The organism is Streptomyces azureus (assembly GCF_001270025.1).
Taxonomy (GTDB): Bacteria; Actinomycetota; Actinomycetes; order Streptomycetales; family Streptomycetaceae; genus Streptomyces; species Streptomyces azureus.
The window spans coordinates 1-45193 of sequence record NZ_DF968285.1; the positions used below are offsets into that span (position 1 = coordinate 1).

At 72.9% G+C, this 45193-nt stretch carries 29 protein-coding genes, 1 other RNA gene and 2 pseudogenes; 10 read left to right on the forward strand and 22 right to left on the reverse strand.

All coding sequences use genetic code 11. From position 1 onward, the window contains the following. Positions 1-1234 (reverse strand): hypothetical protein (locus AOQ53_RS17985; RefSeq protein WP_236711718.1); only part of this gene is annotated, 1234 nt, incomplete at its 3' end. A 216-nt stretch (positions 1235-1450) separates the two neighbouring features. Between AOQ53_RS17985 and AOQ53_RS17990 the strand changes: the two genes are divergently transcribed. The 3 genes from AOQ53_RS17990 to AOQ53_RS18000 are packed head-to-tail and all read left to right on the forward strand — an operon-like array spanning position 1451 to position 4735. Next, positions 1451-2305, forward strand: coding sequence for a Nif3-like dinuclear metal center hexameric protein (locus tag AOQ53_RS17990; protein ID WP_059418514.1), 855 nt, complete (start codon positions 1451-1453; stop codon positions 2303-2305). Continuing rightward, complete coding sequence (locus AOQ53_RS17995) at positions 2302-3045, forward strand: zinc ribbon domain-containing protein (protein WP_078945370.1); 744 nt, start codon at positions 2302-2304, stop codon at positions 3043-3045. The genes AOQ53_RS17990 and AOQ53_RS17995 overlap by 4 nt, the downstream gene beginning before the upstream one ends. Before the next feature lie 19 nt (positions 3046-3064). Further along, positions 3065-4735 (forward strand): bifunctional RNase H/acid phosphatase, encoded by a 1671-nt coding sequence (locus AOQ53_RS18000; protein ID WP_059418519.1) that lies wholly within the window; start codon positions 3065-3067, stop codon positions 4733-4735. Here AOQ53_RS18000 and eda read toward each other — a convergent pair. The 4 genes and pseudogenes from eda to AOQ53_RS18020 all read right to left on the reverse strand — a co-directional run bounded on the left by eda (position 4710) and on the right by AOQ53_RS18020 (position 7599). Beyond that, positions 4710-5359 (reverse strand): annotated as a pseudogene (eda, locus tag AOQ53_RS18005) (bifunctional 4-hydroxy-2-oxoglutarate aldolase/2-dehydro-3-deoxy-phosphogluconate aldolase). The gene AOQ53_RS18000 and the pseudogene eda overlap by 26 nt on opposite strands. An 84-nt stretch (positions 5360-5443) precedes the next feature. Beyond that, entirely contained in the window at positions 5444-6226 is a 783-nt protein-coding gene (yaaA, locus tag AOQ53_RS18010; RefSeq protein WP_059418521.1) for a peroxide stress protein YaaA, read from the reverse strand. Between the two features lie 42 nt (positions 6227-6268). Further along, positions 6269-6847 (reverse strand): hypothetical protein, encoded by a 579-nt coding sequence (locus AOQ53_RS18015; protein ID WP_059418523.1) that lies wholly within the window; start codon positions 6845-6847, stop codon positions 6269-6271. Continuing rightward, positions 6844-7599, reverse strand: a complete 756-nt coding sequence (locus tag AOQ53_RS18020) for a MerR family transcriptional regulator (protein ID WP_059418524.1) — start codon at positions 7597-7599, stop codon at positions 6844-6846. The genes AOQ53_RS18015 and AOQ53_RS18020 overlap by 4 nt, the downstream gene beginning before the upstream one ends. A 156-nt stretch (positions 7600-7755) precedes the next feature. Between AOQ53_RS18020 and AOQ53_RS18025 the strand changes: the two genes are divergently transcribed. The 4 genes and pseudogenes from AOQ53_RS18025 (at position 7756) to rnpB (ending at position 10515) form a co-directional block, all read left to right on the forward strand. Continuing rightward, positions 7756-8331, forward strand: a complete 576-nt coding sequence (locus AOQ53_RS18025) for a Uma2 family endonuclease (RefSeq protein ID WP_174523314.1) — start codon at positions 7756-7758, stop codon at positions 8329-8331. Between the two features lie 24 nt (positions 8332-8355). After that, complete coding sequence (locus AOQ53_RS18030) at positions 8356-9195, forward strand: helix-turn-helix domain-containing protein (RefSeq protein WP_236711719.1); 840 nt, start codon at positions 8356-8358, stop codon at positions 9193-9195. A gap of 82 nt (positions 9196-9277) precedes the next feature. Next, a pseudogene (locus tag AOQ53_RS48105) lies at positions 9278-9994 on the forward strand (DMT family transporter); the annotation flags it as partial. A 115-nt stretch (positions 9995-10109) separates the two neighbouring features. Continuing rightward, an RNA gene (rnpB, locus tag AOQ53_RS18045) (RNase P RNA component class A) lies at positions 10110-10515 on the forward strand. Between the two features lie 222 nt (positions 10516-10737). Here the strand turns inward: rnpB and AOQ53_RS18050 are convergent. The 16 genes from AOQ53_RS18050 to AOQ53_RS44690 all read right to left on the reverse strand — a co-directional run bounded on the left by AOQ53_RS18050 (position 10738) and on the right by AOQ53_RS44690 (position 42516). Continuing rightward, entirely contained in the window at positions 10738-17346 is a 6609-nt protein-coding gene (locus AOQ53_RS18050; RefSeq protein ID WP_059418531.1) for a non-ribosomal peptide synthetase, read from the reverse strand. Position 17347: 1 nt separating this feature from the next. Continuing rightward, positions 17348-18394, reverse strand: a complete 1047-nt coding sequence (locus AOQ53_RS18055; RefSeq protein ID WP_059418533.1) for a GntG family PLP-dependent aldolase — start codon at positions 18392-18394, stop codon at positions 17348-17350. Beyond that, positions 18391-25593 carry an amino acid adenylation domain-containing protein gene (locus AOQ53_RS18060; protein WP_059418535.1) on the reverse strand — a complete coding sequence of 2401 codons (7203 nt, stop codon included), beginning with the start codon at positions 25591-25593 and terminating at the stop codon, positions 18391-18393. The genes AOQ53_RS18055 and AOQ53_RS18060 overlap by 4 nt, the downstream gene beginning before the upstream one ends. Positions 25594-25764: 171 nt before the next feature. Further along, positions 25765-26835 carry an ornithine cyclodeaminase family protein gene (locus AOQ53_RS18065; RefSeq protein WP_059418537.1) on the reverse strand — a complete coding sequence of 357 codons (1071 nt, stop codon included), beginning with the start codon at positions 26833-26835 and terminating at the stop codon, positions 25765-25767. 43 nt (positions 26836-26878) lie between these two features. Beyond that, positions 26879-27097, reverse strand: coding sequence for an MbtH family protein (locus AOQ53_RS18070; protein ID WP_059418539.1), 219 nt, complete (start codon positions 27095-27097; stop codon positions 26879-26881). 62 nt (positions 27098-27159) lie between these two features. After that, the gene (locus AOQ53_RS18075; RefSeq protein ID WP_236711721.1) at positions 27160-30657 is read right to left on the reverse strand and encodes a non-ribosomal peptide synthetase; all 3498 of its coding nucleotides are present in this window, start codon (positions 30655-30657) and stop codon (positions 27160-27162) included. 5 nt (positions 30658-30662) lie between these two features. Continuing rightward, positions 30663-31019 (reverse strand): MbtH domain protein, encoded by a 357-nt coding sequence (locus AOQ53_RS18080; RefSeq protein ID WP_148640346.1) that lies wholly within the window; start codon positions 31017-31019, stop codon positions 30663-30665. Next, positions 31012-33318: an amino acid adenylation domain-containing protein gene (locus AOQ53_RS18085; RefSeq protein ID WP_059418544.1), complete on the reverse strand. Its 2307-nt coding sequence runs from the start codon at positions 33316-33318 to the stop codon at positions 31012-31014. The genes AOQ53_RS18080 and AOQ53_RS18085 overlap by 8 nt, the downstream gene beginning before the upstream one ends. Next, positions 33302-34465, reverse strand: a complete 1164-nt coding sequence (locus AOQ53_RS18090; protein WP_059418547.1) for a beta-methylarginine biosynthesis bifunctional aminotransferase — start codon at positions 34463-34465, stop codon at positions 33302-33304. The genes AOQ53_RS18085 and AOQ53_RS18090 overlap by 17 nt, the downstream gene beginning before the upstream one ends. Then, entirely contained in the window at positions 34462-34674 is a 213-nt protein-coding gene (locus tag AOQ53_RS18095) for an MbtH family protein (protein ID WP_059418549.1), read from the reverse strand. Before AOQ53_RS18095 ends, AOQ53_RS18090 begins: the two co-directional genes overlap by 4 nt. Before the next feature lie 138 nt (positions 34675-34812). After that, positions 34813-37059 (reverse strand): pyridoxal-phosphate dependent enzyme, encoded by a 2247-nt coding sequence (locus AOQ53_RS18100; protein WP_059418551.1) that lies wholly within the window; start codon positions 37057-37059, stop codon positions 34813-34815. Further along, positions 37049-38026 (reverse strand): GHMP family kinase ATP-binding protein, encoded by a 978-nt coding sequence (locus tag AOQ53_RS18105; RefSeq protein WP_059418552.1) that lies wholly within the window; start codon positions 38024-38026, stop codon positions 37049-37051. Before AOQ53_RS18105 ends, AOQ53_RS18100 begins: the two co-directional genes overlap by 11 nt. Positions 38027-38030: 4 nt before the next feature. Then, a complete protein-coding gene (locus tag AOQ53_RS18110; protein ID WP_059418554.1) occupies positions 38031-39533 on the reverse strand; it encodes an argininosuccinate lyase in 1503 nt (500 codons plus the stop codon). Then, positions 39530-40840, reverse strand: coding sequence for an MFS transporter (locus AOQ53_RS18115; protein ID WP_059418555.1), 1311 nt, complete (start codon positions 40838-40840; stop codon positions 39530-39532). The genes AOQ53_RS18110 and AOQ53_RS18115 overlap by 4 nt, the downstream gene beginning before the upstream one ends. 27 nt (positions 40841-40867) lie before the next feature. Beyond that, a complete protein-coding gene (locus tag AOQ53_RS18120; protein WP_059418558.1) occupies positions 40868-41893 on the reverse strand; it encodes a 2-ketoarginine methyltransferase in 1026 nt (341 codons plus the stop codon). Between the two features lie 452 nt (positions 41894-42345). After that, positions 42346-42516 carry a hypothetical protein gene (locus AOQ53_RS44690; RefSeq protein ID WP_167745732.1) on the reverse strand — a complete coding sequence of 57 codons (171 nt, stop codon included), beginning with the start codon at positions 42514-42516 and terminating at the stop codon, positions 42346-42348. A gap of 10 nt (positions 42517-42526) precedes the next feature. On the opposite strand from AOQ53_RS44690, the gene AOQ53_RS44695 reads away from it, so the two are divergent. Further along, complete coding sequence (locus tag AOQ53_RS44695; RefSeq protein WP_059418559.1) at positions 42527-42838, forward strand: hypothetical protein; 312 nt, start codon at positions 42527-42529, stop codon at positions 42836-42838. A 10-nt stretch (positions 42839-42848) separates the two neighbouring features. Here AOQ53_RS44695 and AOQ53_RS47400 read toward each other — a convergent pair whose 3' ends face one another. Then, entirely contained in the window at positions 42849-42980 is a 132-nt protein-coding gene (locus AOQ53_RS47400; RefSeq protein WP_269085455.1) for a hypothetical protein, read from the reverse strand. Between the two features lie 264 nt (positions 42981-43244). On the opposite strand from AOQ53_RS47400, the gene AOQ53_RS46345 reads away from it, so the two are divergent. Both AOQ53_RS46345 and AOQ53_RS18140 read left to right on the forward strand, forming a co-directional pair. Beyond that, on the forward strand, positions 43245-43442 hold the full coding sequence (locus AOQ53_RS46345) for a hypothetical protein (RefSeq protein WP_148640347.1): 198 nt from the start codon (positions 43245-43247) through the stop codon (positions 43440-43442). Positions 43443-44118: 676 nt separating this feature from the next. Next, positions 44119-45193, forward strand: a 1075-nt coding sequence (locus tag AOQ53_RS18140; RefSeq protein WP_059418566.1) for an RNA polymerase sigma factor, incomplete at its 3' end; no start/stop codon positions are given.

Sequence of the window (45193 nt, forward strand, 5' to 3'; positions counted from 1 at the left end):
GGGCCGGGGGTGGGGCGGGATCGGCCGGCGGGGCAGGCTGCGCCGGCTGTGGGAGGTCCCCGGAGTGTTCCGGAGCCTGGGGGTGTCCTGTTGCCGTGGGCGCCTGTTCCGGAGGGTGTCCCGTCGCCGTGGTCACGCCGGCGGCTCGCGCGTCGGGCCTCTGCCCCGGCCCCGGATACGACGGCACGGCGCCGGGCTCCTGCGCTGCGGGCGCGGGCGGGCTCACCTGAGCCACGCCGCACGGCACGGCCTCCGTCGCGTACGGCAGACGCAGCACCCCCTCCGGCGTCCACAGGCCGGTGCCCGCCAGCCACCCCTCGGGCGCCGGGAGATGGTGCACCCGCCGCTCGGCCGGCCGCCACACGCCGACCCACCTGCCGCGCGGCCCGTCGACGCGCAGCGCCACCGCGCACCTCTCCGGCGTCAGCATCTGCCCCGGCTGGATCGCGAACGGCGTGACGGTGCAGTCCCGCAGCCGCAGGCACTCCGGGAAACGCACCGGCAGTGTGCTGCCCAGGACACCCCAGCCCAGCCGGCCCTGCCCCGGCGAGGGCGCGTCCGAGCGGATGAGCAGCAGCCCGCTGTCGTGGTCGGCGAGCAGCAGCCGGTCGTCGCTGTCGGCGGCGATCTGGAGCAGCGGTGACACCTCCCCGCCGCGCTCCAGGTCCACCACGACGGCCTTGGTGCGCCCGCCGGCCTCCCGGTCCAGGGCCAGCAGCCGAGCCGTACGGTCCAGCCAGACCCCGCCCGAGCAGCGGCCGGGCAGCTCGGCCAGCCGCTCGGGCCCGAAGGCGCCGCCCGCCACCAGCCACACCGTCGTCGCACGCGGGCCGACGGCCAGGGCGTACGCCCGCTCGCCGCCGGGGGCGGGCGGCAGCAGCCGCAGCCGGGCCGTGCCGTCCGGGCACTCGACCACGCCCAGGGGCAGCTCGCCGGTGCCGGGCCCGGTCGGGTACAGCAGCGAGAAGGCGTGCCGCCCGGCCACCAGACGGTGGATGAGGACCCGCCCGTCGCCCATCGGCTGCACCTCGGTGCCGGGTTCCTCCGGCTGGTTGCGGGGCAGGGGCACGGCGTACGGCTCGGGGCCGTCCAGGGTCCAGCGCTCCGGGAACCAGGAGTCGCCGGCCGACGCGAGGCGTGCGGCGTAGGCGCCGTCGTCGGTGAGTGTGCATCCTGCCGGCGCGGCCTCGTCGTCCTCGTGACCCGCCGAAGGCTCGATCGCACACGCTGTCATCGTTCGGTCACCTCCAGTGACGAACGTAGTTTTCATGCGTGCGGGCGCGGAATCCGCTGGGTCCCGACTTCACACATAAGGGTGTTCCAGGAACGATTCGCCTGAGAATGTGGGGCTTGTGTGCTGGACGGGGCGACAGTCGGTCCGACGGGCGGCGGACGGCGGCGGTGGCGGTGGCGGTTCAACGCCACAGATCAGCCGGGTAGCCTTGCACTCGTGCCCCGTCTGTCTGAAGTCATCGCCGCGCTGGAGAACCTGTGGCCCGCCGAGCGGGCCGAGTCCTGGGACGCGGTCGGCACCGTCGTGGGCGACCCGGACCAGGAGGTCACGCGCGTCCTGTTCGCGGTCGACCCGGTCCAGGAGATCGTCGACGAGGCGGTGAAGCTGGGTGCCGACCTGCTCGTCACCCACCACCCGCTCTATCTGCGCGGCACGACGACGGTCGCGGCGACGCACTTCAAGGGCCGTGTCGTCCACACCCTGATCAAGAACGACATCGCGCTGCACGTCGCCCACACCAACGCCGACACCGCCGACCCCGGCGTCTCCGACGCCCTCGCGGGCGCCCTGGACCTGCGGGTCACCGGGCCGCTCGTGCCGGACGCCGACGACCCCGAGGGCCGCCGGGGACTGGGCCGCGTCTGCGCCCTCGACCACCCGCTGACCGTCCGCGAGTTCGCCGCCCGTGCCGCCGAGCGGCTGCCCGCCACCGCGCAGGGCATCCGGGTCGCCGGCGACCCCGAGGCGGTGCTGCGCACCGTCGCCGTCAGCGGCGGGTCCGGCGACAGCCTCTTCGACCAGGTACGCGCGGCGGGCGTCGACGCCTTCCTCACGGCGGACCTGCGCCACCACCCCGTCTCCGAGGCCCGCGCCCACAGCCGCCTCGCGCTGCTCGACGCGGCGCACTGGGCCACCGAGTGGCCCTGGTGCGAGCTGGCCGCGAGCCAGCTCGACGAGATCTCCGACCGCCACGGATGGGACCTGCGCGTCCACGTCTCGAAGACGGTCACCGACCCCTGGACCGCCCACGCGGCCTCTGCCACTTCTGACCCACTGGGAGCCCCGAACTGAACGCCGCGCCCGCCGACCAGATCCGACTCCTCGACGTCCAGGACCTCGACGTCCGCCTCCAGCAGCTCGCCCACCGGCGGCGGTCGCTGCCCGAGCACGCCGAGATCGAGTCGCTCACCAAGGACCAGACCCAGCTGCGCGACCTGCTCGTGGCCGCGCAGACCGAGGAGAGCGACACCACCCGCGAACAGACCAAGGCCGAGCAGGACGTGGACCAGGTGCGCCAGCGTTCCGCCCGCGACCAGCAGCGCCTGGACTCCGGCGCCGTCACCTCCCCCAAGGACCTGGAGAACCTCCAGCGCGAGATCGCCTCGCTCGCCAAGCGGCAGGGTGATCTGGAGGACGTCGTGCTGGAGGTCATGGAGCGCCGGGAGTCCGCGCAGCAGCGGGTCGCCGAGCTGACCGAGCGGGTCGGCTCCGTCCAGTCGAAGATCGACGACGCGACCGCACGCCGCGACGCCGCTTTCGAGGAGATCGACGCCGAGGTCGCCACGGTCACCAAGGAGCGCGAGGTCATCGCCGGTTCCATCCCCGCCGACCTGCTCAAGCTCTACGAGAAGCTGCGCGAGCAGCAGGGCGGCATCGGCGCGGCGAAGCTGTACGCGCGCAGCTGCCAGGGCTGCCGGCAGGAGCTCGCCATCACGGAGATCAGCGAGATCCGCAAGGCGGCGCCCGACACGGTGATCCGCTGCGAGAACTGCCGCCGGATCCTGGTGCGCACGTCCGAGTCCGGTCTCTAGGTCGCTGGGAGCCGTTCCGGTGCGGGAGTTCATCGTCGAGGCCGACGGCGGGTCGCGGGGCAACCCGGGACCCGCGGGCTACGGGGCCGTGGTGAGCGACGCGGCGACGGGCGAGACACTGCGGGAGGCCGCCGAGTACATCGGCGCCGCCACGAACAACGTCGCCGAGTACCGCGGCCTCCTCGCCGGCCTGCGCGCCGCTCACGAACTGGACCCGGGCGCGACGGTCCACGTCCGGATGGACTCCAAGCTCGTCGTCGAGCAGATGTCGGGCCGCTGGAAGATCAAGCACCCCGGCATGAGGCCACTGGCTGCGGACGCGGCCCGGATCTTCCCGCCCGGGCGCGTGACGTACGAGTGGATTCCACGAGAGCGGAACAAGCACGCGGACCGGCTGGCCAACGAGGCGATGGACGCCGGGGCCAGGGGAGAGCAGTGGTCGGCTTCGACTTCGACGGCGGAGCTGGACACCAGAGCCGGAGCCGGGGCCGTCGACCCGCGGGGTGACGCCGCGGCGGGCGCCGCGAGGGCACGCGAAGCCCTGGCGGCGGGCCGCGCCGCCTCCGCCACGTCGGCCGGCCCGGATCCCGAAGCCGGGCCTTCTCCCGTTCCGCCTTCCGCCCCCGGAGCGACGGAGCAACGGGGCGGCGACGGCGCGTCGGCCGGGGCCGGCGCCGGCTCGGCGACGGCGGACGACGATGTTCGTGCCGCCGGGGTGGACGCGGAGGTTCGTGTCGCCGGGGCGGACGCTGATGTACGCGCGGCGGGGGCGGATGCCGACGTCCGTGCTGCGAAGGCCGCCGCCGGCCCGGGTGGGGTTCCCGCTGGTGTCGGTGCTGCCGTCGGTTCGGTGGAGGCGGATGACGTTGTTCGTGTCGCCGGGGCGGGTGCTGACGCTCCCGCGGCCGAGGCGGACTCCGATGCCCGTGCCCCCAAGGCGGACGCCGACCATGGCGCGGCCGAGGCAGACGCTGACGCTCCCACGGCCACGGACACGGCCAAGGCGGACGCCGACGCCCGTGCCGCCAAGGCCGTTGCCACCCCCGGCTGGGCTCCCGCAGACATGGGCGCCCCCGCCACCTTCGTGCTGTTGCGGCACGGGGAGACGCCGTTGACGCCGCAGAAGCGGTTCTCCGGCAGTGGCGGCACCGACCCCTCCCTCTCCGGCATCGGCCGGGACCAGGCCGAGCGAGCCGCCGCCCTGCTCGCCCGGCGGGGCACGATCCAGGCGATCGTGTCGTCGCCCCTCGCCCGCACCCGGGAAACCGCCGGTATCATCGCCGCCCGGCTCGGCCTCGACGTGAGCGTCGAGGACGGGCTGCGCGAGACGGACTTCGGCGCCTGGGAGGGCCTCACCTTCGCCGAGGTGCGTGAGCGCCACCCCGACGACCTGAATGCCTGGCTGGCCTCCCCGGACGCCGAACCCACCGGCGGCGGCGAGAGCTTCGCGGCGACCGCCACCCGGATCGCCGCCACCCGCGACAAGCTGATCGCGGCGTACACGGGACGCACCGTCCTGCTCGTCACGCACGTGACCCCGATCAAGACGCTCGTCCGGCTCGCCCTCGGCGCCCCGCCGGAGTCCCTGTTCCGCATGGAACTGTCGGCCGCGTCCCTGTCGGTCGTCGCGTACTACGCGGACGGCAACGCCAGCCTCCGGCTTCTCAACGACACGTCACACCTGCGCTGAGCGCCGCCGCCTCGCGGGCCAGCGTCTCGGCCCGGCCCCAGTCGCGGGCCGTGACCACGTCCTGCGGCAGCATCCAACTCCCGCCGACGCAGGCGACATTGGGCAGGGCCAGATAGTCCGGAGCGGAGGCCGGACCGATGCCGCCCGTGGGGCAGAACCGGGCCTGGGGGAGCGGCCCGGACAGCGACTTCAGGTACGCCGTACCGCCCGCGGCCTCGGCCGGGAAGAACTTCATCTCCCGCACCCCGCGCTCCAGCAGCGCCACGACCTCGGACGTGGTCGACACCCCGGCAGGAACGGCACGCCGGAGCCCCGCATCGCCTCCAGCAGCACGTCCGTCCAGCCGGGACTGACCAGGAAGCGGGCGCCCGCTGCCACCGCCTCCGTGACCTGCGCGGGGCTGATCACCGTCCCGGCACCCACCACCGCCTCCGGCACCTGCCCGGCGATCTCCCGGATCGCCTCCACAGCCGCCGGCGTCCGCAGCGTCACCTCGATCGCGGGCAGCCCACCAGCGACCAGCGCCCGCGCCAGCGGTACGGCGTCACCGGCATCCTCGACGACGACGACAGGGACGACGGGCGCGAGGTCCAGCACGGAGGCGGCGGGCAGGGGAGGGGCCATGGCCGTATCCTGCCGCCGACTCGACAGCATGCGCAAAGCTCATTGCGCATGCTGCAATGCTTCAATTCAATGCTGCGATGATGCTCAGTGGACCTCGGTCACCAGCACATCCAGCGACCACGCCTGCCCTGCCTTCACAGGGGCCTCCGCCTCCACGACGTACCCGAGATCCCGCAGCGCCTCCACCAGCTCGGCCGGACCCTTCGGGGCGGCCCCGGCGGTCAGCAGGCTGCGCACGATCCGTCCCTTCGTCGCCTTGTTGAAGTGGCTGACGACCTTCCGGGTCGGCGCGTGCAGCACCCGCACGGACGCCGTCCGCCCGGCGACCTCACCCTTCGGTTTCCACGCGGCGGCGTACGCGGCGGACCGCAGATCCAGCACCAGCCCGTCCCCGGCCGCCTCGGGAAGCACCGACGCCATCGGCGTACGCCAGTGCGCGCCCAGTGCACCGAGACCCGGCAGCTTCACACCCATCGAGCACCGGTAGGACGGGATCCGGTCCGTCACCCGGACCGCTCCCCACAGCCCGGAGAAGACCAGCAGCGACCGCGCGGCACGCCGCTTGGCGGAGGCGTCCAGGGACGCCAGGCCGAGGGCGTCGTACAGCACCCCGGTGTAGATCTCCCCGGCCGGGCGGGCCCCCGCCGTGCGCAGCTCCGCGTTCTTCGCGACCTCGCCCCGCAGCCCCTCGCTCAGCCCGAGCACCTCGCGCGCCTTGTCCTCGTCGCCGGCGCACAACTCGACCAGCTCGGTGAGGACGGCCTCCCGGGCGGCGGTCAGCCCCGGCAGCGACAGCGCCTGAGGCTTCAGCGGGGCACCGCGGCCGGAGGAGGCCTTGCCTTCGGACGGCGGCAGCAGGACAAGCACGCGTACTCCTTCGATCGAACTCCGGGACAGCGTACGGGGAGCTCAGACGCGGGCCTGGCCGAGGGCCCGGACGAGCCCGTCGGCGTCGTCGGCGTGGAAGCGGACCACCCGTACCTCCCTCCGACGCCCGAAGGACGTGACGTGCGTGACCGGCTCCGTCAGTTCGAGCGTGACGGTGGTCTGAGACCCCACCTCGACATCGAGTTCACCGTCGGCCCGCTCGTGTGTCATCCGCAGCTCGCGCCGCACCGAGGCGATCCGCTCCAGCGGCACGCGCAGGTCGACTTGGACGTACCGGCGGATCCGCAGCGAGCCGGCGTCCGGATCCAGCACGTGCGGGCGTACGACGGACGAGGCGTGCAGCGCGACGACGATGACGATGCCGTACACGTCCAGGAAGAGAAGCAGGGCGTGCGCGGTCGGCCAGTCGCGCAGCAGCACGGACATCGCGACGGTCTCGACGAGACACACGAACCCCAACCCCAGCATCATCGCGCCCTGCCCGCCCGCGTACCCGAAAGCCCGCCCACTCCTGGTCCCGTGCGTGCGCCGCGCCACCCACAGCACGAGACTCACGAGCAGCCGCGCCTCGTGGTGGACGATCAGACGCGCGATCCTCATCGCCGCTCCTCGGCGAGGATGTGCAGCGTCCGGCGGATCGCCTCCGCCTGGGCCGGGGCCAGGTCCTCGTAGAAGGCGCGCAGGACACCGCCGTCGTGGTCGAGGTCCCCGATCTCCGGGAACAGCCCCGGCGGAATGCAGTCGGCCAGGGCCCGGGCGGCCTCGGCGACGCGCGGATCGTCCGGCTCGGCGTCGGCGAGCGCGTCGAGCCGGGCGTACGCCTCGTCGGCCCGCGCCACGGCTTCGGGCGGGCCGAGCACCTCACCCAGCGACGACACGAGCTGCTGCCGGGCCTCCTCAGGCATGGCCGTCTCCAGGAAGGCGATGATCTCGCGGTCCTTGGCGGCCATGGGCGAGCCCGACAGATGCGCGGTCCCGGCGAACAACGCGGCCAGCTCGGGCGACACCGGCCCTTCGGCGGGCAGCCCGCCCTCCGCCTCCAGCAACGCCCGCAACCGCCCCCGCCGCTCCCGGATGGCCTCCTCCTGCCGCGCCAGATCCTCGTCCAGCTCGGTCAGCACCTCGACGAGGTCCTTCCCCGCGTCATCCGCCAGCACATCCCGCACCTCGGCGAGCCCCAGCCCCAACTCGGTCAGCCGCCGGATCCGCGCCAGCACGACAGCGTGCCGCAGCCCGTACTCCCGATACCCGTTCGCCCGCCGCTCCGGCTCGGGCAACAGCCCCACATGGTGGTAATGGCGCACGGCCCGCGTGGTGACACCGACGACGTCGGCGAGTTCTCCGATTCGCATGGGACCAGTAGAGACGTTGACGTTGCGGCAAGGTCAAGGACGGCTTCTGACGGCGGCCGTGATCGTGTGCCACGATCGAGGGAACGGTTCCCGATCTCACGGACGGGTGGTTCGGCGATGTCCCGGTCTGGCGAGCGACCGAAGGAGGGGCGTGACATGACTGCCATGGCCCATGAGCCGCTCACGCAGGAAGAGGTCCTGCTGGAGGGCTTTCTCGCCCTGGACACCCCGGAGGGTTTCCGGGCCGAGCTGATCGAGGAGGAGATCGTTGTGACGCCGCCGCCGGACGGGGATCACGAGAAGCACATCAGCCGGATCGTGAGGCAAGTGATCAAGCAGTCCCGGACCGACATGGACTTCTCCGGGAACAAGGGGCTGAAAATGCGGAGCGCAGACGCCTGCCCCAAGAACCACTTGGTACCGGACGTCACCTTCGGCCCTATCGAGCTCGACCTGTTCGGCGGGGTCGGCTCCTGGATGTCTGAAGGCGTTGCCATGGTTCTTGAGGTGACGTCGACCAAGCCGAAGGCCGATCGCGAGGTCAAGCGCCGTTGCTATGCCCGCGAAGGCATCCCTCTCTACCTGCTCGTCGACCGGGACACCGCTCAGGTCACGTTGTTCAGCGAACCCGAGCAGGACGACTACCGCGAGCATTGTGCTCGCCCCTTCGGCAAGCCGATCACTCTCCCCGAGCCATTCGTTTTCGAACTGGACACGACAGACCTTCTCTGATCCCCTGTGAACCGGGGGGACGAGGTGAGCACACGGGGGCGGATACGGGAACAGGCCCGCTGGGCCAGGGCGCGGCTGGGGCGGTCCGGGCCGCCCCTCGACCTGCTCACCGCCCACTTCGATCAGCATGTCTACGCTCCGCACGCCCACCACGAGTTCACCATCGGTGTCACGGTCGGCGGCTCGGAGGTCATCGCGTACCGGGGCGGGCTGATCCACTCCTACCCGGGCTCGATCGTCGTGCTGGAGCCGGGCGAGATGCACACCGGCGGTCCTGCCGCCCGCGAGGGCTATGCCTACCAGGCCCTGTACGCCGAGCCGTCCCTCCTCACCGACGGCACGCTCGGCGGCCCCCCGCACTTCCGCGACCCCGTCCTGCACGACCCCGAACTGGCCACCGCCCTCCGCGCCGCCCACACCGACATCAGCGCCTGCCCCGACCCGCTGGAGGCCGAGTCCAGGGTGCCCTGGCTGCTCACGGCCCTGGCCCGCCGGCACTCCACGGCCCGGGCGAGCGAGGACACCGTGCCCGGCGCCGGCCACATCGCCCGGGCCGTACGCGACCGCCTCGCGGACGAGCTGCTGGAACCCCCCTCCCTGGCCGACCTCGCCACCGACCTGGGCCTGTCCCGCTACCAGCTGCTGCGCGCCTTCCGTACGACGATGGGCGTGCCGCCCTACGCCTGGCTCGCCCAGCACCGCGTGGCCAGAGCCCGCGGCCTCCTGGAAACCGGCCTGCGCCCCGCCGAGGTCGCGGGCCTCGTCGGCTTCGCCGACCAGGCGCACCTCACCCGCTGGTTCCGCCGGGTGCTGGGCGTGACCCCGGCGGCGTACCGCAACAGCGTTCAAGACGCGGCGGGGTGAGGCGGCCGAGACTCGCCGTATGACTGCACGCGGCTGGTTCCTGTTCTCCCTGATGGGAGTGGTCTGGGGCGTCCCCTACCTGATGATCAAAGTGGCGGTGGACACCCTGTCTCCGTCCATGGTGGTGTTCACGCGCTGCGCGCTGGGCGCCGCGCTCCTGCTCCCCTTCGCCCTGCGCCAGGGCGGCCTGACCCGCACGGTCCGCAACCACTGGCGCCCCCTCCTGGCCTTCGCGTGCATCGAGATCATCGGCCCCTGGTGGACGCTGACGGACGCCGAACGCCACCTGTCCAGCTCCACGGCGGGCCTGCTGATCGCGGGCGTCCCCATCGCCGGCGTGGTCTTCGCCCGTTTCTTCGGCGACACGGAGCGGCTCGGCGTACGCCGCGTGACCGGCCTCGCGCTGGGCCTGGGCGGCGTGGCGGTCCTCACGATCCCGCACCTCACCGGCGGCGACGCCCGCTCCCTCGGCGAGGTCCTGCTGACGGTCCTCGGCTACGCGATCGCCCCCCTGATAGCCGCCCGGCGCCTGAAGGAGGTCCCGTCCCTCCAGCTCACCGCGTTCTGCCTGACCCTGGCCGCACTCGTCTACTCCCCGGCGGCCGCGCTCACCTGGCCGTCCTCGGTGCCCGCCCCCGAGGTCCTGGCCGCCCTGGCCGGACTGGGAGTGCTGTGCACGGCGATCGCCTTCGTCGCCTTCCTGGAACTGATCAAGGAGGCGGGCCCGACCCGGGCGACAGTGATCACGTACGTCAACCCGGCGGTTGCGGTGGCGGCAGGGGCACTGTTCCTCGACGAGCGCCTGACCCCCGGCATCATCGCGGCCTTCACCCTGATCCTCGCGGGTTCGGTCCTGGCGACCGCCGCCGGTCCGCGGCCCCGCTCACGCCCGGTACCATGGTCGACACGGCAGACGAGCCGGGCGGACGGCCGCGTGGAGTCCCCCTGACGGGGAGCTCCCCGAGGAACGTCCGGGCTCCACAGGGCAGGGTGGTGGCTAACGGCCACCCGGGGTGACCCGCGGGACAGTGCCACAGAAAGCAAACCGCCGAGGGCTCCGGCCCTCGGTAAGGGTGAAACGGTGGTGTAAGAGACCACCAGTGCCTGGGGTGACTCAGGCAGCTAGGTAAACCCCACCCGGAGCAAGGTCAAGAGGAGACACTTCGGTGTCTCTGCGCGGACGTTCGAGGGCTGCCCGCCCGAGTCCGCGGGTAGACCGCACGAGGCCGGTGGCAACGCCGGTCCTAGATGGATGGCCGTCGCCCGGGGCTCCGCGAGGAACCCCGGGAACAGAACCCGGCGTACAGCCCGACTCGTCTGCCGCTACCTGCGGCTTCGCCTTGGTGAGGGCCTCTGGGCTGCGCCGGAGGCCCTTTCCGGTCTTTCTAGGCTTGCCGCGTCAGGCGGCGGAAGGTCCCTCGGAAGTCCCTCGGACAGCGCCGAAAGTCTCTGAAAGTCCCTGGAGCCGGGGCGGCATGCCGGCGGGGCGCAGACCGCCGACCGTGGTGACGGCGAGGGCCTCCTCCCGGCCCGCCGCGCCCGTCAGAGCGTCGTGCGGCGCCGTGCCCGGCGCACCACCGGCACCTCCGGTTCCTCGGGCGTCCCCTGCGTGCCCCGGCTCTCGGCCAGCGCCGCGAGGGCGGCGACAGTGGGGTGGGCGAAGAAGTCCTGCATGGTCAGGGGCATCCCCAGGGCCGTGCGGAGTTTCGACACCGCCTGGGTGGCCAGCAGTGAATGGCCGCCCAGGGTGAAGAAGTTGTCGTGCACGCCGATGCGGTCGGTGCCGAGCAGCTTCTGCCACACCGCCGCGATGGTGTGCTGCGTGGGTGAGGTCGGGGGCTCGTACCTGTCCTCGGCGGACAGTTCGGTGGCGAGTGCCGCGAGGCGGGCCGCGTCCACCTTGCCGTTGGGCGAGGCGGGGAAGGCGGCCACGGTGCAGAAGCGGGCGGGAATCATGTGGTCGGGCAGCCAGCGGGCGGCGTGCTCGCGCAGGTCCCGGGCGGTCGGCTCGGCGTGTGCCGCGGGCACGACGTAGGCGGCGAGTTGCCTGCCGCGGCTGGGGTGGTCCTCGGCGAGCACCTTGACCTGGGCCACGTCCGGGTGTCCGGCCAGGGCTTGTTCGACCTCGCCGAGTTCGACGCGGAAGCCGCGGACCTTGACCTGGTCGTCGGCGCGGCCGCGGTACTCCAGGTGGCCTTCCGCGTTCCAGACCACGATGTCGCCGGTGCGGTACATCCGTTCGCCGGGTGCGCCGAACGGACAGGCGACGAAGCGCTCCGCGGTCAGGGCGGGTCGGCCCGCGTAGCCGCGGGCGAGTGCCGCGCCCGCGAGGTACAGCTCGCCGGGGACACCCGGCGGCACCGGGCGCAGGCGGTCGTCCAGGACGTAGCAGCGTGTGTTGTCCACGGGACGGCCGATGGGGGGAGCGTAGGGCCACGTGGCGCGCTCGGCGGGCAGCGCGTGGCTGGTCGTGACGTGGGTCTCGGCCGGGCCGTAGTGGTTGAGCAGCCGGCAGTGCGGCCGGTCGGCGAAGAAGCGGCGCATGCGGTCGCCGAGCACCAACGCCTCGCCCGCCTGGGCGACTTGGCACAGCGCGGCCAGGTGCAGGCCTTCCTCGTCGGCGATCTGGGCCAGGGTCTCGATGACGACGTTGGGGGCGTACAGGGTGGTGATCCGTTCACGGTCGAGCCAGCGTACGAACCCGGCGAAGTCCTCGCGGACGTCCAGGTCGGGGACGACGAGTTCGTCGCCGTCGAGAAGGGTGGCGAGAATCTCCTGGGTGCTGACGTCGAAGCTGGGTGTGGTGAACTGCGCGGTGCGGCCAGGGGCGTGGCCGTCCCCTGTATCGGCCTGCCAGGTCAGCAGGTTGATCAGGGTTCGGGCGGGCATCAGTACGCCCTTGGGGCGGCCGGTGGACCCCGAGGTGTAGACGAGGTAGGCCGGGTGGAGGGGGTGGGTGGGGCGCACTCGCTCCGCGTCGCGCAGGTCGTCGGTCGGCTGCTGGGCGAGGGCGGCGGTGTGGTCCGCGGTGTCGAGGTGGATCGTCCGGGCCGGTGACTGGTCGTGGAGGGTTGCGTCGACGGCGGTGGTGGTGAGTGTCAGGGCGGGGGACGCGTCACGGAGCATGTAGGCGATGCGGTCCGCGGGCTGGTGTGGGTCCAGGGGGAGATAGGCGGCGCCCGCCTTGACCACCGCGAGCAGGGCGATCACCTGCTCCGGCGAGCGGGGCAGCAGGAGCGCGACGATGTCCTCCGCACCCACTCCGCGGGCCACGAGCAGACGGGACAGGCGGTTGGCCCGCTCGTTCAGCTCCCGGTAGGTCAGCGTCAGTTCGCCATGGCTCAGGGCTGGGGCGCCGGGGGTGCGGGCCGCTTGGTGTTCGAAGAGGGCGGCGAGCGAGGTCCGCGGCAGGGTGCGGTCGGTGTCGTTGCGTTCGCTCAGCAGGAGGTGGCGCTGCGCGGCGTCGAGGAGATCCACGTCGGCGGGGCGCCGGTCGGGGTCGGCGGCCAGGGCCGTCAGCATCCGGGTCAGGCCGGTCACGAGCCATTCGGCCGTGCCGCGCTCGAACAGGTCGAGCCGGTAGGTGACATAGCCGCTCAGGCCCGCGGGCTCGCCACGCCCGTCGCGCTGCTCGGTGACGTTGAACAGCAGGTCGAACATGGAGTGCCGCAGCTCGAAGGGGAAGTCACGGACCTGGAGTCCGGGCAGGTCGAGTTCGCCGCCCGCGTTGTTCTGGAAGGCGAGCATCACCTGGAACAGCGGGTGGCGGCCGACCGAGCGGGCCGGGTTCAGCGACTCCACCAACCGGTCGAAGGGCAGGTCCTGGTGCGCGTAGGCGGCCAGGCTGTGGGAACGGATACGGCCGAGGAGTTCGGCGAAGGTGGGGTCGCCGGAGGTATCGGCGCGCAGCACGAGGGTGTTGACGAAGAAGCCGACGAGGTCGTCGAGGGCTTCGTCGGTGCGGCCGGCGAGGGGCGTGCCCAGCGGGATGTCGGTGCCCGCCCCGGCCCGGGTGAGCAGCGCGGCGAGCGCCGTCTGCACGACCATGAACGTACTGGTGCCGGTGCGCTGCGCGAGGTCGGTCAGACGCCGGTGCAGGGCGGCCGGTACGGCGAAGGGGACGGCGCCACCGCGGTACCCGGTGTCGGGCCTGCGCGGTCGGCCGGTGGGCAGGTTCAGTTCGTCGGGCAGTCCGGCCAGTGCTTCTGTCCAGTACGTGGTCTGGCGTGCGAGCACGCTGTCGGGGTCGTCGGGCGCGCCGAGCAGCCTGCGCTGCCACAGGGTGTAGTCGGCGTACTGGACGGGCAGCGGCTCCCACTGCGGCGCCCGGCCCGCGCGGCGTGCGGCGTAGGCGGCTGACAGGTCCCGCCACAGCGGCCCGATGGACCAGCCGTCGCAGGCGATGTGGTGCACCACGAGGAGCAGGACGTGGGTGTCGGGCCCGGCGGTGAACAGGTGGGCGCGCAGCGGCGGGTCCACCGTGACGTCGAATCCCTCCGCCGCCGCGGCGGCGACCGGCTCGCTCAGATCGCCCGGTCCCTGCGCGGTGGCCGTGTCGTGCAACCGCAGGCGGGGGCATGCCTGTTCGGGGGTCAGCAGGTACTGGTGGGGTTCGCCGTCGGTCGCGGGGAACACCGTGCGCAGGCTCTCGTGGCGGCTCACCAGGTCGCCGAGCGCCGCTTCGAGCCCGGCGACATCGAGCGGGCCGGTGAGGGTGAGCGCCCACGGCATGTTGTAGACGGCGCGCTGGTCCTCGAACCGGTTGAGGAACCACAGGCGGCGCTGCGCGTACGACAGCGGTACGGCCTCGGGGCGCGGTGCGCGTTCCAGGGCCGGGCGGCTCGCTCCCCGTACGCCCAGGCGGGTGGCGAGTTCGGCGACGGTGGGGGTCTCGAACACGGCGCGCAGCGGGAGTTCGACACCGCATTCGCCGCGGATGCGGGTGATCAGGCGGGTCGCGAGCAGCGAGTGGCCGCCGTGGGCGAAGAAGCTCGCCTCGACATCCTCCCAGGGGTGTCCGAGGACCTCGGCGAACAGTCCGCACAGCAGGTGTTCGGCCTCGGTACGCGGGCCGCGTCCGGCGTCGCGCGCGCCGTGGTCGGGGGCGGGCAGCGCCTTGCGGTCGAGTTTGCCGTTGGGGCTGAGCGGCAGGGCGTCCAGCGGGACGAAGACCGCGGGCACCATGAACGACGGCAGCGACCGGGCGAGCCGGGTGCGCAGCGCGGTGATGTCGAGCGGGGTGCCGTCGGCGGGGGTGACGTAGGCGGCGAGGTACTTGCCGCCGGGCCGGTCCTCGCGCACGGTCACGGCCGCGTGGGCGACGGCGGGCTGTTCGGTGAGGGCCGCCTCCACCTCGCCGGGCTCCACCCGGAATCCCCTGATCTTCACCTGCTCGTCGGAGCGGCCGAACATCTGGAGAGTGCCGTCGGGCTGCCACTGGGCGAGGTCGCCGGTGCGGTACATGCGCTCGCCCGGGGCGCCGAAGGGGCAGGCGACGAAGCGTTCCGCGGTGAGCCGGGGATGGTGGGCGTAGCCGCGGGCGAGGCAGGCGCCGGCCAGGTACAGCTCGCCGGTGACGCCCACGGGCACCGGGCGCAGGCGGGTGTCGAGGACGTAGGCGCGGGTGTTGGCGATGGGGGCGCCGAGCGGGGCGGACGCGGGCCAGCCGGTGCTGTCCTCGGGGAGCGTGTACATGGTCACGCCGTGGGTCTCGGCGGGCCCGTACACGTTGTGCAGGCGGCGTCCGGAGCCGGGCCGGTGTCCGGCGCGAGTGCGTTCGCCCAGGGTGAGGGCCTCGCCGCCCTGGATGACGTCGGTGAGTGTGTCGAGCGGGATGTCCTGTTCGCGGGCGGCCTCGTAGAGGGCCTCGATGACGGCGGTGGGCGCGAACAGTTCGTTGACGCGGTGGCGTGCGATCCAGCGGGCGAGCTGTTCGGCGCTGCGGCGCACCTCGTCGGGCGGGATCACGAGCGTCTTGCCGTGCAGCAGCGTCGCGAGGATCTCCTCGACGGAGAAGTCGAAGCCGACGGAGCAGAACTGGGCGACGCGGGTGCCGGGGCCGCCGGCGGGGAAGGCGGCGCGGTGGGCGGCGAGCATGTTGCGCAGGCCGCGGTGCGGCATGACGACACCCTTGGGCCGGCCGGTGGAGCCGGAGGTGTAGATCAGATAGGCGGGGTGGTCGTCGCACAGGGGCGGCCCGTGCCACTCGCGTTCGTCCAGCGGCCCGGTGGGCTGCGCGGCGAGCTGGGCGGCCGTCCGGGGAGCGTCGAGGACCAGCGCCTCGACGCCCGCGGGCAGCCCGTCGAGGCGGGACCGGTAGGTCACCGCAAGCGTGGGGCGGGCCTGGCCGAGCATGTAGGCGACGCGGTCGTCGGGGTAGTCGGGCTCGACGGGCAGGTAGGCGGCGCCGGTCTTGAGGGCGGCGACCATGGCGACGACGAGGTCCGGGCAGCGGGGCAGGGTGAGGGCCACGACCTGCTCGGGGCCGGAGCCGCGGGCGGCCAGCAGCCGGGCCAGCCGGTCCGAGCGCTCGTCGAGTTCCCGGTAGGTCAGGGCGGTGTCCTCGTGCAGCAGCGCGGTGGCGTCGGGGGTGCGGGCGGCCTGCCGCGTGAAGAGGTCCACCACTGTCTGCTCGGGCAGCGGGCGCTCGGTGGCGTTCCACGTCTCGACGACCAGGTCGCGTTCGGTGCCGGACAGCAGAGCGCAGTCGGCGACGCGGGTGTGCGGTGCCTGGACGGCGGTGGCCAGCACCGTGAGGTAGTGCTCGGCCAGGCGTCGCACCCGGGCCTCGTCGAAGAGGTCGGTGGCGTACACGAAGCGGCACCGGTAGCCGCCCGAAGTAAGTTTCTCGGCGTGCAGCTCCAGGTCGAAGCGGGTGCTCTGCTCGGCGATGTCGACGATCCGTGCGGTCAGCTCGCCGACGTGCCAGGTCTCCTGTGTCTCCAGGTAGTTGCACAGGATCTGGAAGAGCGGGTTGAGGGCCGGGTCGCGGCCGGGCGCGACCTCCTGCACGACCCGGGCGAACGGGGCCTCCTGGTGGGCCTGGGCATGCAGGATCACCTCGCGGGCGCGCACCAGCAGTTCGGCGAAGGTCGGCTCGCCCGACAGGTCGGTGCGCAGCGCGACGGTGTTCACGAAGAACCCGACGGTCTGTTCCAGTTCCGGGCGGGTGCGGGCCGCGACGGGGGTGCCGACGACGATGTCCTCGCCGCCGGTGTAGCGGTGCAGCAGGGCGGTCAGCGCCGTCAGCAGCACCGTGAAGGGGGTGACGTGCTCGCGGCGGCCCGTCTCGTCGATGGCGCGGGCCACGTCGGGCGGCACGTCGACGGTGACTCCGGCGCCGCGGAAGCTGGGCGCGGTGGGCCGGGGTCGGTCGGCGGGCAGCTCGACGGCGGCCGGGTCGCCGCTCAACTGCTTCATCCAGTACGTCACGTGCTCGTCGACGCGGGCGGTGGCGGCGGGGCCGCGCTCCCACACCGCGTAGTCCGCGTACTGCACGGGCACCTCGGGCAGCCGGCTCTCGCGGCCCGCCACGGCGTCCCCGTACAGCTGCCACAGCTCGCGGAAGAAGATGTCCTCCGACCAGCCGTCGGTGACGCTGTGGTGGAAGTTGGCGAAGAGGTGGTGGCGGGTCGGCGACGAGCGCAGCACGCGGAACCGTACGAGGGGCTGCGCGGACAGCAGGGAGAAGGGGATGCGGCTGTGCGCGGCGAGGCGGCGGTGTGCCTCGGCCTCCCGCTCGTTCTCGGGCAGCCGGGTCAGGTCGTCGCAGGGGATGTCGAGGGTAAGGGTGCGGGCGATGTCCTGGAAGAGGTCCTCGCCCTCCTTGACGTAGCGGGTGCGCAGCACCTCGTGCCGGTCCACGAGGCGGGTGAGGCAGACGCGCAGCACGTCGAGGCGGAGCGGGCCGTCGAGACGGAGGGCGAACACCACGTTGTAGGCGGCGTTCTCGCCGTGCAACTGGTCGAGGAACCACAGGCGTTCCTGTGCGCTGGAGGCGGGCAGCGGCCCGGTCCTCGCCACGGCGGGCACGCGGGCCGCGGCGGTCGTGGCCGTCTCGGCCGCAGGGGCGCCGCCCGCGCCGCCGCGCAGCTTGTCCAGCAGTGCGGCGCGCAGCGCGGCGGTGGAGGGCTCGGTCTCGTGCGCTGTCATGTCAGGCCTCCGCGCCCTGGGCGATGACGCGCCGCACGACGGTGAGGGCGGCGTCGATGTCGGCGCTGTCGACGCCGCGGTGGGTGACGGCGCGCAGCCGGCCGTGGCCCAGTTCGGCGATGGCCAGGCCCTGGCGGGCGGCCGCGTCGGCGAAGATCTGCCAGGTGAAGCCGGGGGCCGTCACGCGGAACATGACGATGTTGGTCTGTACGGCGTCGGGGTCTACGGTGATGCCGTCGATGTCGGCGAGGCCCTTGGCCAGGCGCAGGGCGTTGTCGTGGTCCTCGGCGAGGCGCTCGTAGTCGTCGAGCGCGACCAGCCCCGCGGCGGCCAGCAGACCGGCCTGGCGCATGCCGCCGCCGAGCATCTTGCGGACGCGGCGGACGCCGCGCACGAAGTCGGCGGAGCCCACCACCATCGAACCGATCGGCGCGGACAGGCCCTTGGACAGGCAGAACTGCACGGAGTCGGCGTACTGGGCCAGGTCGGCGGGCGGGCGGCCGAGCGCCACCGCCGCGTTGAAGATCCGCGCCCCGTCCAGGTGGACGCCGATACCGCGCTCGTCCGCCAGCTCCCGTACCTCGCGCTGGTACTCGAAGCTCAGCAGCACTCCGCCGCACCGGTTCTGGGTGTTCTCCAGACAGATCAGCGACGGGAGGGCGAACTGCGGGTCCTCCGGGTCGTCGGGGAACCCGGCCCGCAGGTCCGCCAGGGGCAGTGTGCCGTCGGGCCGGTTGACGACCGGTTCGTAGACGACGCCGCCGCACACCGAGGCGCCGCCCGCCTCGTAGACGTAGATGTCGCTCTCGGTGCCCACCAGGACCTTCGAGCCGCGTGGCGCGTGCGTCATGATCGAGGCCAGGTTGGCCATGGTGCCGCTCGGCATCAGGCAGCCGGCCTCCTTGCCGAGCAACTGGGCGGCCTTCTCCTCCAGTTCGCGGACGGTGGGGTCTTCGCCGTACACGTCGTCGCCCAGCCGGGCCTGGCCCATCGCGCGGAGCATGGCGGGGGTCGGCAGGGTGAAGGTGTCGCTGCGCAGCTCGATCATGCGGGTGTCTCCTGTTGCCGAGTCGTGAGGGCGGCACCGAGGTCGTCGGCGACGGCTTTGACGTGCGGGGGGCGCACGATGTCGTAGTGGTCGGCGGGCAGTTCGCGGACGACGGCCGGGCCCTGCCAGGACGCCGCCCAGCGGGCGGCCTCGTGTCCGGCCGCCGCGTCGGTGCCCTGGTAGAAGCGGACGGCGCCGGGGTAGGGGCGCGGCCGGTGGGTCGCGGCCAGCAGCCGGTTGTTGCGGAACACGGCGTAGTGGCGGGCGAGTCGGTGCCCGTCCGGGCCGCCGGGCCCGTCGTCGGGCCACGGGGTGTCGAGGTGCCGGGCGAGTGTCTCGACGGCCGCGTCGGTGCGGGCCGCCGCCGCGTGCGCCGCCAGCTGGGCGAGCAGGGCGGGGTCGGCGGGGCGGCCCGCCGAGCGCAGCACGTCCACGGCGAAGTCCCGCAGCAGCTCGGACTCCGGCGGGGCGGCCGTCGGGAAGCCGCTGTCGATGAGCGCGAGAACCGTGGCGGGTGTGCCGCGCTCGTGCAGGCGGCAGGCCATCTCCTGGGCGACCAGGCCGCCGAAGGACCATCCGGCCAGCGCGTAGGGGCCCTCGGGGCGCACGGCGAGCACGGCCCGCAGGCAGCGTTCGGCCAGTTCGGCGACGGAGGCGGGCAGGGCGTCGGCGTCGTCAAGGCCGGGCGCGGGCAGGGCGTACACCGGCTGGTCGTCGTCGAGGGCGGCGGTCAGGTCGCGGTAGCAGGTCACCCCCCCGCCGACGGGATGGACGAGGAACAGGGGCGTGCGGTGGCCGTGGCCGCGCAGCGTCGCGATGGGCGCGGCCGTGGCGTCGGCCGGGTCGGGGCGCTGCCGCAGCAGCGCGGCCTGCCGGGCGATCGTGGGGTGTTCGAGGACTGCGGAGACGCGCAGGGCGGCGCCGAACTCGACGTTGATCAGGGCGACGAGGCGGACGGCGGTGAGGGAGTGCCCGCCCAGGGCGAAGAAGTCGTCGTGCACGCCCACGTCCTGGGTGTCGAGCAGCCGCTGCCACAGCCGCACCAGGCGCTCCTCGTGCGGGTCGCGAGGGGCGGTGCGGGGCCCTTCGCCGCACACCGTCGCGGGCGGCTGCGGCAGCGCCGCGCGGTCGAGCTTGCCGCTGCCGGTGAGCGGCATGGCGGCCAGGCGCACCCAGGCGGTCGGCACCATCGGGGCGGGCAGCCGCTGGGCGAGATGGGCGGCCGCGTCGACAGCCGGGTCGAGGTCGGCGCCGGCGGCGGGTACGACGTAGCCGACGAGCCGCTCACCGCGCAGCACGACCGCGCACTCGGCGACGCCCGGGTGGGCGGCCAGCACGGCCTCGATCTCCTGCAGTTCGATGCGGACTCCGCGCAGTTTGACCTGGGAGTCGGTGCGGCCCCGGTACTCGAGGGTGCCGTCGGGCAGCAGGCGGGCCAGGTCGCCGGTGCGGTACATGCGCCGCCGCACGCCCGCGCGGTCGGTGTGTGTGACGAAGGCCCGCTCGGTCAGGTCGGGCCTGCCGTGGTAGCCGTCGGCGAGGCCGACGCCGCTGAGGTGCAGTTCACCGGTGACGCCGACGGGCACGGTGTGGCCGCGCGGGTCCAGGACGTGGGTCTGCATGTTGGCGATGGGGCGGCCGATCGGCACCACGGCGCGGCCGTCGTCGCGGCAGCGCCAGGCGGTGACGTCGACGGCGGCCTCGGTGGGGCCGTACAGGTTGTGCAGTTCGGCGTCCAGGACGGCGAAGAACCGGGTCTGCAGATCGTGCGGCAGTGCCTCACCGCTGCACACGACCCGGGTCAGGCCGGTGCACCGGCGGGCGGCGGGTTCCTCGACGAACGCCTGGAGCATGGACGGCACGAAGTGCACGGTCGTGATGTGCTCGGCGACGATCAACTCGGCGAGATGGGCGGGGTCGCGGTGGCCGCCGGGCCGGGCGTGCACCACGGTGGCCCCCGCGAGCAGCGGCCAGAACAGCTCCCACACCGACACGTCGAACGTGTACGGCGTCTTGTGCAGCACCCGCTCCCCTGCCGTGAGCCGGTACTCCTGCTGCATCCACAACAGCCGGTTGCAGATGGCCCGGTGGGAGACGACGACGCCCTTGGGGGTGCCGGTGGATCCCGACGTGAAGATCATGTAGGCGGGGTCGTCGGGAGTGTGCCCGCTCTCCTGCCGGACGGCGTCCGCCGGTTCGGCGTCCGGGCCCACCACCGTCACGCCGGGCACGGCGGCGAGCCGGTCACCACCGGCCGCGTCCGTGACGACCACGGTCAGGCCCGCGGCGTCCACGACCTGCCGGATGCGCCGGTCCGGGTGCTCGGCGTCCAACGGCACGTAGGCGGCACCGGCCTTGAGGACGGCGAGCAGGGCCACGGACAGATCGAGCGAGCGCTCCAGGAGGACACCGACGAACGTGCCGCGGGCCACGCCGCGCTCGCGCAGCGCGGCCGCCAGGCGCGCCGCCCGCTCGTCCAGGGCGCGGTAACTCAGCTCGGCCCCGTCGTGGCGCACCGCGGTCTCCTCGGGGCGCAGCCGCACCTGTTCGGCGACGAGGGCGTGCAGCAGGTGGGGGCGGTCGCCGTAGTCCCGCTCGGTGGCGTTCCAGGAGGCGATCAGCGCGTGCTCGGCGGGCGAGAGCAGATCCGCGTCCAGGTACGGGCTGTGCGGCGATCGGGCCATGGCCGCGAGGGCGGCGGCGTAGTGGCCGTGGAAGGCGGTGATCTGGTCGTCGTCGAACCGGGCGGCGTCGTAGCGCAGTCCGAGCGTGAGACGGCCGTCCCCGCTCGCGAGCGCGAACTCGGCACCGAAGGGGAAGTTCGTCGGCGCCTCCCCCTGGGCGTCCAGGACACTGACCGCGCCGTCGTACGCTCCGGTGCTCTCCACGTGGAAGTGCGTGAAGTTGAAGAACGTCTCGAAGAGTTCCGCGCCGCCGTGCAGCCGCATGATCTCCTGGAGCGGGAAGCGGCGGTGCGGCTGGATGTCGATGTCCTGGCGTGCGGTGCGCTCGATCAGGTCGATCCAGCTGCCGCCGGCCGAACGGGACCGCAGCGGCAAGGTGTTGAGGAAGACGCCCAGGGTCAGTTCGGCGTCGCGGTCCTCGCCGCGGCCGTTGTGGACGACGCCGGTGACCACGTCGTCGCTGCCGCCGAGCAGGCCCATGACGCGCAGGTGCGCGGCGAGCAGGACGGTGCGCAGCGGCACGTCGAGGCGGGCCGCGAGCGATGTGAGGGCGGCGGTCACCTCGGGGGCGACGGGGGCCTCGGCGAAGCGCATGTCGCTCGCCCGGTCCTGGCCCGTGGTGCGTACCGGGCGGGGCAGCCGGGTCGAGACGGCGTCCGCCAGCTCCCCGCGCCAGTAGGCGGCGCTGTCCTCGTCGGCGAGCGCGGCGGCCTCCAGGGCGACGTAGTCGCGGAAGCGGGCGGCGGGCGGGGCGGTGCCGGGGCCCGGGGCGCCGGTGAGCGCGGCGGCGTAGCGGGTGAGCAGCTCCGTGAACAGGGAGCGTTCGCTCCAGCCGTCGAGGATCGCGTGGTGCTCGGTGACGAACAGCTGCTGGGTGTCGTCGGACAGGCGCTGCACGTGGAAGCGGATCAGCGGGGCGTGCCGCCCGTCGAAGGGTTCGGCCTGTTCGTGGGCGGCGCGCCGGTCGATCGCCGCCTGCTGCTGGGCGGCGGTCAGGTGCGTGAGGTCCTCGAAGGTGACGGGAGCGCTCACCCGGTGGTGCACCTGCTGGACGGGCACGGAGCAGGTGTGCAGGTCGAAGGAGGTGCGCAGGATGTCGTGGCGGCCGATCGTCTCGTCGAGGGCGGTGCGCCAGGCGGCTTCGTCGAAGCGGGCGCGCAGCCGGTAGGCGGTGGTGTTGTGGTAGACGCCGGTGCCGCCGCGGGACAGACCGCTGTGGAACACCATGCCGAGCTGGGTGCGGGTCATCGGGTAGGCGTCGTCGAGGCCGGGCGGCAGCAGCGCCCGGTCGGCGGCGGACAGCAGGTCGAACGCCTCGGGGCGGCTGTCCTGTCCGCGCGGTCCGCGCACGGTGACGGAGCCGGCCAGGTTGCGGACCGTCTTCTTGTCCATCAGATCGGTGAGCTTGAAGTCGAGCCCTGCCTCGCGGGCGCGGGCCAGCAGCTGGATGCTGCGGATGGAGTCGCCGCCCAGGGCGAAGTAGCCGTCGTCGATGCCGACGCGGCAGCCGAGCACCTGCTCCCACACCTCGACGAGGGCACGTTCGACCTCGGTGCGCGGGGCGACGTACCGGGCGGCCGGCTCCCGGGCCACCCCGGGTGCGGGCAGCGCGTCGCGGTCGACCTTTCCGTTGGCGGTCAGCGGAAGGGCCGGCAGCACGGTGCAGGAGGCCGGGACCATGTAGTCGGGCAGCAGGGCGGCCAGGTGGTCGCGCAGCGCCTGCGCGTCGGTGGCGTCGGCGCCGGGCGCGGCGGCGTACGCGGCGAGATAGGGGTGGCCCGCGTCGTCGGTGCGCAGCAGCACCGCCGAGTCGACGACGGCGTCGTGGGTGCTCAACGCGGCCTCGATGTCGCCGAGTTCGATGCGGAACCCGCGCAGTTTGACCTGGCGGTCGATGCGGCCGCAGTACTCCAGGTCGCCGTCGGGCAGCGGGCGCACCAGGTCGCCGGTGCGGTACAACGGGCCGGTCGCGCCGGTGCCGGGCGGTGCGGGCACGAACCGCCGCGCGGTCAGCTCGGGCTGGTTCAGATAGCCGTCGGCCAGTCCCGCGCCGCCCACGTACAGCTCGCCGGGCACACCCGTGGGCACGGGGCGGCCGTGCCGGTCCAGGACGTACAGGCGCAGGTCGGGGATGGGCCTGCCGATGACACTGCCACGGCCCTCGTCCAGGTCGCGCAGGGTGATCGGACGGTAGGTCACATGCACGGTCGTCTCGGTGATCCCGTACATGTTGACCAGCCGCGGCGAGCTGTCGCCGTGCCGCTCGAACCAGTCGCGCAGGGCGGGCAGGTCCAGGGCCTCGCCGCCGAAGACGACCAGGCGCAGCGCGAGCGGGCGCGGGGTGTCCCGGTCGGTCCGCATCAGCTGGTAGAACGCCGACGGCGTCTGGTTGAGCACGGTCACCCGCTGCGCGCTCAGCAGCCGGTGGAACGCCTCGGGGTCGCGGCTGGTCTCGTAGGGCACCACCACGAGCCGCCCGCCGTGGGCGAGGGCGCCCCAGATCTCCCACACCGAGAAGTCGAAGGCGTAGGAGTGGAACAGCGTCCACACGTCCGTCGGCCCGAAGCCGAACCAGGGCTCGGTCGCGGAGAACAGCCGGGCGATGTTGCGGTGCGGGATCAGGGTGCCCTTGGGGCGGCCGGTGGAGCCGGACGTGTAGATGACGTACGCGAGGTCGTCGGCGGTGACGCCGCTGTCCGGGGCGGTGCGGGGCCGCGCGGCGACGGCGGCGGCGTCGCGGGCCGGGTCGACGACGTGCACGGGCAGCCCGTCCCACCAGCGCGGGACCCCGTCGCCGACGACCAGGGTGCGCACCCCGCTGTCGTCGGCCATGAAGCGCAGCCGGTCGGTGGGGTACGCCGGGTCGAACGGCACATAGGCGCCGCCCGCCTTCACGACGGCCAGGAGGGCGACGAGGAGGTCGGCGGTGCGGCGCATGCTCAGCCCCACCAGGGTGCCGGGGACGACGCCGGCCGCGCGCAGGTGGTGCGCCAACTGGTTGGCGCGCGCCTCCAGTTCGGCGTACGTGAGGTGCGTGTCGCCGTCGGCCACGGCGATCGCGTCGGGGGTGCGTGCCGCCCAGTCGGCGAACCGCTCGTGGCACAGCCGCGGCGGCGTGCCCGTCGACGCCGTCGACGAGGCCGCGTGGCGGGCGAGCTCGGTGTCGGTGAGCACCCGCAGCGTCGACACGGGACGGTCCGGGGCGGCGGCGACGGATTCCAGGAGCACCCCGTACTGCTCGGCGAGGAGCGCGATCGTCTCGGGACCGAACAGGTCGGCGCGGTACTCGAAGGCACACTCGATACCGGCCGGGGACTCGATCGCGTCCAGCATCAGGTCGAACTTGGCCTCGGAGAGCGTGACCGGCAGCCACTCGACGTCCACGCCGGGCAGCGTCCACTCCAGATCGCCCGACCGGTTCATCCCGAACATCACCTGGAACAGCGGTGAGGACTTGGGCCCCAGCCGGGCCCCCGCGAGCTCCACCAGCCGCTCGAAGGGCAGGTCCTGGTGGTCGTGCGCCTCCAGCACCCGGTCACGGACCCGGTCGAGCAGCTCCCTGAAGGTCGGATCGCCGGACAGGTCGGTGCGCAGCACCGTGGTGTTCACGAACAGGCCGACGGTCTGGGCGAACTCGTCACGGTTGCGGCCCGCGATGGGCGTGCCGACAAGGATGTCCTCGTCCCCGGTGTAGCGGCTCAGCAGCACGCTGAAGGCGGCGAGCAGCCCCATGAACGGGGTGGCGCCGGACCGCGCGCACAGTTCGGTCAGCCCCTGCGCCGCCCGGTCGGACAGCCGGAAGACATGGCTTCCGGCGCCGTCGGGTACGTCCTGGCGGCGCGGCCGGGGCGTGGGCAGCTTCAGGGTGGGCAGCTCACCCGAGAGCCGCTCGCGCCAGTACTCCTCCTGGCGGCGGGCAGCGGCGCACTCCAGCCACTCGTCCTGCCACGTGGAGTAGTCCGCGTACTGCACCTCGGGCGGCCGCTGGTCGTCCGGGGTGCCCGCGGTGCGAAGTGCGTAGCCGTGGGACAGCTCCTTGAGGAGGATGCCCGAGGACCAGCCGTCGGTGACGATGTGGTGCATGTCGAGCAGCAGCACCGACGAGCGCCGTGACCTGCGCAGCAGCGCGACGCGGAACAGCGGCCCGGTGTGCAGGTCGAAGGGGCGTGTGCTCTCCCGGCGCAGCCACCGGGCCACTTCCTCGTCGTCGTCCGCGTCGGCGGCCTCGTCCACCCGCCACGCCAACTCGGCTTGCACGCTGATGAGTTGGAGAACCCCGCCGTCGCGCACCGTGAACCGGGTGCGCAGCGCCTCGTGCCGGTCGAGCAGGCCCTGTGCGGCCTCGCGCAGGGCCCGCTCGTCGAGCTCGCCGGTGAGCGCGAAGAACAGCGGCACGTGGTAGGTGGAGGCGTCGCCCGCCAGTTCCTGTAGGAAGTACATGCGCTGCTGGGCCCGCGAGGCGGGGAAGACGTAGAAGTCCTCACCGCTGGCGCCGTCCGGCACGTCCGCGGCCACATCATCAAACTGGCTCGTACTCAACGGACTTGACCTCATCCTTTCACATGCGGGACTTTCGGCGGACGCCCTGGGGCCCGTCCGGCGGATCCTGCGGGAGTCGCGGGCTCTGGCCTGCACCGATCGATCGCGGTCACCCGAGTCCAGCCAGATCCGCCGGACAGACACGCCCTAGCCCGCGGTGGCCGGGGCGAGCCGGTCGCCGGCCGCCAGCGGCGGGTAGACCTCCAGCGCGTCCACCGGGTGGTACTCGATGTCGAGGCCGGTGCCGAGGCCCAGTTCGGTGGCCAGTTCGAGCAGGACGTCGAGGGCGACGTGGTCCTCCAGGGCGAACCCGGTGGAGTCGAAGACGGTGGTGCGCGCACGCTGGGCGTGGGCGGTGGCCGGGTCGGCGCACAGCTGCGGCAGACGGGCGCCGATGCCGTCCGCGCCGAGCTGCTGGCACTCTCCCTCGCGCAGCGCCTGCTCGACATGGTCGGTGCACACGAACGCCCGCGTCAGCAGCGAACGGGGCAGCTCGGTCTTGCCGGGCAGGTCCGCGCCGATGGCGTTGACGTGCAGGTGCTCGCGCAGGTCGACGTCGTCGAAGACGGGGCCCGCGCCGACCTCGACGGAGGTGGCGGTGCACAGGATGTCGGCGGAGGCCACCACGTCGGCCGCGGCGGCGGCCCGCACGTCGAGGCCGAGGAACCCCACGCGCTGCGGGAACGTGGCCAGATGCCCCGGGTTCACGTCATGCACCAGGACCTCACGGATGTCGAACACCCGGCTCAGGGCGTGCAGTTGGGTCACCGCCTGGGCGCCGGCGCCGATCAGGCCGACGACGCCGCTGTCGGGCCGGGCGAGCAGTCGGCTGGCCACAGCGGAGGCCGCGCCGGTGCGGATGGCGGTGAGCACCACGCCGTCGGCGAGCGCCGTCAGCCGGCCGGTGATGTCGTCGAAGCGGGCGACGGTGCCGAGGATGGTGGGCAGCGCGCAGTGCGCGGGGTTGCCCGGCGAGTAGGCGACGGTCTTGATGGTGACGCTGCTGCCGGGTTCATGGTGCGGCATCCACTCCAGGCAGCCCTCACCGTGGGCCTGTCTGGTGAATCCGCCGCGGGCGGGCGTGCTGCCGCCCGTGCCGTGGGCGAGCGCGGTGAACGCCGTGTCCAGGGCGTCGATGACGCGGTCCATCACCGCGTCGCGGCCGACGGTGCCGATGATGCGGGAGATGTCGTGGGCGTCCAGAACGAGGGTGGTCATGGGCTGGGCTCCGTGGGTGTCGGTGGGGCGGGCGGACGCGCGGTCAGCGCGGGGTGGTCTGCGGTGCCTCGACGAGCGAGCGGGGCCGCATGTCGGTCCACGCCCGCTCGACGTGGTCCAGGCACTCCTGGCGGCTCGCCTCGCCGAAGACCGGCTGCCAGCCGTCGGGGACGGCGGCGAAGGCCGGCCACAGGGAGTGCTGTCCCTCGTCGTTGACCAGGACGAGGAACGTGCCGTCGGTGTCGTCGAATGGGTTGGCCATGGTGCTGTGGTCTCCGCTCGGTGAGGGACAGGACAGGGCGGGACGGGAGACGGGGCGGCCGGTCAACCGCCCAACCGCGCGAACAGTTCCCTGACTTCGGCTTCCGTCATGGCCGCGACCCGCTCGGCCAGGAGCCGTTCCACGTCCAGCGCCAGGGCCTCGACGGTCGGGCTGCCGAAGACGGTCTTGAGCGGCAGTTCGACGCCGAAACACTGGTGGACGCGGGAGACGAGCCGGGTGGCCACCAGCGAATGGCCGCCCAGGGCGAAGAAGTTGTCGAGTGCGCCGACCTTGTCGACGCCCAGCAGATCGGCCCAGATCCGGGCGATGTTCTCCTGCACCGGCCCCTGGGGCGCCACGAACTCCAGGTCCGAGTGGTCGCGCAGCCGGTCCGGCTCGGGCAGCGCCCTGCGGTCGACCTTGCCGTTCGAGGTGAGCGGGAAGGCGTCCAGGACCAGCACGAACGAGGGGACCATGTAGTCCGGCAGCAGGTTGCCGACGTGGCGGCGCAGCGCCGTCGGCGTCGGTGCCTGCGCCGCGCCGGCCGCCACGACGTAGGCGACGAGCCGTTTGATCCCGGACGCCGACTCCTGGACGACGGTGAGGGCCTCCGTGACGTCCGGGTGCCGGGTGAGGACGGCGTCGATCTCGCCGAGTTCGACGCGCATGCCGCGGATCTTGACCTGGTGGTCGGTGCGGCCGACGAACATGAGGGTGCCGTCGGGGCGCCGGTAGCCGCGGTCGCCCGTGCGGTACATGCGCTCGCCGGGCGCGTACGGGCTGGGCACGAACGCCGCCGCCGTCCTGGCCGGGTCGCCGAGGTAGCCGCGGGCCAGGCCGACGCCGCCGATGTACAGGTCCCCGACGACACCCACCGGCACTTCCTGGTGGTGGGCGTCGAGCACGTGGATCTGGTTGTTGTCGAACGGCAGGCCCACGCTGACCGCGCCGGCCGTGTCGATGTCGGCGGCGGTGCAGGCGTGCGTGGTGGAGTCGATGGAGACCTCGGTGGCGCCCCAGGTGTTGTGCAGGGTGCCGGGCAGCGACTCCCCGTGGCGGCGCACCAGTTCACCGGAGAGCGCCTCGCCGCTGGAGACGGTGGTGCGCAGCGCGCTCAGCAGGGCGCGGGTGTCCGGGTCCAGGGCGTCGACGGTGTCGACGACCATCGCGAGCATGCTGGGCACGAGCTGAAGGTGGATGGTGCGGCTGCGGGTCGCGGCGTCGACGATCTCGCGCGGGTCGCGGTGCAGTTCGGGGTCGATCAGGGCGATGCGGCCGCCGTGCAGCAGCGGCCAGAAGATCTCCAGGGCCGCGTCGTCGAAGCTCAACGTGGTCTTGTGCAGGACGGTCTCGCCCGGGTGCAGGCGGTGCTGGCGCTGGAGGAACGCCATGCGGTTGACCCAGCCCCGGTGAGTGTTGGCCACGCCCTTGGGGCGGCCGGTGGAGCCGGACGTGTAGTACACGGACACCAGGTCGTCCGGGTGCACGGGTGCGTCGGGCGGCGTCGGGCCGTGGGCGTCGGTCGTCTCCCGGTCGGTGTCCAGGAACACCCGGTGGGTGACGTCCGGGACGCCGTCGCGGTGCCGTTCCAGGCTCAGACACCAGCGGGAGCGGGCGTCCTCGCTGATCGTCTCCAGGCGGTGGCGCGGCGAGGTGGGGTCCAGCGGCAGATAGGCGGCTCCCGCCTTGAGGATGCCGAGCAGCCCCACGACCATGTCGACGGAGCGGTCCATGCAGATGCCGACGACCGCGTCGGCGCCCACGCCCAGGGTCCGCAGGTGGCGGGCCAGCCGGTTGGCGCGGGCTTCCAGCGCACCGTAGGTCAGGTGCGTGTGGCCGTGGACGACGGCGACGGCGTCGGGGGTCCGTGCCGCCTGCTCCTCGACCAGGTGATGCAGGCAGGTCCCGTCGAGGAACGGCACGTCGGTCTCGTTCCAGGCGGCCAGCCGCCGGTGTTCGGCGGGCGACACCAGCGCGTACTGGGACAGCGGCCGGTGCGGATCGTCGAGGACGCCGGCCAGCAGCGTCCGGTAGACGTCGAGGAAGCGCTCCGCGGTATCCCGCGTGAACAGGTCGGTGTTGTACTCCAGTTCGCACTCCAGGGCACCGCCCGGCGCGACGGCCATGAACAGGGTCATCTCGAACCGCGCGGAGCCGTTCGGCACGTGCGCCAGCTCGACGTCCAGGCCGTCGAGGGCGAGCCTGCGGTCGAAGTCGTTCTGGTAGGCGAAGACCACCTGGGCCAGCGGCTGGTAGCCACTGTGGCCGCCGCCGACGACCCGGTTCACGATGCGGTCGAAGGGGATGTGGTCGTAGGCGGACGCGCGCCGCACCGCCGCCTCGACGCGGGCGGCGTGGGCGGCGAACGTGTCCTGCCCGTCGTACCCCGACCTGACCGGCATGGTGTTGACGAAGAAGCCGATCAGCCGTTCCAGGTCGGGGTGGTGGCGGCCCGCGACGGGCGTGCCGACGACGACGTCCGCCTCGCCGGTCCAGCGGTGCATCAGCAGCGTGAACACGGCCAGGGTCAGCGAGTACGTCGACACCCCGCACCGCCGGGCCACGTCGGCGATCCGCGCGGAGGTGGCGGCGTCCAGGTCGTGCAGCACGGCGTCGCCGCGCGTGGACAGGACGTCGCCGCGCGGCAGGTCGGTGCGCAGCGCCGGGGCGTCGGGCGCCCCGCGCAGTTCCTCCTCCCAGAAGCGCAGCCCGCGCTCCAGGTCCTCGCCCACCGTGCGCCGCTCCCAGGCGGCGTAGTCGGAGAACCGGACGGGCAGCGCTTCGGCGTCGCCGGCGGGGCCGTCGCCGCGGGCCTGCCGGTAGCCGGCGCTCAGCTCTTCGAGGAAGACGGTGTTGGACCAGCCGTCGGTGACGATGTGGTGGAGCGTGAACAGCAGCGCCCACTCGTCGTCGCCGATGCGGAAGGCGTGGCCGCGCACCAGCGGCGCCGCCGTCAGGTCGAAGGGGCGGCGGATCGTGGTGCGCAGCGTCTCGCGCAGCCACGGCTCGCCGCCCTCGGCGTACGCGGCGCGCAGGTCCTGTACGTCGAGGGCACAGACCACGTCCTCCCGCACCAGCAGGACGGGCGTCTCACCGTCGTCGCCCGCCGCGACCTGGGTGCGCAGCGGCTCGTGCCGGTCCACCACTTCCTGGAGCACCGCCTGCAGCGCCGCCGTGTCCAGTGCTCCGCGCACCCGGTAGGAGAGCGGCTCGTTGTAGGCGGGGTCCGACGGGTCGAGGAGGTGCAGGAACCACAGCCGCTCCTGGGCGTGCGACAGCGGAACGGGGCGCTGACTGTCGACGCGCTCGATCGGCTCTGGCGCGGCCGACTGCTCGGGCGTCCGGGTGAGGCGCTCGGCCAGGGCGGCGGCGGTGCGGCCCTCGAAAAGCCACGGCAGCGGCACGTTCTGCCCGAACTCGCCGCGCACCCGCATGATGAGGCGGGCGGCGAGCAGCGAGTCACCGTAGTCGAAGAAGCTGTCGTCGGGGCCGAGCCCGGGCATGCCGAGCACATCGCGGAACAGGTCCGTCAGCCGTGCCTGTACGGCGTCGGCGGTCATGCTGCTCACACCGTCTCCTGAGTCGAACGTCGCGAAACCCGCAGCCTTCCGGTCCCCCGGCGCGTGGCCAGGTCGACGTCGGCCGTGCAGCGCAGGGGCGTCTCGTCGAGCGTCAGCTCGCCCTCCAGGTGCAGCCGCCCGGTACCGGCCGTGAAGTCGGCGTCGTCCACGGCGGTGCGGTCGGGGTCGAGGGCGACGTCGAGCGTGGTGTCGCCGCGGGGCCCCTCGAAGGTCAGCGGGACGGTGCGCAGGCGGGTGATGCGGGTGTGCAGCTCGGCCGCGGAGAGCCGGGCGTCACCGAGGACGACCGGGCTGTCGGCTGCGCTGAGCCGGGTCACCGGTGGCGATGTGCGGTCACTCATGCGGTTCCACCCCTCGGGCGAGCTGTTTACGGTCGACCTTGCCGTTGGGCGTCAACGGCAGCGTGTCCACGGGGATCAGGCGCTTGGGCACCATGTACGACGGGAGCCGGGCGGCGAGTTCGGCCGTGGCCCGCTCGGCGTCGAAGTCCTCGGCGCACTCGACGAACCCGACGAGCCGGTCGGCGCTCGCCGACCGCACCGGCAGGACGGCGGAGCGGCGCACACCCGTCACCGCGTCCAGGGCGGCCTCGATCTCGGCCGGTTCGATGCGGTAGCCGCTGATCTTGAGCTGGTCGTCGACCCGGCCGAGAAAGACCAGACGTCCGTCCGGCGCCACCCGGCCGAGGTCGCCGGTGCGGTACATGCGGGCGCCGGGCCGGTTCGAGAACGGGTCGGGCAGGAAGGCACGGGCGGTGTGCGCCGGGTCGCCCGCGTATCCGCGCCCGACGCCGGGGCCGCCCAGGTAGATCTCACCGACCAGTCCCGGCGGCAGCAGCTTCTGCTCCGGCGACAGGACGTAGACGGTGCCCGAGCCGGCCGGGCGGCCCAGGCACACCCGCGCGTCGCGGTGCACGTCCGCCTCGACGGAGCCGATGGAGCACTCGGTGGCGCCGTAGACGCTGACCGCGTGCACACGCGCCTGCCGCAGCGTGTCCCACAACTGCGCGCCGGGTTTCTCACCGCCGAAGACGAGCAGCTTCAACGGGGTCTGCAGCAGACCGAATTCGACGAGCAGCACCAGCTGCGAGGGGGCGCAGTCGACGACGTCGAGTTCGGTGCCGGGGGCGCGGGTCAGGAAGCTGCCGGGGTCGCGCCGCTGCATCTCGTCGAAGAGCACGAGACGGTGCCCGAGGGTGATCATGGGCAGCATCTGGTCGATGAACGAGTCGAAGGTGACGGGGGCGGCCCCGCCGACCCGCAGCCCGCTCCCGTCCGGGCTCACGCGCCGGTACACGGGCGCGAGTTGGGTGTGCACGTGCTCGGCCAGGCCCAGGTGGTCGATGAGGACACCTTTGGGGTTTCCGGTGGAGCCCGAGGTGAACACGGCGTAGGCCAGCTGCCGGGGCAGCGGCCGCGCGTACGCGGGCACCTCCCCGGGCTCGGTGTCGTCGGTCACCGCGACGACCGGCGGGCCAAGGCGTGCCGCCGCCTCCTGGTGGGCGGCGTCGGCGACGACCAGCCGTACGCCGGCGAGCGCGAGCTTCTGCTGCGTACGACGCTCCGGCTCGCCGGGGTCGACCAGCAGGAAGGCCGCGCCGGCCGCCCAGATCCCCAGTACGGCGGCCACCAGCTCGCCGGTGCGCTCGGTCAGGACGGCCACGGCGGTCTCGGCACCGGCGCCCCGGGACTCGAGGCGGGCCGCGAGACGGCGGGCCCGTACGTCCAGGTCGGCGAAGGTCAGCTCGCCGTCGGGAGCTTCGACCGCGATCGCGTCCGGCCACTGCCTGACCGCTGCCGCGAACATCTCCTGCACCGGCACGAACGTGTCGCCCTCGTCATCGTCGCGGCACACCGTGTCGAGCAGCGCCTCGCGGGTGCCCGCCGACATCAGGGCGTCCGCCCCGGCGCCGGGGCGGACGCCGCCCGTCGCGGCCAACGGCAGCACTCCGCTCGCCGCCGCGATCAGGTCGCCGAGCAGCGGCTCCGGGTCGGCGGCGAGCCGCTGTGTCGCCCGGTCGAGTACGTCGAGGAGTTCGGCGGCGGCCGTGGCGGACAGCGCCTCGGGCACCGCCTCGACGACGAACCGCGGTGCGGCGTCCCCTCGCACGCGCAGCGCCACCGGGGTACCCGGCCCGTCCGCGGGCTCCGACGAGACGATGCTGTCGAAGAGTTCGCCGTCGCCGCCGACGGCCCAGCGCCGGATGTCCTCGGGCCCCACGCCGAGGTGGCGCCGCGCCTCCCGCCGCTGGGCGCTCAGCTCCCGCAGCCATGCGGACACCGGGCGCCCGGCGGGGAGCCGCACCCGCAGCGGCACCGCTTCCCCGCCCGCGGTGACGTGGCCGAACACCACGTCGTCACGGCCCGACCGCAGGGCGAGCGCCACGGCCCAGACGCCGTCGGCCAGCGTGTCGGGGGCGACACCCCAGCGTTCGGCGGCGGCCGTGAGGCGGGCGGCCCGCCGCGAGCCGAGCGTCAGGGCGTACTCCACGTACTCCACGTACTCCATGGGCGCCCCGGCGGCCTGCGCGCCGTCGGCACGGCGGGCCGCCGGGAAGGCGCGTTCGCGGGTGGCGAGTCCCGTGAAGGCGTCCTGCCAGTACCGCTTCGCCGCCTCGCGCCCGTCAACGGCTACCGACATGAGCGACCTTTCCTTTCGCCTCGTGGGTGCGCCAGTCGTCGAGCGCCTCGTGCAGCGCGGTGAGGGCCCGCCGCATCCGCTCGGCGGGGATGCCGGTGGGGAACCGGATGTGCCCGCGCACCACGGGGACGTAGTTCGCCGAGGTGGTGAGCACCAGGTGGTGCCGCTCAAGGGCGAAGTCGGCGAACCGCTCGATGTCGGCGACGCGCAGGTCGAGCCAGAGCTGGGTGCCGCCCGGCGGCAACGACCCGGCCCCGCCCGTCTCCCGGGCGTGGTCGAGCGCGGCGGCCCGCCCCGCCCGTACCCCTTCGACCAGCTCGGCGTTGCCGCGGTCGATCGCGGCCACCGCGTCCAGCTGGGCCCGCCCGTTGACGGCCACCGCCTCCCATTCGAGGCGCGGCACGAGCCGGGCGATGTTCTCCTGGGCGGCCACGATCCAGCCCACCCGGTCGCCGGGGCGCCCGTAGTTCTTGGAGACGGAGTTGACGATCGTCAGCCCCCCCTCCTCGACGGCGAGGTCGACCGGGGTGGGGCAGCGGTCGGGGCCGAAGTCGAAGGAGTCGTACACGGCGTCGTAGACCACGTGCACGTCGGGCCGGGCGGCCAGGGCGCGCAGCACGTCGACGTACTCGTGGCGCAGCACCTCGCCGGTCGGGTTGTGCGGCAGGTTGACGTAGACGACGGTCGGCTCGGTGAACTCGCCCTCCAAGACGGCGAGATCGTGTGCCGTGCTGGTCAGCTGGAGCGCCTTCGCGCGCATTCCGGCCGCCCTCATGCTGTCGTACACCCCGCAGAAGACCGGGGTGGTGTGCACCGCCTTGCGGAATCCGCGCGCGGCCAGGTCGCGCAGGACCAGGCCCACGGCGTGCATGCCGCCCGCGGTGACGAGCACGTGGGACTCGTCGACCAGGCGGCTCGCGGACACCTCGTGCTCCCGCTTGACCAGCGCCTCCGTCAGCCGCGGGTGGCCCTGGGAGGGGGCGTAGCCGAAGGGCGCGCCGGGGTGGTCGGTGTGGGTCGTCGTGGCCTGCGGGGACGCCGTGCGCGGCCACTCGGGCACGTTCTCGACCAGCACGAGCCAGTCCTCGCCGGGCCGTGACTCGGCGATGTTCAGGCGCCGTTGCAGCGCGGAGAGCTGCGGGGTCACGTCGCCTCCCCGTGCCGCTCGCGCAGGCTGCGCGGCCGCATGTCGGTCCACACCTCGGCGACCTTGCCGAGACACTCGTCCCGGGTGCCGCTGTGCCCGGTGGCGTTCCAGCCGGCGGGCAGCGGCCTGCCCTCCTGCCAGATCGAGTACTGCTCCTCGTCGTTGACGACGACGTGGAAGCGTTCCTGCGGCTCGTCTGTCTGCTGCACACCCAGCCCCTTTCCGTCGGCCCTGAGTTCGTCGGCGGTCGTCGGCGCGCGCGCCGACGGGGTACGTCGAGGCGGACGCCGACGGGTTCGTCAGCGGGTCTCGGCACCCTTTGCGGGAAGCGGGCCTCGCGCCCGCGCTCACCGGAAGCGGATCTCGCCCTCGGCGGCGTCGAGGATCTTCTCGATCTCGTCGGGGCGTTCGGCCGTCGCGATGATGTGGCCGAGCCGTCCGTAGGCGTCCGTCGCGGGCCGCACCTCGGCGCCCGGCCGTGCTGTCACCGTCACCCGCTCCACCCCGGCGATCGCGGCGGCCCGCTCGACGCCCTCGACGGCGGCGAGCCGTACGGCCTGGTCCGCCATCAGGAACCGGATGCCGCCCTGCCGGGTGAACTGGGCTTCCAGGCGCGGCTGTTGACCGGTCGCGGCGCGCACCTGCTGTTCCAGCAGCGAGGTGCCGGTGGCGAGCCGGATCATCTCCGGGATCATGCCGCCGGCCAGCCGCGGGTTGATCTCGATGATCACCGGCCCGTCCGGCAGCAGCCGCACCTCGGTGTGGGTGGGCCCGAACCGGATGCCCGCCGCGGTGAGCGCGGCGCGCACGGTGCGCTCCAGCTCGGCGGCGACCGATGCGGCGACCGGCGCCGGGAAGAGGTGCTGCTGCTCGACGAAGTGCGGGGTGCCGGTGACCGTCTTGGCGGTGACGCCGACACAGTGGTGGTGGCCCTCGGTGCTGAACATCTCGACGCTGAACTCCGGCCCGTCGGCGAGCTGTTCGACCAGGGCCGTACCGGCCATGGGCAGTCCGCGCGCGTTCACCGTCCGCTTCAGGATGTGCTCGACGTGTGCGGTGGCCTGCTCGGCGGTGGTGCAGCGCAGTACGTCGGTGGAGCCGGAGTCGTCGGCGGGCTTGACCACGCACGGCAGGCCCACGTCGGCCACGGCCGCCGCGGTGGCGGCGGCGTCGCGCACCGCCACGAACCGGGGCTGGCGCACTCCCGCCCGGTCCAGCGTCTCGCGCAGCCGGGCCTTGTCCCGGCAGATCCGCACGGCCTCGGGCGGATTGCCGGGAGCGCCCAGCCAGGTGGCGAGTTCGGCTACGGCGGGCACGTAGAAGTCGCTGGTGGTCGTCACTCCGGCGATCTGGTCGCGGCGGAAGCGGGCCTGCACCGTCTCGCGCAGCGCGGGCAGCGTGTTCGTGTCGCACACGATGATCTCGCTGCCGGTGTCGGCCAGTCCCGCGTACCGCTCGGGGTCGTTGGTGAGGAACACCGGGGTGTAGCCCATCTCGCGGGCCAGGCCCAGGGCGGCCATGCCCGTGCCCGTGGTGTTCGACTCGACGAAGAGGAGGGTGCGCGGGGTGGGCCGGGCGTCCGCGAGCAGGGCCCGCGACCAGGCGTGCACCTCGGTGCCGTACGTGACCTGCGTGGGCTGCTCGGCGCGTTCGAGTCCGGTGAGCCGGTGCTGCTGCCAGTGGTCGTCGCTGTAGACGGTCTCGGCGTAGCGGTCACCGCGGTCGGGAAAGATGCCGACGACGCGGCGGCCCGGCTCGCTGGTGCGGGCCAGGTACCGCAGCACCTGGTAGACCGACCCGGAGGTGTTCCCGGCGAAGATCTGCTGGTCGCGGGCGAGTTCATGGGTCGCGGCGAACGCCTCGTGGTCGTTGAGCCAGTGCACCTCGTCCAGCAGGGACGCGTCGAGGTTGGCGGGCTGCAGGCTGTTGCCGAGGCCGCTCTGCAGTCGTCCGGGCCGGTCGGGCTGGCCGAACAGGGCGCTGCCGACGCAGTCCACGCCGACGACGTACAGGTCGGGGTTGTGGCGGCGCAGCGCGCGGGCCGTGCCGCACAGCGAGCCGCCGCTGCCGACGGAGCCGACCAGTACGTCGACGGTGCCGAGGTCCGTGACGAGTTCCTGGGCGAGTTCACGGTAGGCGCCGGGGTTGTCGGGGTTGCTGTACTGCTGCGGCCAGAACGCGCCGGGCAGATCCGCTCTGAGCTGTTCGAGGCGCTCGATGCGGGCGCTCTGCCAGCCGTGGCTGGACATGCGCTCCACGACGTGGACCTCGCAGCCCAGCGCCCGCAGTTTGGCGAGGGTGATGGTGTCGATCCGCGGGTCGGTGACGATGTGCACCGGGTGTCCCAGGGAGCGTCCGACCAGGGCGATGCCCAGGGCCATCGTCCCCGACGAGCTCTCGATCACGGGGGCGCCCGGCCGCAGCACGCCGAGGCGTCGGGCCTCCAGCAGCATGCTGCGGGCGACCCGGTCCTTCATGGCGAACGGGTTGTGCATCTCCAGCTTGGCGCACACCTCCACACCGGGGGCGGCGTCCAGCTTCAGTCGCACCAGCGGCGTCGAACCGATGGCGTCGTGCATGGCATCAAAGAACATCGCCGTTCTCCTCGGTCGCGGGGTGCGGCGCGGTCGTGCCGGGCGCGTAGTGGTAGAGGGAGCTGGTGCCGCCCAGGCGGGCGCAGTGAGCGCGCAGGTGGACGGTCTTGCTCTCCAGTTCCGGGTCGTCGCCGGCGAGGAGGACACCGAGCATGGTGCCGCTGTGCGCGATGACGACGCCGAGCCCGTCGGCTTCCTCGCAGGCCCGCCGCAACGGCGCGAACGCGGCCCGCGGTCGGGTGCGCACGTGCAGTTCGGCGCTGCGGGTGGCCACGCGGCCCACGGTGCGCAGGTCGTGAGCGGCGACGGCGGCGGTCAGGGTGTCGAGCAACTGCCCGTACTCGGCCCGCGCTCGGGCGAGCACGGGGGTGTCGTGCCGGTTGTAGGTGACGGTGTCGACCTGGCCGCCCTCGTCGTAGCCGACGACCACGAGACGGGGCAGGTGACCGAGGCGCCGGTGCAGGCGCACCTCGCGGTGCAGGAAGGCCACGATCTCGTCGTGCATGACCCCGTCGGACGGCTCCACCTCGCGCAACAGCGATTCGACCGTCGCGGCGGGGAAGGTCACGCCGAAGGCGTCGGCGACCGCGCGCACGGAGGCGACGAGGTCCGCCGACGAGCTGGCGAGACCCTTGCCCTCGGGCAGTTCGCTGGTGAGCAGCAGCCGTCCGCCGCCGGGCCGGCCGAGCTCCTTGAGCGCGAGTGCGGCCGCGTGCGCCGACTTCTGTTTGCGTGGCGCGTCGACCGTGATGCCACCGGCGTCGTCGGCGTAGCGGAACCGCGCGGTGCTGCCGGCGGTGATCGGCAGCGTCACGAGGAAGTGCCGGTGATCCGGCAGGACCCCTTGGAGCAGTTCACCGAAGGTGCCCACCGCAGACCCGGTGCCGACCGGCAGGGCCGCCTGCGCGGCCCAGGTCGTGGCCGGCGGCGCGTGTGCCGTCCCCTCGTCTATCGTGTCCCCCCGCATCCGCTCACTCCGTATCGGTGACGAGGCCGAGGGCCCGGTCCGTCGTCGCCCGGGCGGTGCGCACCGCGTCGGCACGTACCGCCCAGGCGTCGGCCAGAACCTTCGCGTCCTGCTGTTGCGCGGCCAGGACCTCGCCGACCCGGTCGGGGTGGGCGGAGCCGGCCGAGCTCATCCGCCGCAGCGCGCGCCGCACGTCGAAGGCGTCCTGGAGCAGCGCCTCGGCGTCGACGGCGTCGACGGTGTGCCCGTGTCCGGCCGCGATCTCGCGCAGCACGTCCGGGGCGTGTTCCTCGGGGGTGTGTCCGGCGCGCACCGCGGCCAGCACATAGCCTCCGGCGATCACCTGGGCGGTACGCCAGGGGATGTCGTGCCGCAGCGTCAGCTGGTTGGCGAGCGTGAACCCGCCGAAGAACTCCTTCTCGCAGGCCGCGAGCAGCCTGTCCTCGCGCAGCCGCAGCCCCTCCAGGACGGCCGTGAACAGCCTCAGCACGTCCCGGCCGGTGTCGAAGGCCTGCGCCACATGTGCGCCCGCCTCCTTGGAGACCTCCACGAGGTTGGTGTACGGGGTGTTGCGCTGGCCCAGCAGCGCGTCCACGTGGAAGGCGGCCAGGTGGGCGGTCTTGCCGCGGATGCGTTCGAGCAGGGGGTAGTTCTTCTTCTGCGGCATGGACGCGGAGATCCCCGACAGTGCGTCGGGCAGGTCGAGGAAGCCGTGCTCGCTGCCGGCCCACATCAGCAGGTCGGTGCAGAACCGGCTCAACGTGGCGCCGAGCAGCCCCAGTTCGGCGGTGGCCTCCAGGGCCCATTCGCGGGAGGCGACGGCGGTGAGCGCGAGCGGTTCGGGACGCTCGAAGCCCAGCAGGCGGGCGATGCGCTCACGGTCCCAGGCCAGTTCCTGCCCCGACAGGGCGCCCGCGCCGAGCGGGCAGGCGTCGATCGCGTCGTAGGTGAACAGCAGGCGGCGCGAGCGGCGCAGCAGCCGCTCGTCGAGCGCGGCGAAGTAGAAGCCCGCGCTGATGACCTGCGCCGACTGGAAGTGTGTGTAGCCCGGCATCAGGACGTCGACGGACCGCTCGGCGAGGCGGCGGGCCGCGTCGGCGAGGGCGTGCAGCTGCCCGGCGGTCTCCCGCAGGCGCTGCTTGGCGTACATCACCTGCGCGCAGGCCTGGAGGTCGTTGCGGCTGCGGTCCACGTGCCAGACGGGCACGGGTGCCGCGAGTCCTTCGGTGACGGTGCGTTCCAGGGCGAGCGCGATGTCGGACAGGTTCTGCTGGCGGGCGTCCTCGATGCGCTCGGGTGTCACGTCGTCCAGGAGGCCGCCGAGGGTGCGGGCCTGCTCGGCGTCGATCAGGCCCATCCTCAGGTACTCGGCGACGATGGCCTTCTCGATCGCCACGTAGGAGGGCAGCAGGGTGCGTGTCTCGTAGCGGAACTGCGGGTCGAGCACCAACTCCCGTACGAGGGCGCTGGGATCCTCGGTGACCCGGCCGCTCAGCTGTCCGCTCATGCCCGCTCCTCCTCCGCCTGGGGTTCGTCCGGCCGGGGTTCCTCTTCGAGCACGGGGACGCTCTTGACGGTGCGCACGTGCGAGCAGGCCAGCATCACGGGGGCGATGAACATGCCCAGCGAGGCCAGTACGAGCGCGGGCAGGGTGCCCACCGCGGTGCCCAGCAGACCGCCGAGAACGGCTCCGACCGGCATGACGCCCATGACGGCCATGCGGTTGGTCGCGTTCATCCGGCCCTGCAGGGCGTCGGGGGTGATGGCCGAGCGGTAGCTGCGTACGTTGATGCTGTAGACGATGATCATGGCGGCGTCCAGCACGTACATGGCGATCAGCAGCGTCACGGCGGCGGGCACCGGCACCAGCGTGGCCAGCGGTGTCAGCAGAGAGGCGAGGCCGGTGAGCGAGGCGGTCAGCACGATCAGCCTGCCCAGTGGGAGCGCCCGGCTCATCGGGGCCGCGATGACGGCGCCGAGCAGTGCGCCGACGCCCGAGGCGGCGAGCACGAGGCCGACCGAGAACGGCGGGATGTCGAGGGTGCGCGTGACGAAGACGAGGGAGACGGGCTCCGCGATCGCCATGAAGAAGTTGATGATGAGGGTGGCCAGGATCAGGGTGCGCACCGTGACGTGACCGGTGACGAACTTGATGCCGTCGGCGATGTCCTGCCGTATCGAATGGCTCTGCTCCTGGCCCGCATCGTCCCCCTCCTCCTCGCCGCTGGTGGGCTTCCGCTCGCCGCGGATCAGCGCGGTGAAGACGGCGGAGAGGCCGAAAAGCACCGTGTTGATGAGCATTGATGCGGCGCCGGCGAGGAGTTGGAACACCGCGCCGCCCAGCGCACTTCCGGCCACGCTGGCCGAAGAGGCACTCATCTCCAGCTTGCTGTTGCCGTCGATGAGCTCGTCGCGCTTGACGAGGGACGGCAGAATCGCGGAACTTCCGACGTCCGCGATCACGCTGAAGCAACCGACGAGCAACGCGATGACCAACAGGACAGGAACGCTCAGAACATCAAGCCACGAGGCGGCAGGAAGGCCGAGCAGAAGAAGCGCGCGAGCCGTGTCGCACAGCACGATAATGGCCCGCTTCGGTTTTCTGTCGAGCCAGACACCGGCGAAGAGACTCACAAAGAGATATGGCACGTGGCCCGCCGCCGAAAGCAGACCCATTTCGAATACGGAAGCATCCAGGGAAACCGCGGCGAGGAGCGGGAAAATAACCGCCACCATATTCGCCGCAAACATCGAAGATGTCTGGCCGAGCCAGAGATTCCTGAAGTCCCGGTGCCGCCAAAGACCGGATGGCATGAAGGTACCTGTCCCCAATTTCAGGTGCTACTGGCCGCGTACCAGGTAACCCAATTCGAGCCCTGTCGAATCGACTTCCGGGGCCGTCGTCAGACATTCGACGATGCGTCCGCCCGCTTCCGCGATGAGCTCGTCCCAGAAAGCGCGCGTCTCCAGCCGCTGTTCGGTGATCTGGTGCAGGAAGTAGTACGGGTTGTAGTACGCGTTGCCCAGGCCGTGCCGCAGTACCGCGGGGTCCAGGGGCCGGTGGTCGACCTCGACGACGGCGAGGTGGGCGCCGGGCGTGTGCGTGAGCGCGGTGCGGACCACCTCGACGGCGGCGTCCCGCCCCTTCTGCTCCAGGACCTCTTGCAGGGAGAAGGCCGTGACGAAGCACGGGGTGGGCCCGGCCTCGGGCCTGACCTGCGCCATGTAGTCCTCGGCCGTCGCGTTCACGAAGCCGACCTGGTCGGACAGGCCGCGCTCGGCGGCCGCGCGGCGGGCGTTGTCGATGCTGCCCGGGTGCGGGTCCACACCGATACCGGGGCGGCCGCCCTCGCACAGGTCGAGCAGGAACGTGCCGTCGCCGCATCCCAGGTCCACCACGGCGCTCGGGGGCTCGGGCAGCCGGTCGATGAGGCGCTTGACCAGCGGAATGGCGTCGTAGCGGCTCATCCCGCAGCTGCCGAGGCCGACCATGGTGCCGTTGCGCGAGGCGAAGCGGGTGCGGTCGGCCATGACCTCGGGCAGTTCCCGCAGGGTGGCGCCGTACCCGCCGATCAGAAGTTCGTACCAGGGGCGGAACTCCAGGTACTCACGGCCCTTGGCGGTGATAGCCGGCGACCCTTCCGAGTCGGTGACCACCCCTTCGCCTTCCAGGTAGCGCAACAATCCGGTCAGCCGCTCGGGGTCGAGGGCCAGGTCTTTGGCGAGCTGATCCACATCCGTCGGGGAGGCTTCACCGAGTTTGCTCAGAAGTCCGCTGGTCATGGCGAACTCAAGACATTGCGCTAGAAAGAAACCCCTGATTGGCTGGATCGCAGTGATCAGGCGTTGCTCGAAATCCGGCTCCATGGTCTCGCTTCGCTCTAGTCGTTACAAGGCACGCACGACAGAGGTCCGGGCAGTTGAGTTCCCCCTCGACGTTCCCCCGGAAATCCCCCGAAATAGGGAGAGTGGTCGCTCTCCCGCACTCGTTCACAGCGTAGCCACTGTATCCGGAATATTCTCAAAGCCACCAGGCTTGACATCACCCACAGGCTTTGCTAGGTCAAACCACTGGCTTGTTCATTGGCGTGCCGCGCACTCGCCAAAGGGTGCGGCTCCGGTTGAGGCAGGGCCCCGGTGTCTGTCCGGCTCGTTCGTATTTGCCGGATGCAGGTCAGAAAGGCGCCTCGGATGGAGTCGGCGTACAGACTCGTCTGCCCTTATCCCGTCGTCGCAGATTGCGGGCGCTTTCGTTGCCTCTGCGTGTGCCGCCGCCACCATCACTGTGAGGGCGAGGCCGGATCCCGGATGGCCCCGGCTCAGTGTGCCGGCGCGATGCCGAAGGTGTCGTCGTCGCTGCCCGCCGACCAGCCGAAGTCGGACTCGGCGAGGGCCTGTGCCGACGCCAGGGTGCCCGGTTTGACCTTGAGGATCGTGACGGTGCCGGCCGCGTTGCCCGGAGCGCCGGTCAGGGGCGACCAGCTCGGCAACCTGGCCAAGATGCCGGGGCCGGCCCCGGCCTCGGGAGCCGCCGCGCCAGGGGCCACGTTCACCTGCGACCTGCTGGGCGAGCGGCTGCCGGCGACCGACCCGACGGGCGCCCGCACCGGGGCCACCTACGACGACCTCGGCCGCCAGGTCACGTCCACCGTCATCGAAGGCCGCCCGGCCCAGGGCGCTTCCACGACGACGCTGAGCTATGACGGCGCCGGCAACCTGCTGGCGACGAAGAGCCCGGCCGGCCTGACGACGTCCGGCACGTACAACGCGGCGGTGCCCCGCTCACCGCCACGGACACCGCGGGCGGCGTGACGACGTACACCTACGGCCCGACGGGTCTGCCCGCGTCGGTGACGACCCCGCAGGGCCGCACCAGCCGTACGACGTACGACCTGGCGGGGCGGGTGACGCAGGTCAGCGACGAGGACAGTGCGGGCGCGGTCGTGCGCACCACGTCCTCCGGCTACGCCCCGGACGGCAACCCGACCGCGGTCACGGACGCCCCGGGCCACACGGCGCGGCAGACCTTCGACGCGCTGGGCCGCCTGACGAAGCCGGTCGAGCCGGTCGAGCCGGTCGACGCGACACGTCGAAGCGGAGGCTGGAGCCGCAGCCGTGGACGCCGCCGGGGTGGCGGACCGGGCCGGCCTGGCGGGAGACGAACGGGCGGGCCGCTCGGCGCCGCAAGGTGGGTTCCGCGGTCGGGGTGGTGCTGGCCGTGGCACTCGCGGTGGTCGCCATACGGCCGTCGCTGGTGCTGGACCGGATCCCCGGCCGTGAGCCGGGCGTGCCGGAGGCGGCCGCGTCGCCGACGCCGCTGCCCGCCGAGACGGCGCTGCCGGCCGCGGCGCCGGGTGACGTCGAGCAGTACGTGTTGCCCTGGCCGGGTGAGGTGGTCAAGGTGCGCGGCACATGACGTTCGAGGGCCGCACGGCGGGGTGGGGTACGGGTGCATGGCGACTACAGCTTCGTCTGCCCGGTGGTCAGGGCGCACGGGGACAGCGATGTGGTGGCGCGCACCGTTATCCGGCGGTACCTCACGGTCACCGTGGCCGACCCGCGTCAGTGGCTTGCCACCGAGGGCAGGCTCTGGGGGGAGGCCTGGACGTGAGTTACGGCAACGATGCGTGCGGAGCCGATGACGGCTGCTTCCACCCCGGCTTCCCCGGCGGGACCGGGACCGGTGCGCCGCCCACCGGTCCCGTCGAGGCCCGGTACGACCGCAGCCGTTCCGTTACCGATGACTCCGGGGCCGAGGACGAGGAGTGCGGCAGGGTCACCCGCACCCGACCCGCTGCCTGGAGGGGCAGTGGACGTCGAACTCGTAGCGCACCCGGTCGGCCCCTTCCTCCCCGGTCCCGACCAGAACCCGCCCGGCCACCGACCCCGAGAAGCCGGACGAGCCACGACTCCCCGCCCCCGGCCCGGACTTCGAGCTCCCCGGCGCCGACCTGCTGTCCAGCGGCGCCCCGCTCACCAGTAACAGCGCGGACTCGATGACCGCCTCCCCCTCCACAACCGCCGATACTGGGCGGTAATGTCGCCACCCGCCGGACAGCACGAGACCGGTGGGCGAGCGCGAAGGGGCCCTCATGGCGACGGACATGCCTGCGGACATGCCCGCAGAGATACCTGCGGAGGTGACCGCGGCCGACGAGCGGTGGCGGCGCATGTGGAGCCACCGCGAGCACCTGCTCAAGGTGGCCCGGCGCAGGTCGATGAGCACGGAGGACGCCGAGGACGCGGTGCACGAGGCGATGCTGCGCGCCGCCGAGCGGCCCGATCTGGACGAGGAGCGGCTCGCGGCCTGGCTGACGACGGTGACGATGCGGCTGTGCGTCGACCGCTACCGGCAGGTGAACCGCGAGGCCGAGGTGCGTACCAGCCCGACGCTCATCGCCCCCGGCCCGGTGCCCGTCGAGGAGGCGGTGTGCGACCGGGCCGAGGCGAAGTGGCTGGCGGTGCGCAGTGGTGAGCTGCCCGCGCGGCAGGCCGAGGCGCTGCGGCTGAAGTCGGAGGACCTGGATGTCGGCCAGGTCGCCATGCGGATGGGGCTGAGCTACCGGACAGTGGAGTCGCTGCTGGCCCGGGCCCGGCGGACGCTGCGGCAGTCGCTGGCCGCCACGCTCGGCTTTGCGCTGTTCCTGATCGGCTGGGGACGGCCGCGCGGAGTCGGCAGGGCCCAGGCCGTGGCGGTCGCCTCGACGGCGGCGTCCCTTGCGGTGGCGGGGTTCGTGCTGCCGTACGCCCTCGACGGCGGAGGAGGCGGGGGCGGTACGGCGCCTCGGCCCGCGGTCGCCTCGCCGGACGCGGAGACGTTGCGGCAGGACGGCGGTGGCGGGGGCCGTACGCCCGGGGGGAATCAGCCCACGACTGCGGCAGCAGAGCGTGGAGCGGACGGGTCCCCCGTGGGCGAATCGTTCCTCCCGCTGTCCGTGCCGTCGCTGCCGGAGGTCCCGGATGTTCCGGACGTCCCGGTGTCGCCGCTGCCCTCGCTGTCCGCGCCGGAAATCCCGCACGTGCCCGACATCCCGAGGCCCGCCCTTCCCGACCTGCCGATGGAGCCTTCCGCCGTGCCGACCGGCACAGCGGTCCCGGCGGTTCCGGAAGCTCCGGAGGGCCCCGCCACACCGTCCGCCCCGCTCCCCGGGCCCACCGTGCGCCCAC

What these genes read in the sequence shown, in the direction of transcription:
- AOQ53_RS18015 (WP_059418523.1), bottom strand. Translation starts at nt 6,847, where the DNA reads ATGAGGATCGCGCGTCTGATCGTCCACCACGAGGCGCGGCTGCTCGTG.
- AOQ53_RS18020 (WP_059418524.1), bottom strand. Translation starts at nt 7,599, where the DNA reads ATGCGAATCGGAGAACTCGCCGACGTCGTCGGTGTCACCACGCGGGCC.
- AOQ53_RS18025 (WP_174523314.1), top strand. Translation starts at nt 7,756, where the DNA reads ATGACTGCCATGGCCCATGAGCCGCTCACGCAGGAAGAGGTCCTGCTG.
- AOQ53_RS18050 (WP_059418531.1), bottom strand. Translation starts at nt 17,346, where the DNA reads ATGACAGCGCACGAGACCGAGCCCTCCACCGCCGCGCTGCGCGCCGCA.
- AOQ53_RS18055 (WP_059418533.1), bottom strand. Translation starts at nt 18,394, where the DNA reads ATGATCGAGCTGCGCAGCGACACCTTCACCCTGCCGACCCCCGCCATG.
- AOQ53_RS18065 (WP_059418537.1), bottom strand. Translation starts at nt 26,835, where the DNA reads ATGACCACCCTCGTTCTGGACGCCCACGACATCTCCCGCATCATCGGC.
- AOQ53_RS18070 (WP_059418539.1), bottom strand. Translation starts at nt 27,097, where the DNA reads ATGGCCAACCCATTCGACGACACCGACGGCACGTTCCTCGTCCTGGTC.
- AOQ53_RS18075 (WP_236711721.1), bottom strand. Translation starts at nt 30,657, where the DNA reads ATGACCGCCGACGCCGTACAGGCACGGCTGACGGACCTGTTCCGCGAT.
- AOQ53_RS18080 (WP_148640346.1), bottom strand. Translation starts at nt 31,019, where the DNA reads ATGAGTGACCGCACATCGCCACCGGTGACCCGGCTCAGCGCAGCCGAC.
- AOQ53_RS18085 (WP_059418544.1), bottom strand. Translation starts at nt 33,318, where the DNA reads ATGTCGGTAGCCGTTGACGGGCGCGAGGCGGCGAAGCGGTACTGGCAG.
- AOQ53_RS18100 (WP_059418551.1), bottom strand. Translation starts at nt 37,059, where the DNA reads ATGTTCTTTGATGCCATGCACGACGCCATCGGTTCGACGCCGCTGGTG.
- AOQ53_RS18105 (WP_059418552.1), bottom strand. Translation starts at nt 38,026, where the DNA reads ATGCGGGGGGACACGATAGACGAGGGGACGGCACACGCGCCGCCGGCC.
- AOQ53_RS18110 (WP_059418554.1), bottom strand. Translation starts at nt 39,533, where the DNA reads ATGAGCGGACAGCTGAGCGGCCGGGTCACCGAGGATCCCAGCGCCCTC.
- AOQ53_RS18115 (WP_059418555.1), bottom strand. Translation starts at nt 40,840, where the DNA reads ATGCCATCCGGTCTTTGGCGGCACCGGGACTTCAGGAATCTCTGGCTC.
- AOQ53_RS18120 (WP_059418558.1), bottom strand. Translation starts at nt 41,893, where the DNA reads ATGGAGCCGGATTTCGAGCAACGCCTGATCACTGCGATCCAGCCAATC.
- AOQ53_RS44695 (WP_059418559.1), top strand. Translation starts at nt 42,527, where the DNA reads ATGCCGGGGCCGGCCCCGGCCTCGGGAGCCGCCGCGCCAGGGGCCACG.